59 protein-coding genes, 1 tRNA gene and 1 other RNA gene (1 of these 61 running past the window's edge) are annotated in these 57671 nt (G+C 42.1%); 50 read left to right on the top strand and 11 right to left on the bottom strand.

Annotated features, from left to right (window positions below; translation table 11 throughout):
- Positions 1–423: the 3' end of an MFS transporter gene (locus tag RL70_RS06315; protein WP_052245813.1), read on the top strand. Its footprint begins 849 nt before the window's first position; only the last 423 of its 1272 coding nucleotides appear in the window; the start codon falls outside the window, past its left edge; the stop codon is at positions 421–423.
- 365 nt (positions 424–788) lie between these two features.
- Here the strand turns inward: RL70_RS06315 and RL70_RS17825 are convergent, their stop codons facing one another.
- Both RL70_RS17825 and RL70_RS06310 read right to left on the bottom strand, forming a co-directional pair.
- The gene (locus RL70_RS17825; protein ID WP_156137929.1) at positions 789–935 is read right to left on the bottom strand and encodes a hypothetical protein; all 147 of its coding nucleotides are present in this window, start codon (positions 933–935) and stop codon (positions 789–791) included.
- A 54-nt stretch (positions 936–989) separates the two neighbouring features.
- Entirely contained in the window at positions 990–1193 is a 204-nt protein-coding gene (locus tag RL70_RS06310; protein WP_039042592.1) for a DUF5342 family protein, read from the bottom strand.
- A 71-nt stretch (positions 1194–1264) separates the two neighbouring features.
- Here RL70_RS06310 and RL70_RS06305 point away from each other — a divergent pair, with 71 nt between their 5' ends.
- Positions 1265–1657, top strand: a complete 393-nt coding sequence (locus tag RL70_RS06305; protein WP_039042578.1) for a ferritin-like domain-containing protein — start codon at positions 1265–1267, stop codon at positions 1655–1657.
- Between the two features lie 294 nt (positions 1658–1951).
- On the opposite strand, the gene RL70_RS06300 is transcribed toward RL70_RS06305, so the two are convergent.
- Positions 1952–2740: an ABC transporter substrate-binding protein gene (locus RL70_RS06300; protein WP_039042577.1), complete on the bottom strand. Its 789-nt coding sequence runs from the start codon at positions 2738–2740 to the stop codon at positions 1952–1954.
- A 131-nt stretch (positions 2741–2871) separates the two neighbouring features.
- On the opposite strand from RL70_RS06300, the gene RL70_RS06295 reads away from it, so the two are divergent.
- The 5 genes from RL70_RS06295 to RL70_RS06275 all read left to right on the top strand — a co-directional run bounded on the left by RL70_RS06295 (position 2872) and on the right by RL70_RS06275 (position 7853).
- A complete protein-coding gene (locus tag RL70_RS06295) occupies positions 2872–4053 on the top strand; it encodes a DUF445 domain-containing protein (RefSeq protein ID WP_052245812.1) in 1182 nt (393 codons plus the stop codon).
- Between the two features lie 12 nt (positions 4054–4065).
- Positions 4066–4416 (top strand): YlbF family regulator, encoded by a 351-nt coding sequence (locus RL70_RS06290; protein WP_039042576.1) that lies wholly within the window; start codon positions 4066–4068, stop codon positions 4414–4416.
- Positions 4417–4521: 105 nt separating this feature from the next.
- Positions 4522–6027: a coproporphyrinogen III oxidase gene (locus tag RL70_RS06285; RefSeq protein WP_039042575.1), complete on the top strand. Its 1506-nt coding sequence runs from the start codon at positions 4522–4524 to the stop codon at positions 6025–6027.
- A gap of 86 nt (positions 6028–6113) precedes the next feature.
- The gene (locus RL70_RS06280; protein ID WP_039042574.1) at positions 6114–6896 is read left to right on the top strand and encodes an enoyl-CoA hydratase; all 783 of its coding nucleotides are present in this window, start codon (positions 6114–6116) and stop codon (positions 6894–6896) included.
- Between the two features lie 138 nt (positions 6897–7034).
- Positions 7035–7853 carry an STAS domain-containing protein gene (locus RL70_RS06275; protein ID WP_039042573.1) on the top strand — a complete coding sequence of 273 codons (819 nt, stop codon included), beginning with the start codon at positions 7035–7037 and terminating at the stop codon, positions 7851–7853.
- A gap of 15 nt (positions 7854–7868) precedes the next feature.
- On the opposite strand, the gene mgsA is transcribed toward RL70_RS06275, so the two are convergent.
- Together mgsA and RL70_RS06265 are read right to left on the bottom strand one after the other, a co-directional pair.
- On the bottom strand, positions 7869–8303 hold the full coding sequence (gene mgsA / locus RL70_RS06270; protein WP_039042572.1) for a methylglyoxal synthase: 435 nt from the start codon (positions 8301–8303) through the stop codon (positions 7869–7871).
- A gap of 56 nt (positions 8304–8359) precedes the next feature.
- Positions 8360–8545, bottom strand: a complete 186-nt coding sequence (locus tag RL70_RS06265) for a YhzD family protein (protein WP_039042590.1) — start codon at positions 8543–8545, stop codon at positions 8360–8362.
- 310 nt (positions 8546–8855) lie between these two features.
- On the opposite strand from RL70_RS06265, the gene RL70_RS06260 reads away from it, so the two are divergent.
- From RL70_RS06260 to RL70_RS06225, 8 genes are all read left to right on the top strand, one after another.
- Positions 8856–9062: a helix-turn-helix transcriptional regulator gene (locus RL70_RS06260; protein WP_039042571.1), complete on the top strand. Its 207-nt coding sequence runs from the start codon at positions 8856–8858 to the stop codon at positions 9060–9062.
- Between the two features lie 15 nt (positions 9063–9077).
- Positions 9078–9377 carry a hypothetical protein gene (locus tag RL70_RS06255; protein ID WP_039042570.1) on the top strand — a complete coding sequence of 100 codons (300 nt, stop codon included), beginning with the start codon at positions 9078–9080 and terminating at the stop codon, positions 9375–9377.
- A gap of 98 nt (positions 9378–9475) precedes the next feature.
- Positions 9476–10375: an ABC transporter ATP-binding protein gene (locus RL70_RS06250; protein ID WP_039042569.1), complete on the top strand. Its 900-nt coding sequence runs from the start codon at positions 9476–9478 to the stop codon at positions 10373–10375.
- Positions 10368–11624: an ABC transporter permease gene (locus tag RL70_RS06245; RefSeq protein ID WP_039042568.1), complete on the top strand. Its 1257-nt coding sequence runs from the start codon at positions 10368–10370 to the stop codon at positions 11622–11624. The genes RL70_RS06250 and RL70_RS06245 overlap by 8 nt, the downstream gene beginning before the upstream one ends.
- Before the next feature lie 159 nt (positions 11625–11783).
- Positions 11784–12989, top strand: a complete 1206-nt coding sequence (locus RL70_RS06240) for a DNA repair exonuclease (protein ID WP_039042567.1) — start codon at positions 11784–11786, stop codon at positions 12987–12989.
- 18 nt (positions 12990–13007) lie between these two features.
- Entirely contained in the window at positions 13008–15908 is a 2901-nt protein-coding gene (locus RL70_RS06235) for an AAA family ATPase (RefSeq protein WP_039042566.1), read from the top strand.
- Positions 15905–16843, top strand: a complete 939-nt coding sequence (gene yhaM / locus RL70_RS06230; protein WP_039042565.1) for a 3'-5' exoribonuclease YhaM — start codon at positions 15905–15907, stop codon at positions 16841–16843. The genes RL70_RS06235 and yhaM overlap by 4 nt, the downstream gene beginning before the upstream one ends.
- Positions 16844–17027: 184 nt before the next feature.
- Positions 17028–17225, top strand: a complete 198-nt coding sequence (locus tag RL70_RS06225; protein WP_197054087.1) for a hypothetical protein — start codon at positions 17028–17030, stop codon at positions 17223–17225.
- A 460-nt stretch (positions 17226–17685) separates the two neighbouring features.
- Here the strand turns inward: RL70_RS06225 and RL70_RS06220 are convergent, their stop codons facing one another.
- Complete coding sequence (locus tag RL70_RS06220; RefSeq protein WP_039042563.1) at positions 17686–18615, bottom strand: peptidylprolyl isomerase; 930 nt, start codon at positions 18613–18615, stop codon at positions 17686–17688.
- Between the two features lie 144 nt (positions 18616–18759).
- On the opposite strand from RL70_RS06220, the gene RL70_RS17485 reads away from it, so the two are divergent.
- A complete protein-coding gene (locus RL70_RS17485; protein WP_082003340.1) occupies positions 18760–18861 on the top strand; it encodes a YjcZ family sporulation protein in 102 nt (33 codons plus the stop codon).
- A 47-nt stretch (positions 18862–18908) separates the two neighbouring features.
- Here the strand turns inward: RL70_RS17485 and RL70_RS06215 are convergent, their stop codons facing one another.
- The 4 genes from RL70_RS06215 to RL70_RS06200 all read right to left on the bottom strand — a co-directional run bounded on the left by RL70_RS06215 (position 18909) and on the right by RL70_RS06200 (position 20762).
- Complete coding sequence (locus RL70_RS06215) at positions 18909–19094, bottom strand: hypothetical protein (RefSeq protein WP_025783103.1); 186 nt, start codon at positions 19092–19094, stop codon at positions 18909–18911.
- A 59-nt stretch (positions 19095–19153) separates the two neighbouring features.
- A complete protein-coding gene (locus RL70_RS06210) occupies positions 19154–19741 on the bottom strand; it encodes an HTH-type transcriptional regulator Hpr (protein WP_039042562.1) in 588 nt (195 codons plus the stop codon).
- Between the two features lie 155 nt (positions 19742–19896).
- Positions 19897–20253, bottom strand: a complete 357-nt coding sequence (locus RL70_RS06205) for a YtxH domain-containing protein (protein ID WP_039042561.1) — start codon at positions 20251–20253, stop codon at positions 19897–19899.
- Positions 20254–20330: 77 nt separating this feature from the next.
- Positions 20331–20762 (bottom strand): HIT family protein, encoded by a 432-nt coding sequence (locus RL70_RS06200; RefSeq protein WP_039042560.1) that lies wholly within the window; start codon positions 20760–20762, stop codon positions 20331–20333.
- Positions 20763–20881: 119 nt separating this feature from the next.
- On the opposite strand from RL70_RS06200, the gene RL70_RS06195 reads away from it, so the two are divergent.
- From RL70_RS06195 to RL70_RS06110, 18 genes are all read left to right on the top strand, one after another.
- A complete protein-coding gene (locus RL70_RS06195; protein WP_039042559.1) occupies positions 20882–21631 on the top strand; it encodes an ABC transporter ATP-binding protein in 750 nt (249 codons plus the stop codon).
- Positions 21615–22823: an ABC transporter permease gene (locus RL70_RS06190; RefSeq protein WP_039042558.1), complete on the top strand. Its 1209-nt coding sequence runs from the start codon at positions 21615–21617 to the stop codon at positions 22821–22823. Before RL70_RS06195 ends, RL70_RS06190 begins: the two co-directional genes overlap by 17 nt.
- 135 nt (positions 22824–22958) lie before the next feature.
- Positions 22959–23135, top strand: coding sequence for an IDEAL domain-containing protein (locus RL70_RS06185; protein ID WP_369795203.1), 177 nt, complete (start codon positions 22959–22961; stop codon positions 23133–23135).
- Between the two features lie 128 nt (positions 23136–23263).
- Positions 23264–25243, top strand: a complete 1980-nt coding sequence (gene uvrB / locus RL70_RS06180) for an excinuclease ABC subunit UvrB (RefSeq protein ID WP_369795204.1) — start codon at positions 23264–23266, stop codon at positions 25241–25243.
- A 6-nt stretch (positions 25244–25249) separates the two neighbouring features.
- On the top strand, positions 25250–28123 hold the full coding sequence (gene uvrA / locus RL70_RS06175) for an excinuclease ABC subunit UvrA (RefSeq protein ID WP_039042556.1): 2874 nt from the start codon (positions 25250–25252) through the stop codon (positions 28121–28123).
- 72 nt (positions 28124–28195) lie between these two features.
- Positions 28196–29404, top strand: coding sequence for a DUF4097 family beta strand repeat-containing protein (locus RL70_RS06170; protein WP_039042555.1), 1209 nt, complete (start codon positions 28196–28198; stop codon positions 29402–29404).
- A 166-nt stretch (positions 29405–29570) separates the two neighbouring features.
- Positions 29571–30524: an HPr(Ser) kinase/phosphatase gene (hprK, locus tag RL70_RS06165; RefSeq protein WP_039042554.1), complete on the top strand. Its 954-nt coding sequence runs from the start codon at positions 29571–29573 to the stop codon at positions 30522–30524.
- Positions 30525–31331, top strand: coding sequence for a prolipoprotein diacylglyceryl transferase (gene lgt, locus RL70_RS06160; protein WP_039042553.1), 807 nt, complete (start codon positions 30525–30527; stop codon positions 31329–31331).
- 7 nt (positions 31332–31338) lie between these two features.
- Entirely contained in the window at positions 31339–32286 is a 948-nt protein-coding gene (locus RL70_RS06155; protein WP_039042589.1) for a nucleoside recognition domain-containing protein, read from the top strand.
- Positions 32279–32932, top strand: a complete 654-nt coding sequence (gene ppaX / locus RL70_RS06150; RefSeq protein ID WP_039042552.1) for a pyrophosphatase PpaX — start codon at positions 32279–32281, stop codon at positions 32930–32932. The genes RL70_RS06155 and ppaX overlap by 8 nt, the downstream gene beginning before the upstream one ends.
- Positions 32929–33453 carry a DapH/DapD/GlmU-related protein gene (locus tag RL70_RS06145; protein ID WP_039042551.1) on the top strand — a complete coding sequence of 175 codons (525 nt, stop codon included), beginning with the start codon at positions 32929–32931 and terminating at the stop codon, positions 33451–33453. Before ppaX ends, RL70_RS06145 begins: the two co-directional genes overlap by 4 nt.
- 91 nt (positions 33454–33544) lie before the next feature.
- Positions 33545–35071: a lipopolysaccharide assembly protein LapB gene (locus tag RL70_RS06140; protein WP_039042550.1), complete on the top strand. Its 1527-nt coding sequence runs from the start codon at positions 33545–33547 to the stop codon at positions 35069–35071.
- 103 nt (positions 35072–35174) lie between these two features.
- The gene (gene trxB / locus RL70_RS06135; RefSeq protein WP_039042549.1) at positions 35175–36125 is read left to right on the top strand and encodes a thioredoxin-disulfide reductase; all 951 of its coding nucleotides are present in this window, start codon (positions 35175–35177) and stop codon (positions 36123–36125) included.
- Between the two features lie 211 nt (positions 36126–36336).
- A complete protein-coding gene (locus tag RL70_RS06130; RefSeq protein WP_039042548.1) occupies positions 36337–36807 on the top strand; it encodes an NUDIX domain-containing protein in 471 nt (156 codons plus the stop codon).
- A 4-nt stretch (positions 36808–36811) separates the two neighbouring features.
- Positions 36812–37699 (top strand): RNase adapter RapZ, encoded by an 888-nt coding sequence (gene rapZ / locus RL70_RS06125; RefSeq protein WP_039042547.1) that lies wholly within the window; start codon positions 36812–36814, stop codon positions 37697–37699.
- A gap of 4 nt (positions 37700–37703) precedes the next feature.
- Complete coding sequence (gene yvcK, locus RL70_RS06120) at positions 37704–38687, top strand: gluconeogenesis factor YvcK family protein (RefSeq protein WP_039042546.1); 984 nt, start codon at positions 37704–37706, stop codon at positions 38685–38687.
- A 25-nt stretch (positions 38688–38712) separates the two neighbouring features.
- Positions 38713–39654 (top strand): DNA-binding protein WhiA, encoded by a 942-nt coding sequence (gene whiA / locus RL70_RS06115; protein WP_039042545.1) that lies wholly within the window; start codon positions 38713–38715, stop codon positions 39652–39654.
- Between the two features lie 20 nt (positions 39655–39674).
- Positions 39675–39932, top strand: coding sequence for an HPr family phosphocarrier protein (locus RL70_RS06110; RefSeq protein ID WP_039042544.1), 258 nt, complete (start codon positions 39675–39677; stop codon positions 39930–39932).
- Between the two features lie 48 nt (positions 39933–39980).
- Here RL70_RS06110 and clpP read toward each other — a convergent pair whose 3' ends face one another.
- Positions 39981–40586: an ATP-dependent Clp endopeptidase proteolytic subunit ClpP gene (clpP, locus tag RL70_RS06105; RefSeq protein ID WP_025783081.1), complete on the bottom strand. Its 606-nt coding sequence runs from the start codon at positions 40584–40586 to the stop codon at positions 39981–39983.
- A gap of 184 nt (positions 40587–40770) precedes the next feature.
- On the opposite strand from clpP, the gene RL70_RS06100 reads away from it, so the two are divergent.
- The 16 genes from RL70_RS06100 to RL70_RS06025 all read left to right on the top strand — a co-directional run bounded on the left by RL70_RS06100 (position 40771) and on the right by RL70_RS06025 (position 57326).
- Positions 40771–40842 (top strand) — tRNA-Arg (locus RL70_RS06100).
- Positions 40843–41029: 187 nt separating this feature from the next.
- On the top strand, positions 41030–41605 hold the full coding sequence (locus RL70_RS06095) for a LemA family protein (RefSeq protein ID WP_039042543.1): 576 nt from the start codon (positions 41030–41032) through the stop codon (positions 41603–41605).
- Positions 41605–42408, top strand: coding sequence for a YgcG family protein (locus tag RL70_RS06090; protein WP_039042542.1), 804 nt, complete (start codon positions 41605–41607; stop codon positions 42406–42408). Before RL70_RS06095 ends, RL70_RS06090 begins: the two co-directional genes overlap by 1 nt.
- 80 nt (positions 42409–42488) lie before the next feature.
- A complete protein-coding gene (locus tag RL70_RS06085; protein WP_039042541.1) occupies positions 42489–42728 on the top strand; it encodes a glutaredoxin family protein in 240 nt (79 codons plus the stop codon).
- A gap of 169 nt (positions 42729–42897) precedes the next feature.
- Positions 42898–43890, top strand: coding sequence for a sugar-binding transcriptional regulator (locus RL70_RS06080; protein ID WP_197054086.1), 993 nt, complete (start codon positions 42898–42900; stop codon positions 43888–43890).
- Positions 43891–43975: 85 nt separating this feature from the next.
- The gene (gene gap, locus RL70_RS06075) at positions 43976–44983 is read left to right on the top strand and encodes a type I glyceraldehyde-3-phosphate dehydrogenase (RefSeq protein ID WP_025783052.1); all 1008 of its coding nucleotides are present in this window, start codon (positions 43976–43978) and stop codon (positions 44981–44983) included.
- A 148-nt stretch (positions 44984–45131) separates the two neighbouring features.
- Positions 45132–46319 (top strand): phosphoglycerate kinase, encoded by a 1188-nt coding sequence (pgk, locus tag RL70_RS06070; protein ID WP_039042540.1) that lies wholly within the window; start codon positions 45132–45134, stop codon positions 46317–46319.
- 14 nt (positions 46320–46333) lie between these two features.
- Positions 46334–47095, top strand: a complete 762-nt coding sequence (gene tpiA, locus RL70_RS06065; protein ID WP_039042539.1) for a triose-phosphate isomerase — start codon at positions 46334–46336, stop codon at positions 47093–47095.
- Positions 47088–48608, top strand: a complete 1521-nt coding sequence (gpmI, locus tag RL70_RS06060) for a 2,3-bisphosphoglycerate-independent phosphoglycerate mutase (RefSeq protein ID WP_039042538.1) — start codon at positions 47088–47090, stop codon at positions 48606–48608. Before tpiA ends, gpmI begins: the two co-directional genes overlap by 8 nt.
- A gap of 18 nt (positions 48609–48626) precedes the next feature.
- Entirely contained in the window at positions 48627–49925 is a 1299-nt protein-coding gene (gene eno / locus RL70_RS06055) for a phosphopyruvate hydratase (RefSeq protein WP_025783048.1), read from the top strand.
- Positions 49926–50026: 101 nt separating this feature from the next.
- Entirely contained in the window at positions 50027–50254 is a 228-nt protein-coding gene (secG, locus tag RL70_RS06050; protein WP_025783047.1) for a preprotein translocase subunit SecG, read from the top strand.
- Between the two features lie 84 nt (positions 50255–50338).
- Positions 50339–51085 carry a carboxylesterase gene (locus RL70_RS06045; RefSeq protein WP_039042537.1) on the top strand — a complete coding sequence of 249 codons (747 nt, stop codon included), beginning with the start codon at positions 50339–50341 and terminating at the stop codon, positions 51083–51085.
- 46 nt (positions 51086–51131) lie between these two features.
- Complete coding sequence (gene rnr, locus RL70_RS06040) at positions 51132–53492, top strand: ribonuclease R (RefSeq protein ID WP_039042536.1); 2361 nt, start codon at positions 51132–51134, stop codon at positions 53490–53492.
- 47 nt (positions 53493–53539) lie between these two features.
- Entirely contained in the window at positions 53540–54007 is a 468-nt protein-coding gene (gene smpB, locus RL70_RS06035; RefSeq protein WP_039042535.1) for an SsrA-binding protein SmpB, read from the top strand.
- A gap of 109 nt (positions 54008–54116) precedes the next feature.
- Positions 54117–54475: a transfer-messenger RNA gene (ssrA, locus tag RL70_RS17480) on the top strand.
- A gap of 1312 nt (positions 54476–55787) precedes the next feature.
- Positions 55788–57326, top strand: a complete 1539-nt coding sequence (locus RL70_RS06025) for a hypothetical protein (RefSeq protein WP_039042533.1) — start codon at positions 55788–55790, stop codon at positions 57324–57326.
- Positions 57327–57671: the final 345 nt, after the last annotated feature.

Genomic DNA, 57671 nt, shown 5'->3' with positions numbered 1-57671 from the left:
ACTGCAGTGGCGGTGCTTATTGGTCCCATACTTGTAAAAAAAGTTGGTAAAGTGAAGGCACTTATTCTATTTCAGTTGCTTTCAATCCCATTCTTACTACTCACAGGATTTACAAATTCACTAATGTTAGCGTCTCTCGGGTTTTTACTCCGCCAAGCGCTTATGAATGCAGGGAATCCGATACAAAGTGCTGTTGCGATGGAACTCGTTTCAGATAAGTATAGGGGACTCGCGAACTCGATGAACCAAACCGTATTCCAATTAGGTTGGGCGTCGATGGCCCCAATTGCAACTGGCCTCGTCGTAGCACGTGGTTTTTATTGGGGCTATGCAATCGCATTTAGTATCACAGCAGCGCTCTATGTAATTTCTTCGATTTATTACTATGTAGTGATTGGCAAACAAAAATTATCTGAAGACTAATTGAGGGGCACATTGTTCAGTATTCGTTAGCTAAAAGATTAACCGTTGCTTGTAGTGGAAGGCTCGACTCCTGCGGGAATAGCATGAGCCTTGAGACCCCGCAGGAAGCAAAGCGAACGAGGAGGCTCAAGCCATGCCCGCCGGAAAGCGAGTCCTGGAACGAAAAGAAATGGTTGAATGGAGTTCCTATGTTAATTCTTCTACATTAATATTATAAAAACTCTTGATTCAATGTAAGAAAGCGTCCGCCTGAAACGAAAATCAACTCCGTTATATGGCTGATTTAAAGAGAAAAAGGCTAGTCCAAGAGGAAAATAACCCCTTTTAGACTAGCCCTTTACTTTTTGTCATTATTGATCCGACAGCTACATCCGCTTAGGCTGCGTTTCTTTCCAAGCGTTTTGTTCATCGGTCATACGATCTTTGTCTTCAAAAACATTTTCTGTTTTTTGATTTTCAACATACAATTGTTGTTTTTCTTTTGCCAATTGTTCAGGAGTCTTTTCTTCCATGCACATTCCCTCCAAAATTAATTAATACAGATAGTCTGTGCATAAACGAGCTCCTTATTCATACACGTGAAAGGTCATGAGCTCGTGTACCATTTTTTTTACGGATTCTTCATCATTAGGTGTGGATTTTGTCCACTTAATGGTTCCATCAGGCATATAATCTCCTGTAAATCGCTCAGAACCTTGCTGGAATGAAAACGTCCAACCGGGCAGTTGTCCACCTTCAAACATGGGCTGTACTCGAAAATGCTGTAACATATCATTTACCCCTTTCATGATTCAATTCACCTCTGCATATAGTTAAAGTAAACTATTTAGGAGGGCGAGACGTGTTTGTCTCAAAACTAAAGCAAGCCATTCATGATGAATACAAAGCCTACTTTTTTTACAAGTCTCTGCATGACCAGTTAAAAGAACCGATGTGGAAAGATTTTGTCCGCCATGCATATGAAGACGAGAAAAGTCATTACGAAATGTTTCAACAGCTCCATTATATGCTGACTGGATCGTTTGTGCCTAATCCGAAACGTCCTGTTCCTTGCTATGATGCCAAACAATGTGTGCAGAAAGCGCTTGTCGATGAATTGGAGGACATTGAAACGTATAAGGAAATGTTGTTGACCATTCCGATTGAAGAGGCATATAATCCTCTGTTCATTGCACTTCATGATGAAATGGAGCATGCAATCCGAATGTCCACTATTTACAATGCACTGCCTTGAACTGACAAAAACCACCCTTCGTAAAAATGCGGAAGGTGGTTTTTGTATGTATATGATGCTAAATGAATTCCTGAGGCCAATCAGAAATGCAAAGTTTGAGAGACAGCGCACTGTCAAAATGTCATTCGACAGAGTATCGATGGAAAGAGAAGGTTCATTACTAAAAGCCCTGTCGGAATTTCAGATTCCATGATAAAAGTTATGTCGATAGGACAACTATAGCACTAAAAATGATATGTGTAAATATGTTGCCTTGTAGTAATTAATGGGAAAATTATAATTGTTTTTTGACCTTCAAAGAGTGGCTTTACTAAGCCATTCTTTGAAGTAAGACGTGGCTTCCAGCATTCTAGGACCGTACCAAAACATCTCCCCGTCTATAGGTAATATCGTAGCATTTGGAAGCATTTCTTGAAATTCAGGAACATGTTTTTCTTTAAAAGGATATGGTTCTGAAGCTAAAAGTACCAAGTCTGGATTGGCGGACTGAAAATCATGAGTCGTAAGTTCTGGATATCTTCCAGGTAATACACGGATTGGATTGGAAAAACCGAGTGTTTCAAGTAGTGAGTCGATATAGGTTGTACGTCCAGCTGCCATATAAGGTTTTTTCCAAATGACATACATGGCATTTCCTGAGGTTAGCCCTTGAAGAGAATGGAATCCGGCTTGAATTTTAGATATCAAGCTTCGAGCTTCATTGCGCCGATCGGTTACATCTCCAATGTCTTCAATCATCGAATATGCCTCTTGCACGCATTGTACTTCCGCTACGTAAACTGGGAGGTGTTGTTCAAGCGCTTCTACAATTTCTTTCGTATTTTCTTCCTTCTCTGCGATGATCAGGTCCGGCTTCAATTGTAAAATGGCATCTAATTTTATATCTTTCGTACCAGCAACGGCTTTTACATCCAATACTGCTGGAGAGGGATGAATGCAAAAGCGGGTTCTTCCCACAATTTCCTCTTGCAAATCTAATGCAAATAAGGTGTCTGTAATGCCAGGACAAAGGGAAATAATTCGTTTCGGTGGATAGGTGTAAGTTACGGATCTTCCGAGTGCGTCTTGTACAGTTCGTTCCATAAAATCATCCTTTCTATCTGAGGAGCACATCTATACTGTTCATCATACTGGATTTTCACATCAAATTCAGCCGATTGTTATACAGGACAGACAGCCTAATTAGTTGGTTAACCATGGTGTTCTGTTATAAGATGAAAGAAATCGAACAGGAAAAGGTGAAGCGATTGGAATTTTTATGGATTCTTTTGTTCATGGCACTCATCGGAGCAGTAATCGGGGGCTTCACGAACCACCTGGCTATCAAGATGTTATTTCGACCTCACGAGGCAAAATATATCGGCAGTTGGCGGGTTCCATTTACCCCGGGACTTATCCCGAAACGACGTGATGAACTTGCTGTACAACTAGGGCGAACCGTAACAAATTATTTACTGACACCGGATACATTTCGAAAGCGCCTATTGACACCTGACATGGCAGCCAAAGCAGAACAATTCGTTCAAAGTCGATTGGAGAAGGAAGTATTCCACTCCGAGCGAACGATTGCAGAGTGGTTTGAGCTCGCAGGGGTTTCCGATCTGGATCTAGTTCTGGAGCAAAAAACTGCTGTGCTTATTGACGCTCGATTTGATAGAGCAAAACATGCAATTTTATCGGGAACTGTAGAAGAAAAGGTTCCAGAGAAATGGTTGCTGGAAGCGGAAACTCATATTCCAACAGTGACTTCTTATGTTTTGAATCGAGCGGATCAATTCGTGGATTCTTATGAAGGGAAAGTGATGTTTCAACGATTGATCACAGATTTCCTAGGGTCAAAAGGGACACTTGGCGGAATGGTCAATATGTTTTTCGGAGACTCGAACTCGCTAGTTGAAAAGGTACAACGGGAAGCGAAGAAATTCATCGCCGCACCTGGGACCACACAACTTATTGAAACGATGCTTACGAAAGAATGGAACAAATTGAAGCAGAGACCTATGGAAGAACTAGTAGGTGGTTTTGACTGGGATGGCCTTGGTGTCACGTTGCGTAACTATTTGCTTAAGGAATTGGATGTTTCTAATCGACTCGCTCAGCCGATTCACTATTACTGGTCTTCTGGTGCTGCGTGGACTGCAACAAACTTAACACCTAAAGTCATCGAGTTTGCATTCACACAAGCAGAGATCCAATTGGAACAGTCCCTGAAAAGATTAAAGCTAGACCAAATTGTGAAAGAACAAGTAGACACATTCCCAGTTTCAGTACTTGAAGATCTTGTTTTGGGGATTTCAAAACGAGAGTTTAAAATGATAACCGTCCTTGGCGCTCTATTAGGTGGTATGATTGGAATTGTGCAAGGACTCATTGTATACTTTACAAATCTTACTTAGGGGGAATTTTACATGGCAGTCAATATTTATGATGACATTAATAAGTTGGAAGAATCACTACGTACGACAGATGAATTTTTAGCGGTTAAAGAGGCGATCGAAAACGTCAAAGCGGACCCCGAAGCACTTGAAATGTTCCGCAATTTCCGTGAAATCCAAGTTACGTTGCAGCAAAAGCAAATGGCGGGTGAAGAAATTCAGCCGGACGAATTAGAGCATGCTCAAAAAACAGCTCAACTTTCACAACAAAATCCGAAAATCATGGCAATGCTAGAAGCGGAAATGAAGCTAAGCGGAGTCATCGAAGAAATTAACCGGATTCTCATGAAACCTGTTCAAGAAATTTACGAGACAATGAATTGACACCAAAACCAGCCCAATGAGGCTGGTTTTTTCTTTTCGTGGTTTGCTATACTGAGTATCACAGACAATCGGATCATTTTGATCCATGAGAAAGTTGGGCTAGCTATGAAAACTATCGCACTTCACGGCGATTTTAAAGAAGATTGGGTACGGATGTTCATCCATCTCTCCAATCTGTTTTTTGAGGAAACAAAAATTGCTAAGAAAGAAGAAACCGGAGAGCTCGATTTGCGCTTCGAAGAGCGTCAGGAAGGAGACCTCCTGATAGTTACAGCGGAGCTTACGGTTCAAGAAAAAACCTACCATGCGGAGTTCAAAGAGAATGCTGAAGGCGGCAATGAAAAAGATCAGAACCGCCAATGGAAGCGGCTCTATTCGCATGTATTATTGGAAGTTCTGGAATCCTTTACGGGCATGAACCAAGAGTGGGGCATATTGACGGGGATTCGTCCGACGAAACTTTACCATAAGTATCGCCAGGAAGGTCATAACGCGCACGACGTAAAGAAACTGTTGATGGATAAACACCGTGTGTCCGAACGAAAAGTGAACTTGCTTGAGACAATCACCGACATTCAATTGAAAGCTGTACCGGACCTTTACAAAGTTCAAGAAGAAGTGAGTATCTACATCGGTATCCCGTTTTGTCCGACAAAGTGTGCGTATTGTACGTTTCCTGCGTACGCGATCCATCGTAAAAGCGGCCGTGTAGAGACGTTTTTAGATGGCTTACACGAAGAAATTCGGCAACTCGGAGAATGGCTTACTGAACGGAATGTCAAAGTGACAACGATCTATTTCGGCGGCGGTACGCCAACATCCATTGAAGCAGAAGAAATGGACGCGCTGTATCAAGTCATGATTGAGTCTTTCCCGTTCATGAAAGAAGTACGGGAAGTGACGGTAGAAGCAGGGCGACCGGATACGATTACTCCCGCTAAAATTGATGTGCTCAAAAAGTTTGGTATCGACCGGATTAGTGTGAATCCACAATCGTATACAGACGAAACGCTGAAGGCAATCGGTCGTCATCATACAGTTCAAGAAACAATCGACAAATTTAAGCTGTCCCGTTCCATGGGCATGAATAACATTAATATGGATTTAATCATCGGACTGCCAAACGAAGGTATTGAAGAGTTCAGTCATTCGCTGCAAGAAACGGAAAAACTTCAGCCAGAGTCGTTGACGATTCACACACTTTCTTTTAAACGCGCTTCCGAAATGACACGGAATAAGAAGAAATACGAAGTGGCTGATCGCCCGACTGCTGAGCAAATGATGAAGCTTGGCGAACAGTGGACCGAAGCAAATGGATATGTCCCGTATTATTTATATCGCCAGAAAAACATTCTTGGGAATCTGGAGAACGTAGGGTATTCAAAGCCGGGTGAAGAGAGCATTTATAATATTATGATCATGGAAGAAGTGCAGTCCATTATCGGTATTGGTTGCGGCGCCTCTAGTAAGTTCCGTGACCCGAAGACTGGCCGGATTACACAATTCCATAATCCAAAAGATCCAGCCGCTTATATCTTATCGTACCAAGAATCCATTGAAAGAAAGTTAGAGTTGCTGGATGAGATCTTTCCACAACCTGTTTCAAAATAAAGGAGTTTTCACCTTTACCCCGAATTAGATTAATGAATGGCTATTCAGTTTAGCTGACAGTAAAATTAATTGGGAAAAGGGGAGTTATCATGTATCAAACAATAGAACTTACAAAAGAAGATCGGATTGCGACGCTTACACTAAATCGACCGAATTCGATGAATGCGATGGACGATGTGATGATGAAGGAATTAGCAGATGCTTTTGAAGAGCTTAAGTCTGATCATACAATACAGGTGTTACTCATCAAAGGAGCAGGTCGAACGTTTTCAGCGGGTGGAGATATTAAAAAAATGATCGACCCTGAGTCACCAATGGATATGGGAGATGTCATGCAACACATTACACGCCTAGCAAAGACACTCTACTTGCTGCCACAAATCACGATCGCTGTCATTCATGGTTCCGCTGCTGGACTTGGTTTCAGTCTAGCACTTGGATGCGATATCCTAGTTGCTGAGGAAAACAGTAAACTGGCTATGAACTTTATCGGCATCGGGCTCGTGCCAGATGGCGGTGGGCATTTCTTCTTGAAAGAACGTATTGGTACCACGAATGCGAAGAAAATGATTTGGGGTGGAGAAGTCATCGATGGGAAGACAGCAAAAGCAGCAGGTCTTGTCGATGAACTCGTTCCAAATGGACAAGCAGAAGTAGCCGCAAGTCAACTTGCCAATGGATTGCTCAGGTCACCGATATCTGCAATGATTGCTTCTAAAAGAATTTTGCATGAAAGTAAGCGAACAGAGCTTGAGCAAGTGCTTCAGTTGGAAAGCGAATCTCAAGTGGCGATGCGAAACACGGCAGATCATTTAGAGGGCATTCGTGCATTTGTGGAAAAACGACAACCTGTTTTCTCAGGGAACTAATCAAACAAAACCGGCATCTCATTTAGCTGACTGTCGGTTTTACTTTTGACTTAAAATTTAGAAAAAGGTTTGGGGACGTAGAAAAAGGGAACTATTAAAATGTTTGTTTGAATTCAAGTCAATGAAGGAGGCAGCAGCATGTCAAGTGACAATGTTAATCCGAAAGTTAAACAGTTTATGGATGAAAATAAAAATAAATTCGAACAAGAGCTCTTAATACAGGCAGTCACCGTCAATGATAGAATCGAAGAAATTCTTCGAATCGGTAATATTAACTTGATCGAGAATGCTCATAAACTTGTTGCCTTTGTAATTGAAGCAAAAAAAGATGAGTTGGAGTCTTTTGCTAAAGAGGAAGGAATTGCATGGGCGAAGCATTCACTAACACTCGCGTTCAAACTGGAATGGGTATCCGCAATCCGACGTACATTATGGAAGTTTACACAAGAGTACATACAAGTGAATATGAAAGAGTTTAAATTGAATGATTTCTTTGTTCTTGAAAAGAAAGTCAATTCCCGATTGGATCACTTTTTAAATGCATTTTTTATAAGCTATTCTTCATACAAAGATCAGGAAATCAAAGCCCAAAAGAATTTGGTGGAAAACTTGTCGGTTCCGATTATCCCCATCACACCGACAACTAGTATTCTGCCGTTGATTGGAATGCTAGATTATTACAGGACGACTGTAATTCAAGAAAAAGTGTTGAACGAGATTGGTCGTCTTCACATTCAAACGCTCATCCTCGATTTATCAGGAATTTCAGAAATGGAACACGAAGTCATTGATAATTTGAGTAAAGTCATTGAAAGTACGAAGCTGATGGGCTGCCAAACTGTCATCACGGGGCTTCGTCCGGAGGTTGTTCGCAAAATGGCAACGCTTGGTATTCGTTTTGAGGGGGAAACAAAGACCCTTGGTACGCTTCAACGTGCTTTACAGTCCTATTTATAAATTGAAAAAAGACGCTTATCCGCGGTCAAAGCGGGCAAGCGTCTTTTGTTTGTATTTATTTACAGTATCCCGCCATTGAAAATAGCCTTTTTCAATGGAGCGAATGAGCAGTTCAGCCGTCGCAATGTTTGTTGCAAGTGGAATGCCATATACATCGCAAAGACGTAACAACGCACTGACATCTGGTTCATGAGGTTGTGCTGTCAATGGATCCCGGAAAAATAGGATGAGATCCAATTCTCCAGTAGCAATCATCGCACCAATTTGCTGATCTCCGCCAAGTGGCCCAGAATTCATACGATTCACTTGTAGTTTAGTCTCTTCCATAATTCTTTTCCCAGTAGTTCCTGTAGCGTAAAGCGTATAATTTTCAAATATCGATTCATAGGCAATCGTGAAGTTTACCATTTCGTCTTTTTTTTCATCGTGGGCAATTAAAGCAATCTTCATGGTATGCGCCTCCTAACTGATTGTTTACAGAATAGCACACTGTATCGGAAAACGCTTTAAACATGAAACAACAATAATTTACCTGCAGGTGAAGCGAGGCGATGGGTCTGATTGAGCAGGTTTTGCTCTTCCAGCAACGTTTGTCCTTTCACTTTCGCTGCCTCGTCTGTATCAGCAGTAAATGTCTCATCCGCAATCATTTTTCCATCCTTTTCATACGCCGTCAATTTATACGTCCTCACAATCATCCACTCCAATCCGTTTCCTCTAGTATACACGTTTCCTACCATAAATGAATAGTGATTCATTACCAAAGGAATTCTTAATTCAACTAATATAGAATATTATGCATACAAAACTGGTGGTTTAATACAGTACCTATTTAGAAGTGATTACTTCAAATAGGCACTGTTTTTTATTACCACACAAATGGAATGTAAATGTTGCTTGACATTGTAAGGTTTGTAAAGTACGCTTTACGTAAAGGTACCTTTACTACTGAATGAGATCCCTTGTTATTATTTATAGATGGGAAGGGAGGGGACCCGTTGAGTGAAAAACTTGATAAGAGAGATCCGAATGGAAATGGGTCTTACGCAAGATGAACTTTCTGAAAGTTTGGAAGTATCTCGTCAGACGATTATCTCTCTGGAAAAAGGTAGGTACAATCCTTCGCTTATCCTAGCGTTTAAAATTTCCAAGTTGTTCAATCGCCCAATTGAAATGATATTTGATCCGGATGAAACGGAAGAAAAGTAGAAAAGGAGAATTTGAATGGATTGGATGTCAACCGCTTCTGGTTTCATTGTAGGTTTCGGAGTTGTTTCAATCATTGCTTTGATATTTTGGCGAAGAGGCAAGAAAAATCGATTATTCGATGAACGATATGAAAAAGTAGATGTCAAAGCAAGAACGGTTTCATGGATTACTTTCGTTGGACTGTCTTATCTCCTCGCTATAGCAGTTTTAATAATAGAGGGATGGACGCTCGCATCTATGTTATTAGCAAGTTTGTATGGTGTTGGATTATTTACGTATTTTGTAGCTGTACTTATCTATAACAGAAAACTATAAGATAAGTATTGAAATAGTTAAAGAGATTGCGAAATATTGAAACGGATTGAGTTGTAAATCGTAATCTTTAGTATAGAGAAATAAGGGGGAGTACAACCATGTCATTACAAATTGAACACGTGACAAAACGATTCGGTGACTTCACAGCTGTGAATGACCTTTCGTTAACAGTTGGAGAAGGAGCGATGTATGGTTTCTTGGGGGCGAACGGTGCGGGCAAAACGACGACATTTCGAATGATTCTAGGACTTCTGACACCAAACGAAGGACGTATTACTTGGAATGGGAAACCGATTTCTTATGCGACGAGCCCTCATATCGGCTATCTACCTGAGGAGCGCGGACTGTATCCGAAAATGAAAGTCGAAGAACAGCTGCTCTTTTTAGCGGAGCTGCGAGGTATGAAACGGTCCGATGCGAAACGGGAAATTGGCGGGTGGCTTGATCGTTTTGAAGTTCCGCAGTATTTGAACAAAAAAGTGGAGGAACTGTCAAAAGGGAATCAGCAGAAAATCCAAGTGATTGCAGCTCTTTTACATAAGCCGAAACTAATTATTTTGGATGAACCCTTCTCAGGGCTAGACCCAGTAAACGTGGAGATGTTGAAAAAAGCGATTCTTGATATTCGAAATAGCGGAGCGACGATTGTTTTTTCCAGTCACCGCATGGATCATGTGGAAGAATTATGTGAGCAATTCAGCATTATTGATCAGGGCAAGCAAATTGTCAGTGGGACATTGAAAGAAGTGAAACGCTCATTTGGAAAACAAAATGTACGCATCCGTTCAGATTATAAACTGGATGCACTTGCTGGACTTCCAGGCGTGAATTCTGTAAAACCAACGGTCGAAGGTGCAGTTTATCAGGTAGATTCTGACGAAACAGCAGAACTACTTCTGACGGAAGCGTTAAAAGCTGGACCTGTCCGACAATTTGAAATCGAAGAACCGACACTTCAAGATATCTTCATTGCAAAGGTGGGGAAGGAACATGCGTGAATTCTGGATTATATTCAAACAAGCATTTATGACGAAAGCAAAGACGAAGTCATTCGTCATTACGACAGTACTAGTGGTAGCGGGTATCTTTTTACTGTCAAACTTACCAAGAATTCTCGATTCGATTGATGGGATTGGTGGTGACGAGCCCACAACACTTAAAGTAATCGACGCGAGTGGGCAACTTGATGACCCACTCGCAGCAGTCCTTCAAGCGAATGAGTCTGACATTACGGTGGAGTCGACAGAAGAAAGTGAGAAGGATTTGGAGAAACAAGTCCGTTCTGAAGATATTGATTCGTTTCTGACGCTATCCTTGGATGAAACCAACACAATCCAGGCAAAGTATACGACTCTCAGTAGCATTGAAACTAGTTTGCCGGAAACGTTGCGCAATGCGCTGCAAACTGTTCAGGCGGGGGTCAAAGCTGATGAGCTATCCTTGTCGAGTGAACAAGTCGATTCTCTTTTTACACAAGTAAACTTTGAAAAGAATAATATTTCTGCTTCAGCAAAATCTGAGGATGAGTTGAATCAGGCACGTATATTAGTGTATGTCCTCATGTTTGTAATCTATTTTGCTGTCATCCTGTACTCAGGAATGATTGCAACGGAAGTCGCAACAGAAAAATCCTCCCGAGTGATGGAAATTCTGATCTCTAGTGTATCGCCGGTAAAGCATATGTTTGCTAAAGTACTCGGAATCGGAACACTTGGTATTGTCCAGATTGTGCTTTACGGAATTGCAGGATTCATCGCCTTTAAAACTTCTCCTTCAGAAGCGACTGAGGGGATCGGCAGTTTCTTCAACTTTACAGACATTAATCCGATGACACTTGTCTATGCAGTTGTGTTCTTCTTACTCGGGTACTTCTTATACGCGACGCTAGCAGCTCTTTTAGGCTCTCTCGTAAGCCGTACAGAAGACGTCCAGCAGATGATTATGCCGATGACGCTCATGATTGTTGCAGCATTCATATTGGCAGCATCAGGGTTAGGGAATCCTGAACTCGTGTACTTGAAGTACGCATCTTTCTTCCCGTTCTTCACACCACTGGTAATGTTTTTACGGGTAGGCATGTTGGATTTACCAATGTGGGAACCACTTCTTGCGATTGCAATTATGCTTGTGACCATCTTTGTACTAGGATGGTTTGGAGCGCGTGTTTATCGTGGCGGTGTCCTCATGTATGGTCCATCCCGATCATTGAAGGATATTAAGAAAGCGATTCAGTTAGGAAAAGAATAAGACTAGTTGAATCATCGAGTGTTCAAGCAGAGGAAAGCACGAATCCTCTGCTTTTTTGTGGAGTTTTTACAAGTGGAAATCTCTTGATTGCTGTCGCGTAACTACTTGGAATATGGTAAAATTAGAACAAATATTCGTTTTAGGAGGTGTCCACTATCAATGATTAGATTCCTACATACTGCGGACTTGCACTTAGACAGTCCATTTAAAGGAATAACGGACATGCCGATATCACGATTGACTGAACTTCGTGAAAGCACATTTGCAGCCTATGAAAAAATGATCCAGTATGCGGAGCAGTCCACACCGGATTTTGTTCTCATTGTAGGTGATATCTATGATGGAGAAGATCGTAGTTTGCGAGCACAAATGAGATTTGTCAAAGGACTTGAGCGTTTGCAACAAGCTAGTATTCCGGTGTTCATTTCCTATGGGAACCATGATCATCTCGGAGGTAAGTGGACACGATTCCAATTACCGGCTAACGTAACTGTATTTGGTCCGGAAGTGGAAACCTCAGAACTTGTTGTTCGAGGGCAGCGTATTCGGATCCATGGGTTCAGCTATAAGGAGCGTCACATTAAAGAAGCGATGATTGGACACTACCCGAAAGCGAATCGTGAACTAGGAACGATTGACATTGGCATGCTTCATGGCAGTATCGCAGGGGAAGAAACGCACGCCGTCTATGCCCCATTTACAAAAGAAGCGTTGATAGAAAAGGGCTATCAGTATTGGGCGCTTGGACATATTCATAAACGTCAACTTTTACATAATGAGCCCCCAATCGTCTATCCGGGGAACTTGCAAGGTCGTCATCGCAACGAACAGGGAGTGAAAGGCTTTTACGAAGTGGAACTTGAGGAGAATGTTGCCTCACTAAGCTTCGTTCCGACATCAGTCCTTGTATTTGATGAGATTAAGATGGATTGCACGGAAATGGGGCTTGCCAATGAGTGGCTGACTGCATGTCAGAATGCTGCGATTGAAGTCGTTGAGCGGAATGGCGCGAGTATTCTTAGTATCCGAAACGTTAACATTGGTGCAGAGGCAACTCAACTGTTCAGCGGTTCATCAGACGAAGAATGGCTAGAAGTTCTTCGTGATTCAGCGGATCGCAGTGCTTGGTTCTCTGAGCTATTATTTGAGTCGAACCAAAAGAGTGCGCTCTTGCCGGATTCTCCACTCGTTCGATCCGTGAAAGAGCAGATGGACAATTGGGATGAAGAAGATTGGAAAACGGTATTGCAGGATGTTTATCAGCATGCACGCTCGGGACCTTATTTGTCTTCATTAACCTCCGAAATGAAAGAAGAATTGAGCAGAGAAGCAGGAAAACTCATTTCAAATGAGCTCTCGACATGAAAATAGAGGTGACGCGATATGAAGATTGAGAGGATAACAATCTATGGATTTGGCCGTCACAGCAATGTGACGATTGAGCTAGGGGATGGAGTCACTGTCTTTTACGGAGAGAATGAAGCCGGAAAAACGACGATTCATCAATTCATTTTACAAGTGTTATTTGGATTTCCACCAAAAAATAACGCGCTGTTGCGTTATGAACCGAAGACCGGATCGCGCTACGGTGGGAAAATTGTCCTCAGAGATAAAAAGTATGGTGTGGTTGAAGTAGAGCGAATTCGAGGGAAATCAGCTGGAGATGTAACTATACGTTACGAAAATGGAACGACTGGTGGGCAAGCAGAACTCAATGATCTCTTGCGTCAGTATGATCGAACAGCCTTTGAGTCGGTCTTTTCGTTTTCACTGTTTCAGCTACAAGGTTTGGAGTATATGGATTCGGATGAGCTAAGCCGCACGTTACTATCATCAGGTACAACAGGGATCGATTCGTTGCTTCAATTAGAAAAACGGCTCGAGAAAGAAAAATCGGAGCTGTTTAAAAAATCGGGCAAAAACCCTCAAATGAATGTACTGTTAAAAGAACTCCGAGATCTAGAAGAGACACTGAAAACACAAAGAGCGAAAGTGGATGAATACGAACCCGCCGTGATTCGACTGGAAGAAGTAGAGAGGCAACTAATCCTGGAACGGAGTAAGATGCAGAACTGTCAAGCAGAGTCGAAAAAGCTTGAGAGCTCTCTCTTACGAATCCCAATCATTGCAAACAGAAAACGGTTGCTTACTGAAATTCAAGAACTCGGTCAGAATGAGTTCCCTCCGAACGGCATACGTGATCAAGAAATGTTGGAAAGTAAAAAACATGAAGCAGAAGCGGTTCACGCCAGGGCTTCATTTCAATTACAGAATGTGAAGGACCAGCTCGAAAAAGAGGGTCAAAAAGATCGAGAAGTGGCAGTAGAAGCATTACTTGCAAAAGAATCTGATTGGCAAGTACTTCAACAGGAACTTGTAAGTGCTAAGTCAGATATTGTCCGGTTAACATCGGAGCGACAGCGGCTACTTGGTCTTCTCGGTGCATCTGAGTCCTCTGCAGTTGAGGGGCTAGTGCAACTAGATACTTCGTTCACTCAGGAGCAACGCTTTCAGGAAGTGGCAGAACGCTTAAAGCAAACAGAACGTGCAGTTCAATCCACTCAGTTGGAGTTGCAACGTACCGAAGAGTTGCAGGGGAGAACTGTTCAGCAACTTGAGAGGCTGAATGCTGATGCTCCAAATTCTGATGAACGAGCGCAAGCAGCAAAGTGGCCGTCTGTACGTGCGCGTCTTTCTGAAGCGAAAGCGTATGTGTCCTTTGCAAGAAAAGAACAGCAGACATCTTCTAAAACAATCATATGGATCTTGCTTGCTGCGGCGATTGTGGTGGCGGGATACGGGGTATTGCAGCAACAGTGGATAATCGCTGTATTAGGCATAATTATTGCTGCAGTAAGTGGTTATGGACTGATGCAAAAGCAGCAAGCCCCTTCGCAATCAGATGAACGCATGAAAGAAATGAGTGCACTTGTAAAAGCTTATGAAGGAAAAGAAGAGGCATTTGAAGAACTATGCAAGAGGACGGATGATTTTATCCGAAAAGCGGAGCAGTTGAAAATGACAGCTGATGGTTATGCGATGGACATAGATTCCCTTAGAAGCGATTTAGCTAGCCGGACTCAAGAAGAAACGAACGTCCGCAGACAGCTTACAGAACAACTTATCGAATGTGGTTTGCCTGCTTCAACGGGAATTGAAGTGATTCCGGAGTTGTTCCGATTGGTACGTCAGTTGCAAGAAACAGAACGATTCTTAGTGGAGAGATTGAACGAACGGCAAGAAACCTATAAGAAGATCGAGGAATATCTTGAGTTTGCACGCACAGTGCTTGAGCGTGAAGTTCCAGAAGCAGACCTGTATACTTTAATCAGGCAAGAGGCACGAAAACTGCGTGATGCCTCGCTCACAGCCGAAACTTATGAACGGCAAGTTAAGGAACTATCAAGAACGATGGAAGAGAAAAAACTTGAATTGCAGGCGTATCGAGAACAAGAACACCAATTATTCGAGATGGCAGGCGTTCCTGACAAACAATCATTCTACGGTGCATATGATCGTTGGCAACATATCCAAACGTTACAACTGAGTTTAGACGGATTGAATGATCAGTTAAAGACGCTTCATCATGCAGAGGAATTTGGCGATGATGAAGGATGGATCCAGCAACAACTTGCCTTAACTGAAGAACAATTGGTAGCCGCAGAGCAAGTAATTTCGGAGTTGACAGATGAACGTGCTGCTTTGCTGCATAAAACGGAAGTGTTACTTTCTGATGATGCCCATCTGCATACACAACAGCTTTATGAAAACAAAAAAGCGGAGTTCAATTCCCTGGCGTTATCCTGGTCGAGTCGTCAAGTAGCGGCTGAAGCGATTCGTCAAACGATGGGAGATTTGAAAGAGAAAAAGTTACCCGCTGTACTAACACGAGCAAATATGATGTATCATCAGCTAACAGCTGGACAATATGCTCAACTGGAGATTAATCCAGACGGACAATTTCAAGCAATGCGCAAAGATGGTCAATCGTTTGCGATTGCGGAATTGAGCCAAGCGACGAAAGAACAAGCGTATTTAGCGCTTCGGCTATCGCTTGCGAGTGAGTTAGCGGATCAGGCTCCGTTTCCAATTATAATGGATGATCCCTTTGTCCATTTCGATGCAAAACGGCTATCCCACATGACTCAACTCATATCGGAATTGTCATCAGATCATCAATTTATCGTATTTACTTGCCATGAGACGCTAGCTCCTCATTGGCCAGAAGCTAAAATTATCAATGTTTCCGAAATTGGAAACTCACCCGAAGGAGTTGCATTATGAAAAAGTTATTAGATCATAAAGTAGGAGAACCGGTAGACTTATTTTTGTTCGTCAAACAATCCACAAAAGGTGTCACTCAACAAGGAAGTCCATTCATGTCACTAGTGTTACAAGACAAAAGTGGCGACTTGGAAGCAAAGCTTTGGGATACGGGAGAAGAGCAAGAGCGTTTGTACCCTGCAGCTGCTATTGTACGCGTAGGCGGGGAAGTTCACGAGTATCGTGGGAAAAACCAGCTACGCATTAAGAGCATTCGTCCTGCAAAAGCAGATGAAGGGATTACAATGTCCGATCTCGTTCCTTCTGCTGAAAAAAGTAAAGAGGAATTGATGGATGAGTTAATGCAATTCTTCTTTGAGATGAAGAACCCACAGATTCAAAGAATTACTCGTCATTTGATCAAAAAGCATCAGGAAGCGTTCATGATGTATCCAGCGGCAACTCGGAATCACCATGATTACGTATCGGGATTGCTCGATCATGTGGTTTCCATGTTGAAGCTAGCTAAAGCGGTAGCGGATCTGTATCCAACCTTGAACAAGGACTTATTGTACTCGGGTGTGATTTTGCATGATATCGGGAAAGTCATCGAATTATCCGGACCAGTTGCAGCTCACTACACAGTAGAAGGAAATTTACTCGGACATATTAGCATTATGGTGACGGAAATTTCTAAAGCTGCAGATGAGTTGGACGTATCCGGAGAAGAAGTAATGCTTCTTCAGCACATGGTCCTCTCCCATCACGGAAAAGAAGAGTGGGGTAGCCCGAAACGTCCAATGTTACCTGAAGCAGAAATGCTACACTACATCGATAATATCGATGCTAAAATGAACATGCTAAACCGAGCGATGAGTAAAACTGAGCCTGGAGAATTCTCGGAACGCATTTTCCCATTAGAGAATCGCTCATTCTATAAGCCAACATTTGAATGAAAATGGTGAAAAGGAGCTTCCGCGGAAGCTCCTTTTTTTTTGGGTGATTGGAGAGTGCTCATGGGAGAGTGCTCATAAACCTTTGAACGAGCGGGTTCTTGCGAAAAACGATCGGGTAGCCCTGAGGAACGAGCGGGTACTGGCGAGAAACGGTCGGGTTGCCGCGGAGAACGGGCGGGTTAAGATGGAAATCCTAACTCCTCCACTCTCAATCCCTAAATGCGTAGCGAAGCGAAGCACACCAATTAGGTTTGGTTTTGAATTAGGTAAAAGATGGATTGGTCGCGAGCTTGGATACGAATTGGAGAGTGGGCTTGCCGCGGGAACGGGAGAGTTCTGGCGAGAAACGATTGGGTTGCACCGGGGAACGGGCGGGTACTGACGAGAAACGGTCGGGTTGCCGCGGAGAACGGGCGGGTATTGGCGAGAAACGGTCGGGTTGCACCGGGGAACGAGCGGGTACTGGCGAGAAACGGTCGGGTTGCAACGGAGAACGAGCGGGTACTGACGAGAAACGAGCGGGTTGAGATGGAAATCCTAACTCCCCCAATCTCAATCCCTAAATGCGTAGCGAAGCGAAGCACACCAATTAGGTTTGGTTTTGAATGAGGGGAAAGATGGATTGGTCACGAGCTTGGATACGAATTGGAGCGGGGGCTTGCCGCGGGAACGGGAGAGTTCTGGCGTGAAACGAGGGGAAGTGCTCATAAATCTCTGAAAGTGATCATATGCCACAAAAACTTATCATAAATCTCCACACCCTCATACCCACAACAACTTTCCAACAAAAAAAGCCACATGCCCCGTCAGAACGTCTGACAGGCCATGTAGCTTATTCAAAATTACTTCTCTTCGCCTTCAGTGTCAGCCGGTGCATCTGCGCCGTCTTCTTTAGCTTCAGGCTTGCTTTGGTTAAACATGTCCAATGCAGATTTCAAATCTTTGTCTGCTACTTTCACGTCTGCATCTTTAATAAGCTTCGCAACTTTGTCGACAATTTTGCTTGTATCCGCTTTGGCAAGCTTCAACTCTTGTTTTGCTTTTTCTTTGTCTGCTTTAGAAGGCTCTTTGTCGTCTGCTTTACGCGTGTCTTCTAATTTGATGATGTGGAATCCGAACTCAGATTGAACAGGTTCGCTGATTGTTCCTTTTTCCATTGCTACAGCAGCATCCCAGAATTCTGGAACCATTTTACCTTCACCAAACCATCCAAGTTCGCCGCCAGACTTGTCAGCGCCTTCTTCAGTTGAGTATTCTTTAGCAAGTTTCGCGAAATCTTCGCCTGCATCTGCTTTCTTCTTCACTTCTTTAGCCTTCTCTTCGTCTGCAACCAAGATGTGGCTAGCTTTTATTTCTGTATTCTTTTGTTCTAGATATTTGTTAAGTTCATCATCGCTTACCTTAATACCATCTGTAAGCGCGGCTTCTTGCAATTTGTTGAGCTTAAGTGCTTTTTTGAAACCGTCCGCTGTTTGACCTTGTTGTGCGAGGTATTGATCGAAGTTGTCGCCAAGCTGTTCTTTGACATCATCGTATTCTGCCTGCACATCTTTGTCAGATACATCATATTTTGAATCGAGGACCTTTTCAATAACCATCATTTGCAGTGCTTGTTCACCAACGGAATCTTTCATCTCTTGGTAAAATTCACTCTTTGTTATATCTCCATCTTTGGATGTAACGATTGCTTCATCATCAGAAGCATTCCCTGAACAAGCCGAGAGTGCAAGAACAGATGCTGCCAACGTGAACGATAGTACTGTTTTTTTCATAGTTTAGATACTCCTCTGTAAATGTAATTAACAATTGTCACTATAACATACAAACGAATCGAGTACAAAAAGGTTCCCACTATAATCGCCCAACTATTGAAAAGGGGTTCGCATAAGATACAAAAGAAGAGAGGGGGTGCTTCGATGAGTGGATATGCTGGAGGTACTGGAGCAGGATCTGGTTTCGCATTGTTGGTTGTCCTGTTCATTCTATTGATCATTGTAGGCGCGGCTTACCTGTACTAAAACATGAAAAAAGTCCATCCCGTTTTACGGGGTGGACTTTTCGCTATTTAGACCTTCAAAAAGACTTCAACGTAAAGTGATAACATTAAGATAGTAATCAGTACATTTACAGTTGCATATATTTTATTTTGCTTTTCTTCAGGAATTTCTCGTGATTCGCAGAGCGCGAACGTCATTTTGTTGATTTGGAACAAGTAGAATAGTGAAAAGAGAACAGTTATTATTAAAATCACGTGCATACCCCCTTTGGACATCTCTTCCCATCATAGCAGACTGAGCAGAGATTTGGGAATTATTTATCCTCACCAGATACGAGTTTCAATTCACTAGGTGTCGCTGTGAGATGCCCATTTTCTTCTTCAAAAGTTTGGCCGAGGCTTTCAAATCCCTTTTCGAAAATTTCCATGAAATCTTCACCATACACATTGCGAATGACGGACATGACTTCCAAAAACTCAGGGAACTTTCCGTAAAGATTTTTAATGGGAAGGGACCCATCTAAAATTGAATGATCAGAGACAAAGTAATTTTCGGTCATCTTCTTGATTAAATCTTCGCCATGATCTGTGACGAGAACATATGTATTCCGGCGATCGTCTTCTTTTTTGAAAAACTTTAAGTACCCACGTTGTTCTAATTTCTTGGAAAAGTTGAATGCGGTAGATACATGCATGACTCCGAATTTTGCGATATCTGAGATCGTAGCACCTTGTAGATGATATGCAATCCAAAGTATGTGATGTTCGTTAATATTCAAGTCATAAGGTTTTATCCATTGTTGCCAGTCTTTTTCTACAGCTTTCCACAACGCTTTGGACATCTGCGCAAGACGTTGAGTGTAAATCATTGCTTCCTTAAAGGAATACTCTTGTTCGGACATGCAAGCACCTACTTTCTTTTTTCTATAGATGCTTTCATTATAGCAGGAAAGCAACAAATAAAAAAGTTAGAATTGAAAAAATAATTGAAATCGTTTCAAATACTAAAAGAAAAATAAAAAAACATCCCCAAAATGAGGATGCTCTTGTCGTCTTATCAATTATTTTGTTGTGCAGCAACAGAACGTTCAAGTTCTTCAATGGCAGATTGGATTTCTAGAATCTCGCTTTCTAACCGGTTCCGCGATCCTTCATCCGCAGTGCGCCAACCGCCTACAGAATCTTTGACCCCTTCAATCGCAGGTTGGACATTCTCGTTTGCAAAATCAGAAACGGATTCTTTCAACTCATTGACTCTACCTTTCACGTCTTTTAGCTTTGACTTTATATCGGCAGATGCAGTTGCGACGGAAGTTCTCATTTCGCTTCCAGACTGCGGAGTTGAGTAAAGAACTGTAATGGCAGCAGCAACTGACCCGACAGCCAGTCCTGCAAAAAATGTAGATGTTTTCATTTATAGCTCACTCCTTCCTAGTTGGTTCATTTCCTTGTCGTGAATAGTTGAAACATGATTGGATTTTAAATGATACGTTACACGTTTGTTTGGAGAATCTTTTTAATGTCTCCCGCAAGTTCTTGAATCCGTTCGCTTGGGAACTCTTCTGTTTTTGGATTCCATGTAGGACGATACCCATCCGTTTCGTCGTATCTTGGGACGAAATGCAGATGGAAGTGGAAAACGGCTTGGCCGGCTGCTGCGCCATTATTTTGGACGAGGTTCATACCCGCAGGTTCAAACGTATCCTTAATGGCGTTTGCAATTTTAGGAGCAACTGCAAACAGATGAGAAGCCTCATCAGAAGTCAGGTCATACACATTTTCCCTATGTGTTTTAGGGATGAGGAGGACATGCCCTTTTGTAACTGGCATAATGTCCATGAAAGCAATTACGTGTTCATCTTCATACAAAACTTCTCCAGGGAGTTCCCCGGCTACGATTTTACAGAAAATACAAGAGGACATTTGTACACTTCCTTTCATGAATGTCATTAGTGTAGCATATTTTCAGATAATCAGCATGAGCTGGACAAGGCATTGTTGTTTCAAATTTGGTAAACTATAAGAAGAATGGAGGATGACGCATGGCAATACTTGATTTGAAAGACGTAACAGGCGGTTATTCAAGAAAACCTGTTCTACATGAAGTATCATTTAACATTCAAAAAGGTGAATTAGTCGGGCTGATTGGACTAAATGGTGCCGGGAAAAGTACAACCATCAAACATATTATCGGGTTGATGAATCCTCAAGGGGGATCCATTGAAATTAACGGTGTCGCGTTTGACGAGGATGCTGAATTGTATCGAAAGTCATTCAGTTACATTCCTGAAACGCCAATATTGTATGAAGAACTGACACTACGTGAGCATCTAGAACTTACCGCTATGGCGTACGGACTCCCGCAAGACATATTTGAAGCAAGATCAGCGGCGTTACTGAAAGAGTTCAGAATGGAAAAACGATTAAAATGGTATCCCTCTCATTTTTCTAAAGGGATGCGGCAAAAGGTTATGATCATGTGTGCATTTCTTGCAGAACCTGCACTCTATATTATTGACGAACCCTTTGTCGGACTAGATCCATTAGGCATTCGCTCATTGCTTGCTCAACTTACACAGAGAACGGAAAATGGCGCATCGGTTTTGATGTCGACACACGTATTGTCGACTGCTGAAAAACATTGCGATCGAATCATCCTCTTGCACGAAGGCAGCGTGCGGGCACACGGAACGATGGACGATTTACGAAAAGCATTCGGACGTCCGGATGCATCACTGGATGACTTATACATTGCGATGACAGAGGAAGCTGATTATGAACAGCTTACGTGAAGTGTGGGGGAACCGTTTCGGTAAATATTTGATGGAGTTGCAGCGCTACTTGCAATATGTATTCACGGGACATTTGGCAATCGTGTTGCTGTTTTCGATAGGAGCAGCAGGCTATTCCTATAGTGAATGGTTAAAAGATGTACCCCCTGACTTACCTGCGGCTCGGCTCATCGCCCTGTTGCTAGCTGCTTCAACGTTCATAGCGACACCAGTGACACTTCTGAAACCAGCAGATGCTGTCTATTTACTGCCACTTGAAAAAGAATTACCAACGTATACAAGCCGAGCGTTAAGTTGGACGTTCTTTTCAAAATTACCTTTACCAATCATTGTTTTCATCGTAGCACTACCAATGCTAAGTGCTTATGAAATAGGGAGTAAACCGATATTCGGCTTATTACTTCTACTGATCATTGCTGTTTTGTGGGCAAGTGTGCGAACCGAGTTTCTTTATCGGAAAGCTAACGAAGGACAGGGAGTGTGGCGGGACCGATTCATCCGTTTCGTACTGAACGCACTATTGTTTTATGCAGTACTCTCTGATCAGTGGATTATCCTGATTGTTATTACAATTGCCTATTTGCTATACGCTACTTTGTGGATGAAAAAAGCGAACGTACAACCATTTCCCTATGATCACTTCATCGAACTCGAGCAAAATCGGATGATGAGTTTTTATCGATTTGCCAACTACTTTACTGAAGTCCCTCATTTAAAGGGGTCGATAAGTAAGCGGTCATGGCTCGGTCTATTCATGCCTGATGCAAATGTTGAACATACAGATGCACAAAGCTTTTTGCTACGTCGGACGTTTATCCGGACGGACGAATCGTTTTGGCTTTGGTTGCGGCTAACGGTGCTATCGATTTTAGGAGTGCTGTTCATCCCATTCCCAATCGTGGCATTCATTTTCATTGGGGCACTAGCCTTCGCCTCAGCGATTCAGACGTTGCAAACACTTCGTGGTGGTGATGAATTCCGGATGGATTTGTTATTCCCGAATACAGAAGAGACACGACCAAAAGAAATTTTCCGTTTGACGGAGCGTGTCCAATGGTTGCAAGCAGGGCTAATAGTAATTGCAGGCTTACTCATGCATGGTCTGTCAATAACACCTTTTGTCATGGGTGCAATTGTACTGATTATTTCTGAAGCGACGATTCGATTATCAAATAACAAAGATGAAGAGTAGGAATATTCGAAAAAGTACTTGCAAAACGGAGGAAGAATTCGTTACAATAATTAAAAGGGTTCCGAGGTGAGAAAGATGGAGAATAATTATTCATATGCTGAGTTCCTAAAGGCTGTGGGAAAGAATAGTTCCTCAATGCAAGCGGAAAAAATGCTGAATGACATCTACATCGATTTGTTTCTTAATCATATCCACCGTGAACAAACTCGAACACGTTTGCTGGAAGAGATTGATGCGGCCCTGGATCGTAATGATAAACCGACTTTTATGCAACTGACTGATTCGTTACGTAAATTAGACGAAAAAGATTGATTTAAAACTGTGCGCAATCGCGTACAGTTTTTTTATGAGAAAAAACGTACGTTCGCTTTTTGCTTTGGTATGAAGAGGGAATGTGATAAAATAGACAATAGAGGAATACTAGGGAGTGACGTTCAGTGATAGATACATTTGGCTTACAAGCACCATATACACCTCAAGGAGATCAGCCGGCTGCCATCAAGGAGTTGGTTGCTGGTATTGAGAAAGGTGAAAAGCACCAAACATTACTAGGGGCAACAGGTACAGGTAAGACATTTACCGTTTCAAACGTTGTAACCGAGGTAAATAAACCGACTTTGGTCATTGCTCATAACAAAACGCTTGCGGGTCAACTCTATAGTGAATTCAAAGAGTTCTTCCCTAATAACGCAGTTGAATACTTTGTAAGTTTTTATGACTACTATCAGCCGGAAGCTTATGTCCCTCAAACAGATACGTACATTGAAAAAGACTCCAGTATAAACGATGAAATAGATAAGTTACGTCACTCAGCGACGGCATCACTCTTTGAACGAAGAGACGTCCTAATTGTTGCTTCCGTATCATGTATTTACGGTCTAGGTTCACCTGAAGAATATGGTGCCCATATGATTTCACTACGCCCAGGTCTGGAAATTGATAGGAATCAGTTATTACGTAAATTCGTGGATAACTTGTATGAGCGCAATGATGTGAGTTTTACACGCGGAACGTTTCGTGTACGAGGGGATGTCGTGGAAATCTTCCCTGCATCTCAAGACGAACGATGTATCCGTATTGAATTTTTCGGAGATGAAATTGAGCGATTACGTGAAGTGGATGCACTAACAGGTGAAGTGCTAGGTGAACGCGAACACGTAGCGATTTTCCCGAATTCCCACTTCGTAACTGGTGAAGCGAAAATGGTGAAAGCGATTGAACGAATAGAAATAGAATTGGAAGAACAGCTGAAAATACTTCGAGAAAATGACAAACTGCTTGAAGCACAGAGACTTGAACAACGCACACGGTACGACCTGGAAATGATGCGAGAAATGGGCTTCTGTTCAGGAATCGAAAACTATTCCCGTCATCTATCCCTTCGCGACGCGGGAGAGACACCTTATACGTTGATCGACTATTTCCCTGATGATTTCCTCATTGTGGCGGATGAGAGCCACGTGACGCTTCCACAAATCCGAGGTATGTACAACGGGGACCAAGCGAGGAAGAAGGTTTTAGTTGAGCACGGATTCCGACTTCCTTCCGCATTGGACAACCGCCCACTTATGTTTGAGGAATTTGAAAAACATGTCAATCAGGCAATTTATGTCTCGGCAACACCGGGACCTTATGAAATCGAACATACGCCAAAAATGGTTGAACAGATTATTCGTCCTACTGGTTTGCTCGACCCCATTATTGAGATACGTCCAATTGAAGGGCAAATTGACGATTTATTGGATGAAATCAATGAACGGGCAAAACGAAACGAACGTGTGCTTGTTACGACGCTCACGAAAAAAATGTCTGAAGACTTGACGGATTACTTGAAAGAAGCTGGCGTGAAAGTGAACTACCTTCACTCTGAAATCAAAACCTTAGAGCGGATAGAAATCATTCGTGAGCTAAGACTTGGTGTATATGATGTCTTAGTAGGCATTAACTTATTGAGAGAAGGACTGGATATTCCAGAGGTGTCACTCGTGACAATATTGGATGCAGATAAAGAAGGGTTCCTACGTTCAGAACGCGCGCTCATTCAAACAATTGGACGTGCTGCACGGAACTCTGAAGGACGAGTTATCATGTACGCCGACCGGTATACGGATTCCATGAACAAAGCAATCGAAGAAACACAGCGACGCAGAGAGATACAGATGGCTTATAACGAAGAGCACAATATTACGCCGACAACGATTCAAAAGGGAATTCGCGATGTCATCCGAGCGACACAAGCTTCTGAAGAATCCATCTCCTTTGTGGATAAAGTAACAGAAGGTAAGAAGTTGACGAAAGAAGAGAAAACAACATTACTTGCTTCACTGGAAAAAGAAATGAAAGAATCAGCGAAAGCACTAGACTTTGAACGTGCTGCTGAACTCCGGGATACAATATTGGAATTGAAAGCGGAAAGGTGAGAAGGCATGAAAAATACTGAAATCTATATACAAGGTGCCCGAGCGCACAACTTGAAAAACATAAACGTGACGATCCCGAGAGATCAGTTAGTCGTCATGACAGGTCTCTCCGGATCAGGGAAATCATCTCTCGCTTTTGATACGATTTATGCAGAAGGTCAACGCAGATATGTTGAGTCTCTCTCTTCTTATGCTCGGCAATTTCTTGGGCAGATGGACAAACCTGACGTAGATCTAATAGAAGGTCTATCACCGGCCATTTCGATAGACCAAAAAACGACGAGTAGAAATCCACGTTCTACAGTTGGTACCGTTACAGAAGTATACGACTATTTAAGATTGCTTTACGCGCGTGTTGGAAAGCCGATTTGTCCGAATCATGGGATTGAAATCACCTCGCAAACAGTTGAGCAAATGACAGACCGTGTACTTGAGTTGGATGAACGGACACGTATTCAAATATTAGCACCCATAATTTCAGGTCGAAAAGGAACCCATGTTAAGTTACTGGAAGACTTGAAAAAACAAGGGTATGTCCGTGTTCGAATTGATGGTGAAACATTCGATCTAGATGACAATATCGAACTCAACAAAAACAAAAAACATAACATAGAAGTCGTTGTCGACCGAGTCGTTATCAAAGAAGGCATTGCAGGTCGACTCAGTGACTCACTTGAAGCGGCTCTTCGCCTTTCAGAAGGAACTGCACTTGTCGATGTAATAGATGGGGAAGAACTATTATTTAGTGAACACCATGCCTGTCCAATTTGTGGGTTCTCAATAGGGGAACTTGAACCGAGAATGTTTTCGTTCAACAGCCCATTTGGTGCATGTCCGGATTGCGATGGACTCGGTATGAAATTAGAAGTAGATCCGGATCTAGTTATCCCTGATTCTTCACTATCCTTAAAAGGGGATGCGATAGTTCCTTGGATACCGACGAGTTCACAATACTATCCAGAACTGCTGAAGACAGTTGCGCAGCATTACGGAATTTCTATGGACTGTCCTGTGAGTGAATTGGCTCCAGACGATTTGGATAAAATTCTTTACGGTTCGAAAGAAGAAAAAATACGATTTAAATATACGAACGAGTTTGGTCAGACCCGTGATAATGCAATTTACTTTGAAGGTGTATTATCTAATATAGAGCGCCGTTTCAGAGAGACTTCTTCCGACTATGTTCGTGAACAGATGGAGAAGTATATGGCGCAACGTCCATGTCCAACTTGCAAGGGCTACCGATTGAAACAAGAATCGCTCGCTGTAAAAGTCGCTAACATCCACGTTGGTCAAGTGACAGAGAAATCGATTGTCGAAGCTCAGGCGTTTTTCGATAACCTTCAGCTTTCAGAAAAGGATACAAAAATTGCTGAGCTGATCCTTCGGGAGATTAACGAGCGACTCGGTTTTCTTGTAAATGTAGGTCTCGATTATTTGACGCTATCTCGCGCAGCGGGAACTCTTTCAGGTGGAGAAGCGCAAAGAATCCGGCTTGCGACTCAAATTGGCTCCCGTCTAACGGGCGTTCTGTATATCTTGGATGAGCCTTCTATTGGACTTCATCAAAGAGACAATGACCGGCTAATCAGTACGTTGAAGAGTATGAGGGATATTGGGAACACACTCATTGTCGTGGAGCATGATGAGGACACGATGATGGAAGCTGATTACTTAATCGATATCGGCCCAGGAGCGGGTGTAGCGGGAGGAGAAATCGTTTCTGCTGGAACACCACAAGAAGTGATGGCAGATCCAAACTCGTTGACTGGACAGTATTTGAGTGGGAAGCGGTATATTCCTTTGCCGACGGAACGACGGAAATCAGACGGTCGGAAAGTGATAATAAAAGGCGCTTCTGAAAACAATCTTAAAAAAGTGAATGTCGATTTCCCGCTTGGCCAGTTCATTGCAGTGACAGGTGTTTCCGGATCAGGAAAGAGTACACTTATCAACAATGTACTTTATAAAATATTGGCACAAAAGTTGAATCGTTCAAAACAACGTCCAGGTGCGTATAAAAGCGTTGATGGATTGGAAGAATTAGAAAAGGTTATTGAAATCGACCAATCTCCAATTGGACGAACACCTCGTTCGAACCCTGCTACTTATACGGGTGTATTCGACGATGTAAGAGACGTTTTCTCCATGACCAACGAAGCGAAAGTACGTGGTTACAAAAAAGGAAGATTCAGTTTCAATGTAAAGGGCGGACGATGTGAAGCGTGCCGTGGAGATGGGATTCTTAAAATCGAGATGCATTTTCTGCCGGATGTCTACGTACCTTGTGATGTGTGTCATGGGAAACGATATAACCGTGAAACGCTTGAAGTGACGTATAAAGGGAAAAACATTGCTGATGTACTAGAAATGACAGCAGAAACTGCAACTGAGTTCTTTGAAAACATCCCTAAAATTCAACGGAAACTCCAAACAATAGTTGACGTCGGCCTAGGGTATGTTCAATTAGGGCAGCCTGCGACAACGCTTTCTGGCGGTGAAGCACAACGTGTAAAACTTGCTTCGGAACTTCACAAACGGTCTAACGGGAAGTCTTTCTACATTTTGGATGAACCGACTACGGGACTTCACGTACATGATATCGCGAAACTCCTAAAAGTTTTGGAGCGACTTGTTGACTCCGGAAATACAGTGTTAGTTATAGAACACAATCTAGATGTCATTAAAACCGTTGATCATATTATTGACCTTGGACCAGAAGGTGGCGACAAAGGCGGACAAATCATCGCTACTGGTACACCTGAACAAGTTGCTGAAAATAAACAATCTTATACAGGAATGTACTTGAAACCTATCTTGAATCGGGATCGCGGTCGTATGACTGCAAGACTTGAACAGGCTGAAAATCCAGTGACATGAAACTTTTTGGGTTACGAACCGTATAGATAAGCAAATCATATGCACCATCATTCCACATAGGAGGCGAAAGAAATGCAAAACGAAAGAAAACGCATTTTAACTATGCTTGAAAATGGAACGATTTCAACGGACGAGGCTTTGACTCTATTAGAGGCGTTATCTCAAAGTGAACCTGCAAAGAAGTCTGCTGATTTTTCTATTGATATTGAACCAGCTAAAACACAAGATCATGGACAGAAAAAAACAGAAGAAGACTCTTTTGCTGAGTCAGGAAAAGAAGAGCAATCCAAAGGAAAAGCTAAATCTGGTTGGTCAGGCACTTCTGCCGAGGAATTCATGGAAGACGTTCGTAAGGATTTAACGAATGTCGGTGACCAGTTTATGCAATTCATGCAAAGTGCAGTTCAAAAAGTGAAGCAGTTCGATATGGATAATCCGTTTGGCGCTTCAACGACGTTTGAACACAAAATGCAAAAAGAAGTAAAAGAGTTGGAAGAACTCATCGTGGATATCGATAACGGTAAACTATCGATTGTCCCGGGTGAAGGAGAAGAAATTTCAGCAGTCTTTTCAGTGAAGACCTTCACGTCAAGTTCTGAAGAAGAAGCAAAGAAGGAGTTTTTGGAAAAACTTATTTTTGTAACTGATGATCAGTCACTTAGAATTTCAAGTAATTCCAAAACGGTACAAGTGAATACAGTGCTCACCGTTCCTAAAAAAACGTATCGTAAGATTTCAGTACGATTGTTGAATGGCGGATTCGATTTCCGTAATTTGGAGGCTGATGTCCTTCGTGTAAAGACAGCTAACGGAAAAGTTAATCTAAGCTACGTTAAAGCGGGAGAAGTGGACATCGAAACCCTTAATGGAGAAATCCGTTTGCTAAGCATTGAAAGTCATAAACTGGAGACACAGACATTGAACGGACTCATCTACATTGATGGGAAAGTGAAAGACACGCAAGCTCGTACACTCAACGGATCTATCTCAGTGACAACTTCCCATGAATGTCCTGAAAAAATAGATGTGAAAAGCGTTGGGGGAAATATAGAGTTGTATGTACCTAGCTCGCTATCGTTAGTAGGTAGCATTACATCAACCATCGGTAGCCTGAACCTGAAACTGCCGGATGTTGAGAATACGTCCAATCAGGATCAGCTTTTACATCGTTCCATGAACTTTAAGAAGGATGAACAGGATTCTCCTTCTACACTTCATTTGTTTGCTGAATCTAAAACAGGTTCAGTCATGGTTTGTTATTCTCCTGATAAGAACGAATAATGAATAGAGTCAGCCTTCTCTCTTACTAATCGAGGGAAGGCTTTTTAATTCATGGTTAAAAATTTTAAGACAAGCGAAGTCATCGATGCAAAAAACCGTTCAAAATCCATTGTACAATGGTAGAATGATGCATAGATGACAATTGAAGATGGAGGTGGCCGATCAGATGGGTGGAGTCACGGTAAAAGATATTAAGGAACGGTTTGACTTGGAATTGCTTGCTGGAGCTAGTGGAATCGACAGAACGATTGAGTTAAGTGACATATCCCGTCCAGGGCTTGAGATGGCAGGCTATTTTGATTTCTATACACGCACACGCATCCAACTGTTAGGGAAGACGGAGATTTCGTTTTTTGAATTGCTACCTGAAGCTCTTCGCGTTGAACGGATGAATTTGTTATGCACACCGGACACACCTGCATTCGTTTTGGCACATGGTGTTACATTACCAGCGGAGCTTGAAATCGCTGCAGAAAGAATGGGGATATCTGTTCTTGGTGCCGATATACCAACTACCAGACTTTCGGGCATGTTGACAAATTTCATTGCGGGTCGCCTGGCACCGATGAAAACACTTCATGGTGTTTTAGTGGATGTCTATGGGATTGGTGTGTTAATCACTGGAAAGAGTGGTGTTGGGAAAAGTGAGACAGCTCTCGAACTTGTTAAACGCGGACATCGACTCATTGCAGATGATTCGGTTGAAATCCGTGAAGTGGCAAAAAATATTTTAATCGGAAGTCCTCCACCTTTGCTCCAACATATGTTGGAGATCCGAGGCGTGGGTATCATTGATATTATGACCTTATTTGGCGCGAGTTCGGTAAAAGATGATAAGCGGATTGTTCTCATCATCGACTTGGAACTATGGGATCCTGAGAAAATGTATGATCGTCTAGGTGTCGATGAAGACAAATTTAAGATCATGGATTCAGAAGTGACGAAGTTAGTTGTGCCGGTTCGTCCGGGTAGGAATCTATCGGTTATTATCGAAGTGGCTGCTATGGATTATCGACTCAAATCGTTAGGTATTAATGCAGCTGAAGAATTTACAAACAAGCTGGATGCAGTGATTAGTCAAAAGGCGACTGCAGCAGAAGAAAAGGGGATTCACCGGTAAATGAATACATTATTAGCGATCGATCCAGTTGCGTTTTCGTTCGGTACTTTTGAAGTCCGTTGGTATGGAATCTTAATTGCAACGGGAATCATTTTAGCGTTTTTACTAGTTCAAAGAGAAATGGTAAAACAAAAGATGCATCCAGACTTCTTGACGGATATGCTCATTTGGGCAGTTCCAATCTCCATTATTTCTGCACGAATTTACTATGTCATCTTTTCTTGGGAATTCTATAAAGATCATCCTGGAGATATTATTAAAATCTGGGAAGGCGGCATCGCCATACACGGTGCCCTAATAGGAGCGATTATTACAGCGGCTATCTTCACTAGAAAACGTGGTGTTTCTTTCTGGAAAGTAGCTGATATTACAGCACCTGGTCTACTCATCGGACAAATTATCGGGCGTTGGGGCAATTTCATGAACCAAGAAGCGCATGGCGGTCCAGTGTCTCAGTCTTTCCTTGAAAATAACATCATTCCTGATTGGATCATGAATCAGATGACGATTGAGGGTGTTACCTATCATCCTACGTTTTTGTATGAATCCGTGTGGAATCTCGTGGGTCTTGCGATCATCCTATTGTTGCGAAGAGTCAACTTGAAACGTGGAGAAATCTTCTTCTTCTATATCATTTGGTATTCAGTTGGACGTTTCTTCATCGAAGGAATGAGAACGGATAGCTTGTATGGAGGAGATCTCCGTGCAGCACAAGTCGTATCTATTTTGGGAGTGGTCATTGCACTGGGGCTACTCATCTACCGCAGGTTCATTATGAAAACGGATGTGAGGTATAATGACAAATAATGATAATATGGCGACGCTCAAGAATGGGTTAGGAGCGGGATTAAAAACAACTTGGTCACTGGGGAAAATTATTTTCCCCATCACGATTCTTGTAGTAATTTTACAACATACTCCTATATTACCTTGGATAGTTAAGCTGATTTCTCCATTCATGAATCTTTTTGGATTGAGTGGAGAAGCGGCAATCCCGCTAGTCCTCGGAAATGCATTGAACTTGTACGCCGGAATCGCTGGAATCTTATCGCTCGACTTGACGGTGAAAGAAGTGTTTATCATTGCGATGATGCTTAGTTTTTCACACAACCTGTTCATCGAAACTGGGGTTGCGTTGAAAGTGGGCGTCAAACTATGGATTGTGTTGGTAGTGCGTTTCGGTTTGGCAGCGTTATCCGGGATTGTCATTAACCTCGTTTGGCAAGGCGGTGGAGAAATCGCGAAATATGGGATTGCTCCTGAAACGGCTATAGTTCCTGACGGCTGGTTTGATATTTTCTTATTGGGGCTGCAAAAAGCATCTTTTGGAGTCTTGCAACTCGCACTCATTGTTATCCCGTTGATGCTCGTTGTCCAATTCTTGAAAGACCGAAATTACTTAGAGAAGTTCTCCTCTAAATTTTCACCAGTTACTAAACTTATTGGTGTACAGCCGAACGCTTCGTTAACGTTAGTGGCGGGACTTGTCATAGGTTTAGCATATGGTGCAGGTGTAATGATCCAGGCGGTTCAAGAAGACGGTGTTAGTAACAGGGATGCAACACTATCGTTCATATTCCTTGTCGCATGTCACGCAGTCGTCGAAGATACGTTATTATTCATCCCATTAGGTATCGCGGTCTGGCCACTGCTCCTGATCCGCGTTATAACCGCATTCGTTCTGACGATTGCAGTCGCGTTTTTCTGGAGACAAAAGCTGAACGAGAAACTGGAAAAGGAGGCTACTGTTTTCAATGGATAAGCCAATTACAACGATACTGTTCGATTTGGACGGTACTTTACTTGATACGAACGAACTAATCATGCAATCATTTGAACAATTACTCGGCAAACATTACCCGGGAAAATATACACGAATAGATATTTTGCCTTTTTTAGGACCTACTTTAGCAGAGACATTTAATGGGATGGACCCTTCCAAGACAGAAGGGATGATTCAGGAATATCGTGAATGGAACCTTGCGAACCATGACCGATTGGTGGATGAGTTTGATGGAGTTACGGAAGTATTGACCCAATTAGCTAACAGTGGCATCCGAATGGCGATTGTGTCGACGAAAAGAAATGACATGGTTCATAAAGGGTTAGATTTAATTGGCATCACACACTTATTTGAAACTATAGTTGGATTAGACGACGTACAACGTCCCAAACCAGATCCTGAACCACTTTTACTTGCGATGGACCGGTTGAATGCTTCAAAAGAAGAAGTCCTAATGGTTGGCGATAACTTCCACGACATTGAAGGTGGGAAAAATGCTGGGGTTCGTACAGCTGCTGTTGCTTGGTCTGCAAAAGGTTCTGAATTTCTTTCGACTTTTAACCCAGACTATATGTTGACCCACATTTCAGATTTATACGAACTTGTAGGTGTGAAGGGCAAATGAGAAAGACGGAGCGTTTTCGTGTAAAGGGTGAAGGAAACTCACTTTGGAACTTGTACAAATCGGTTTCAATTTTTAAAGTCATGAAAAACTTTGTTGTCATACAAATTGCTCGCTATACACCGTCATTCAAAGTGAAGAACTGGTTATATAGAACATTCTTGCGGATGGAGGTCGGACAGCGTACCGCATTTGCTCTTATGGTCTTTCCTGATGTAATGTTTCCCGAACGCATTCAGGTAGGGAGAAATTCCGTTATAGGGTTCAACTCCACTATCCTGGCTCACGAATACCTAATAGATGAGTATCGGATTGGGAACGTGGTCATTGGTGACGAAGTCATGATCGGTGCAAACTCCACAATATTACCAGGCGTTACTATCGGTGATGGAGCTGTAGTTTCTGCAGCTTCGTTGGTGAATAGAGATATCCCGGCGGGTGCATTTGCAGGAGGGAACCCTGTTCGAATTATTTACACAGCTGATCAGGTTGCAGAACGGAACGAAAACAAACTTAAGGTTTAAGATTGTACAAAAGAGTTATGGTATACTGTAGTCATATTGCAAGAAGGAGCGTTTCCCTCGTTCCTTCTTGTTTTTTATCGGAGGAATCTGTTTGGATAAAAACGAGCACAACAAAAACAATAATATTATTTCATTCGTCCCAGACGGCGATTTTTACTATGAACGGGCCCTTGCGGAAATCCAGAAAGAACAATTTCCGGAAGCTTTGAAATATTTGAAACGAGCGGTGGAACTGAATCCTGATGATCATCAAATTGTCATGCAATATGGAATTATGGTGATGGAAGAAGGACGTTTTGAAGAAGCGCTGGATTTACTAATTCAAGCGTACGAATTGGAACCGACAGATGGCGATGTGATTTTCTATCTTGCAGAAATTCATGCACATCTGGGTCTATTACGTGAAGCGAAAATGTTTGCAGAAAAATATATGAACGTGGCACCGGAAGGGGAACTTTCAGAAGAAGCAAAAGAGATTATCGAGTTTGCTGAGCAAGAAGCTGCATTTTTATCGGACGAAGAACCGGGTGACGAAGAAGTTCACTTGTTACAAGAAAAGGCGAGACGATTAATGGAAACGGGAGAGTTTGACAAAGCGGTCTCAGTCTTAGAAGACATCGTTGTGGATTATCCTGAATCCTGGTCTTCTTTTAATAACTTGGCACTTGCTTATTTTTATAGAGGTGAAACGTCGGATGCCCGTGAATTGTTGTACGACGTGTTGCGAAAAGACCAAGGCAATGTCCATGCATTATGCAATCTTGCTGTTTTCTATTACTACGAAGGGGATCAGGAGAAATTACTGCCCCTCACTGAATTGCTAGTGAAAATACGTCCATATCAGTTTGAAAATCGCTACAAATTGGGAGCTACTTTTGCTCTGATTGGTAATCATAAGGAAGCGTACTACTGGTTGCGTAGCATTCAGAAAAAAGGATTTGAAGGAGATGCAGGATTCTTCTTTTGGCTAGCACATGCTGCATTCTTTTCAGGTCATCGTCAACAGGCTGAAACTGCATTTAGCCGATTGATTGAAATTGACCCTTCAAAGGCTGGACTGGAACCATGGGTTGATGCGAATGCGGACAAGCAGATTGACACGTCGATCTATACGCAGGACAAGCAATTTTTACTCGACAAAATTGGCAATGAGTATGTCAGCGAAAGAATGTTCGGATTTTTCCTGTTAGGAAAGTCCATTCATAAACAAGAAATTATAGCACACCCTGCTTATATAGATGTTGAAAAGTTGGAGGATCTTGAGAAGCTAGTACTCGCTTCAAGTTTGGATTATCATCTTGTAGAAAAGTCTATCGCAGATCAGGCATTCAATCGCGCCATGCAAGCAAGCGAACTGTTATATGCCAAGCACAATCCGCTTGATGAAGAAGGAACGCACTTATTTCAAATGTGGTTTTCTTTGTTTGAAATCGGAATTACGAAACAGTACACATTCAAAAATCCAAAAGCGATAGCTGCAGCTGCAGACTATATGTTCCATTCTTCTCGAAGCAAAGGGGTCACGAAAACAAAACTTGCTGAATTATATAAAATAAGCACACCTACACTTACTAAATACGTGAGTGAGTTGTTCGAGCTCCTTCCAAACTTCTCGTGATAACCTTTTGCCATGAAAAACGTATAGCAGGCAGAAAAGTTGATGGTAAGTCAGAAACCTTATACGATTTGAACAGAAGTAGTTAATTAGAGGAGGAACTAGAATGTCAGCTGAAACAATCTATGACGTGATTATCATTGGAGCAGGACCTGCTGGTATGACGGCAGCAGTATATACGGCACGCGCTAATATGTCGACTCTTATGTTGGAACGTGGAGTACCAGGCGGCCAAATGGCAAGCACGGAAGAAATTGAAAACTATCCAGGATTTGAGTCCATTCTTGGGCCTGAGCTTTCAACTAAAATGTTCGATCATGCTAAACGCTTTGGTGCAGAATATGCGTATGGTGATGTCAAAGAAATTATTGATGGAAAAGAATATAAAACAATTGTTGCTGGTGGAAAAGAGTATAAAGCTCGATCCATCATTATTACGACAGGCGCAGAATACCGTAAAATGGGTATCCCTGGCGAAACAGAGTTAACAGGTCGCGGAGTGAGCTACTGTGCAGTTTGTGATGGTGCTTTCTTTAAAAACAAAGAAATCATCGTTATTGGTGGCGGAGATTCTGCGGTTGAAGAGGGGACTTACCTTACTCGTTTCGCAAGTAAAGTAACTATTATTCACCGACGCGACGAGTTGCGTGCTCAGAAAATTCTTCAGGAACGAGCATTTGCAAATGATAAGATCGACTTCATCTGGAATTCAACCGTTAAAGAAGTGCACGGTAAAGATGGAAAAATCGATTCGGTCACATTAGTGTCAACAGAAGATGGTACTGAACAAGAGTTTGCAGCCCAAGGTATGTTTATCTACATTGGTCTAGATCCAATCACTGCACCATTCAAGAATCTCGGTATTTTAGATGCGAATGGATATATTAAAACAAACGAAGTGATGGAAACGGAAATTCCGGGAATCTTTGCAGCAGGGGATGTGCGTGAAAAACTATTGCGCCAAGTCGTCACAGCTACAGGGGACGGAAGTGTCGCTGCACAATCTTGTCAAAAGTATGTGGAAGAATTGACAGAATCCCTTGAAACTCAAGTGTAAGTAAATAATCTTTCCTTAACGCAACTTTAACATTTTTGTAACGCTACTGAAATAGTTATCGGTTATACTAAGAGTGTTGATTGACCCCCTATTTTTAAATAAACTTTTAAGCTGTCGGAGTGTACTATGCCGGCAGCTTCTTTTTGTGTCGTTTTTCGTTGAAATCGATTATACTTAGTACTATGTGTATAAAAAGAAGTGAGGAACGCATATGCAAAGAATTGTAAACCTACTCGTCGTGAAAGACGGAAAAACCTTATTGTTAAAAAAGCCGCGTAGAGGCTGGTATGTAGCTCCTGGTGGAAAGATGGATGCTGGCGAGTCCATTATGGAAACTGCCGTACGTGAATTTACAGAAGAGACCGGGGCAAAACCTGTCGATCCTCATCTTAAAGGTGTGTTCACTATGGTCATACGTAAAGGTGAGGAAGTAGTGGATGAATGGATGCTTTATACGTTTGTCGCGCATGATCTTACAGGCACTCCTCTCACACAGACGATTGAAGGAGAACTAGGATGGCAGCCGATAGAAGCCTTGAATACACTACCAATGGCAGAGGGAGATCGAACGAACTTGCTATTTGCGAGTTCAAGCCCTGGTATTCAATATGGGACATTCACGTATACAGAAGAATTTGAGCTTCTTGAAGAAAAAATTCAAAAGTCTATGGAAGGTGATTGAACCGATGGAGATTGAAGCACATTCTGAAGAACTCGAACTTGTCATTATTACAGGTATGTCGGGTGCGGGTAAGTCCGTAGCGATGCAAAGTTTTGAAGACATGGGCTACTATTGCATCGATAATTTACCACCGGAACTACTTGTGACATTCCTCGACCTGATGTTGAAATCGGCGGACAAAAAATCGAGAATCGCTGCGGTAATCGATACTCGAGGTGGTGGATTATTCGATGCTCTGCTTGATGCGATTGATAACTTGACTCGAATGGAAAATGTTACGACGCGAATTCTATTTCTTGAAGCGGATGACGAAACACTGGTTAGTCGATATAAAGAAACACGGCGATCACACCCGCTCGCAAACGGAAGACAGCCGTTAACAGGCATTCAAAAAGAACGAGGTCTCCTAAGTGATGTGAAGGGTCGTGCGCGTTCAATCTTTAACACATCTCGTATGAAACCGAAGCAACTTAGAGATAAAATCATTGCAGAATTCTCGGTGGGAGAAGGCGAAAATTTCACACTGAATTTTATATCATTCGGATTTAAACACGGAATGCCAATCGATGCAGATGTCGTATTTGACGTTCGATTTTTACCGAACCCTTATTACATTGAATCGATGCGCCCGCAGACGGGGCTCGACAAAGACGTGTATGAGTACGTTCTGAAATGGGAAGATACGCAAACATTGATCGCTAAGTTATCTGATCTATTTCAGTTTTTAATCCCTCAATATAAGAACGAGGGCAAATCACAAGTCGTCGTTGCATTCGGCTGTACAGGTGGGCAACATCGTTCTGTGACCCTAGCTGAATACTTTGGAAATCTGTTCAAAGATGACTATACAACATACGTAACACACCAGCATATCGAAAAAAGAAAGGGCTGACGCTATGACAACTTCCAATAGCCGCAAAAAAGTTGTGGTGTTTGGAGGCGGTACAGGTTTGTCGACATTACTTCGAGGGTTGAAGAAGTATCCAATCGATTTAACTGCGGTTGTTACAGTTGCTGATGATGGTGGAAGTTCAGGGAGGTTGTTGGATCAATATGATATCCCGCCTCCCGGAGATGTCAGAAAGGTGATGGCAGCGCTTTCAGATGTTGAACCTCTAATCGAGCAGCTTTTCCAGTACCGCTTTACAACTCAAGATGATCTTCACGGGCATTCCCTTGGGAATTTGATGCTTGCAGCTATGACAGATATTACAGGTGATTTTGCTAGCGCCGTAAAGAAAACAGGTCAGGTGCTCAATATTAAAGGAAAAGTGCTTCCGGCTGCCAATCAACGGATTAAGTTGCATGCAGAGCTGGATGACGGAACGATTGTTACTGGGGAGTCTAAAATTCCGATGTACGCACGTAAAATTCGTCAAGTGTACTTATCCCCTCAAGATGCCAAGCCGTTGCCAGAGACACTAGAAGCGATCCGTCAGGCGGATTTAATCATCATTGGACCGGGGAGTTTGTATACAAGTATTTTACCGTCTTTGCTTGTACAAGATATTCGCGATGCCGTCCTAAAAAGTGAAGCAAGTAAGGTGTATGTAGGAAACTTAACGACTCAAAAAGGTGAAACCTATCGATATACGGCTTCTGAACATGTCGCTGCGCTATATGACCATGTCGGAAAACCGTTTTTAGATGCAGTACTGCTGAATAAGACTGACATTATGCCGCTTTTAACAGAAGCAGGTCAGACCGTCACATCTTGGCCAGTAGAAAGGGATCTTGAAGAATTACAAAAGCTAGTTCCGGAAATTTGGCAAGAAGACATAGCACTCGCAGAAAATGATCGAGTGTTGCACGATGCAGAAAAAGTAGCAGAATGGTTCGTAAATTACATATCAGACGAATCTAAAACCAAACAGACGTGATCGTCACCGAGAAAGGGGAGAGTTCATGTCTTTCGCATCAGAAACAAAAAAAGAATTGACGCAAATCGAATCAGACGATTGCTGCACAAAGGCAGAAGTGGCTGCATTCATCCGAATGAACGGCGTTCTCTCATTTTCCAATAAGGCTATTAGTTTAGATGTACAAACAGAAAATGCAGCGATTGCCAGAAGACTCTATTCAAACTTGAAAAAGCTATATAAATACAAGGTCGAATTACTTGTACGGCGCAAAATGCGTTTAAAGAAGAATAACGTTTACATTTGTAGAATCCGAGAGGGAGCACGTCAGTTACTCGATGATTTAGATATTTTGACAAATACATTCCAGTCCAACCAATCCATTTCAGCATCGATCATTCCGAATGATTGTTGTAAGCGAGCGTATTTACGTGGAGCATTTCTGGCAGGGGGATCTGTGAATAATCCAGAGACGTCTTCCTATCACCTGGAAGTCTTTTCGATGTATGCAGAACACTCGGATGCATTAGTGGATCTCATGAACGAATATCAGCTGAATGCAAAATCGATTGAACGGAAAAAAGGATTTGTTGCGTACTTGAAAGAGGCAGAAAAAATTGCGGATTTTTTAAGTATTATAGGTGCACATGTTGCACTCATGAGATTTGAGGATATCCGGATTGTCCGGGATATGCGCAATAGTGTCAATCGGTTAGTGAACTGTGAAACAGCGAATCTTAATAAGACAATTAGTGCGGCTCAACGCCAAGTTGAGAATATTAAACTGATCCAATCGACAATTGGTTTGGACCAATTGCCTGACAGGTTGCAAGAAATTGCTCACTTACGAGTAGAGTATCAGGATATCACGTTAAAAGAGTTAGGGGAGATGGTTTCAGGGGGCCCTGTAAGCAAATCGGGTGTCAATCACCGTCTACGTAAAATTGATGAGATTGCCGAAAAAGTTCGAGTCGGTGGAATTACTTAAAAAGAAAGGGGTCCAAAGAAATGATAGAGAAAACCGCTGAAGTGAAAATTAAGCCTGGCTTGCAAGCACGTCAGGCAGCTCTATTTGTGCAAGTAGCGAACCGATACACATCTGACTTGTATGTCAAACGGGATGAGCGTCAAGTGAATGCGAAGAGTATTATGGGAGTTATGAGTTTAGCGATTGCACAAGGAAGCACAGTTACATTGATTGCCGATGGGGCTGATGAAGAACAAGCGGCAGAGTCGCTAGCTACTTTTGTGCAAGGGGTAAACTAACTAAAAAAACGTCCCGCAATTTACGGGACGTCTTAGTAGGTCTTAAAGTTATTTTCCTTCAGATTCTCTCATATCGCTACGTGTAATGATGTGGTCGATTAAACCATATTCTTTTGCACGTTCTGCGGTCATGAAATTATCACGGTCTGTATCTTTCTCAATTACTTCAATTGGTTGACCTGTGCGCTCAGCAAGAATCTGGTTAAGTTTCTCACGGATGAAGAGGATGTGCTTGGCAGCGATTTCAATTTCAGTCGCTTGACCTTGAGCACCACCAAGTGGCTGGTGAATCATAACTTCAGCGTTAGGAAGCGCATAGCGTTTTCCTTTGGTACCAGCTGCAAGTAAGAACGAACCCATTGAAGCTGCCATACCGATACAAATTGTTTGGATGTTCGGCTTAATGTATTGCATCGTATCATAGATCGCCATACCTGCAGTGATACTGCCGCCTGGACTGTTAATGTAAATGGAGATATCTTTGTCTGGATCTTCTGATTCTAAGAATAGTAATTGAGCGACAATAGAGTTTGCTACGTTGTCGTCAATTGCACTTCCAAGCATGATAATACGGTCTTTTAGCAAGCGGGAGTAAATATCATACGCACGCTCTCCACGATTCGTTTGTTCGATAACTGTAGGAATTAAGTTCATTTCATTTCCTCCCTTTAATTGTTGAATATGTCGTATGTTAAAGCGGTCACCCGCTCAACCATGACTTTATCATACATAGTATGGTCAACTAAGGTCAAATATAACGCTTTATAATTATTTGTTGCTTTTAGGTGGGTCAGGAAGTATACTATAACTTGTCCGCTGCAAAGTCAGATGATGCTGAGCCCTCGTGGTGCAATGGATAGCACGCAAGCCTCCGAAGCTTGAAATGTGGGTTCGACTCCCGCCGAGGGCATATAGGTGCTTTATGATACTCCCCCGATTGTATGTAAATCATACGGTCGGTGGAGTTTTTTTGTTTTGAAAGAAACTTTTTCAACTGTAGAGCGTATAAAGGATAACGATTAAGTTTTGAGCTTCTCGGTTTCAGGGTAAACTTTTGGAAGTGTAGAAACGAAGATATTATTGAGGAGGCGGGGAATTTGAAGAAGTTATTGTTACCATTAGGAATTATCGTCGCGATTATTGTGATTGGTGTTGCGATTTTCTCTGGGAGCTACAATAAATTTGTGACAGCCGAAGAAAACGTAGACCAAGCGTATTCCCAAATTGAAACGCAACTGCAACGAAGAGTGGATCTCATTCCAAACTTAGTGAACACTGTAAAAGGATTTGCTAAACAAGAGAAAGAAGTAATTGGTCAAGTAACCGAGGCGCGTTCGAAACTAGCCGGCGCAAACGGACCTGAAGAACAAGCTGCAGCGGACTCAGAGCTTTCAGGCGCACTTAGTCGATTGTTAGTAGTGGTTGAGAATTATCCAGAATTGAAAAGTAATGAAAACTACAGACAGCTTATGGATGAATTAGCTGGAACTGAAAACAGACTTGCTGTAGCACGGAAAGATTACAATGGCGAGGTCGCTTCGTATAACAAACAAGTGAAGCGTTTCCCGGGCAAACTCATTGCGTCTGTTTTCGGATTTGACGAAAAGGAATATTTCAAAGCGGAAGCTGGTGCAGAAAAAGCACCTGAAGTCGACTTTGGGGCTGATGAGTAATGAAAAAGTTAGCTGTCCGAGCATTTGCCCTGCTTGGCATGCTTCTAGTTTTGTTGACAATTGTTCAACCGGCAGTCCACGCAAAAGTGGATGTAGTGCAAGATGAGTCGGGGATTTTGTCCGAGAGTCAAATACAAGAACTAAGGGATTATGGAACGCGATTACACAGTGCTACAGGTGCTGAATTTGCAGTGCTAATTGTTCCTGACACGAATGGAGTACCCATCGAAGAGTTTTCATTAAACAAATTACGTGAATTTAAGCTTGGCAATGAAAAAGAAAATAATGGTGCACTACTTGTTATGACAACTAATCCTGATGAAGATGGCAAACGTCATATTCGTTTAGAAGTTGGTTATGGATTGGAAGGGGCACTTCCTGATGGGAAAGTGGGGAGAATTATCGACGAGGTTGCCATGCCCTACTTGAAAAGTGAACAGCCAGACTTAGCAATAATGGAAGCATACAAAGCTTTCTATAACGAAATCGCAAAGGAATATGGGCTGGAAGGATCTGAATTACCAGTCGCAACGTATGATGGTAACAACGGTGATGAAGGTGGGTTCCCAATCGTCCCAATCATCGTCATCGGTTTTATCCTCATCCAGATTTTCTTTAACTCTGGCAGAGGTGGCGGTTCCGGTGGTTCTGGAGGATCCGGTGGTAGACGTCGCGGTGGCGGCATGATTTTCTTCCCGGGATCGTTTGGAGGCGGAGGCGGCTCTGGTGGTTCTGGTGGTGGATTCGGAGGCTTTGGCGGCGGTGGTTCCGGAGGTGGCGGAGGCGCTGGCCGAAGTTGGTAAGCCAAAAACGATCTATACAACACTTAGTGTTGCGTAGATCGTTTTTTCCTTTTACACTGAGGTTATATGGAGGGATTCTCATGCATGTACTATTTTATACCAAACCGGGCTGTCCTTTGTGTGACGAAGCTGAACAGATGATGGAACTCATCCAGGAAGACTATCCATTAACGTGGACAGCTGTAAATATTGAAGACGATGACGCGAAGCACGAACAATACGTGTTCATGATTCCTGTTGTCGAAAAAGACAATGAGGTTCTTTGTTCAGGTGTGATTAGTTATGTCGAACTTGCATTACTTTTTGAAACCGGAGTTTAAATTTGAAATTATCGGGAATAGTATGTATAGTTGCATTATAAGTTAATATATTTTTTTGACTAAAGTGGGACGTATTTTAACCTACATGGTCAATTGTTGTCCTACAATGGAGGGAGGAGTCTTTCTGAAATCGGCTATTGTGGAAGCGCAGGAAAAGTTGGTACCCGAAATGATGGCAACCCTGCAACAACGTTATCTTGTGCTAAAACTTATCAAAACATCCGGGCCAATTGGAAGACGACCTCTTGCTGACACTGCAGGTTTGTCTGAACGTGAAACACGCTCGGTCGTGGAAGCCCTTCGAGATCAGCAACTTATACGAGTTGCAAAAGAGGGAGCGACCATCACTGCTGACGGAGAAAATGTGTTGCAGCATCTTGGACCGTTAGTTGAGTTGCAATATGGCAAGAATGTACTTGCAAAGCGTATTAAAAGTTATTTTTCCATTCAAGATGTACACATTGTAAAAGGGGACAGTTCTGAACCAGGTGGCTCCAACGAATTACTTGGAACTGAAGCTGCATCTGTTTTTGCAAGTCGCATTGGAAATGGACGTATCGTGGCCGTGACTGGTGGAAGTACAATGGCAGCTATTCCGAAACACTTGAGTTGTTACCCAGGTGCAGAAGATACAGTATTCATTCCCGCTAGAGGTGGGGTTGGAGATAATATAGGACAGCAAGCGAACGTGATTGCTGCTACATTCGCACATACGTGTAATGCTTCTTATAAGTCATTATATTATCCTGAATCTCTTAGTGAGGAAGCACATGCCATATTCCTAAGAGAACCGACCGCTCAGAAAATGCTTGAGCTATATGAAACAGCGGATTGCTTACTACATGGTATTGGCGATGCGAAAAAAATGGCGGCCATGCGTGATTCCAATGAAGAAGAACAACAGTTACTCGATTCCAGAAGTGCAAAAGGTGAAGCTTTCGGGTATTACTTTAATGGTGCCGGTGAAATAGTTCATCACCTTCGAACGGTTGGAATTCAAACCGATCATCTAAAACGCATTCCATTGGTATTAGCAGTGGCGGGTGGTTCAGCAAAAGCAGAAGCGATTCTTTCGTATTTGCGAGGAGCTACAAAGCAAACTGTTCTTATTACGGATGAAGGCGCTGCAAGGGAAATCGTGAATTTGCTAGCGAACGACTAACACAACATGTTTACAATCGGTCTGCTTTGGAAAATACCCAAAGTATGCCATCTATATATAACAACAAAACTTGGAGGGATTTTACATGACTGTAAAAATGGCGATTAATGGATTTGGACGTATTGGACGTATTGTAATGAGAGACACACTAGAGCACGAGGAACTTGAAGTTGTAGCAGTAAACGACTTAACGGATGCGCCGATGCTTGCTCACTTGTTGAAGTATGATTCAGTTCACGGAATCCTAGATGCAGATATCACTTCCGATGAAAACCATATTATTGTGAACGGTAAAAAAATTCGTGTCTATGCTGAAAAAGATCCAGCTAACCTTCCATGGAAAGACCTTGGAGTCGATATTGTTGTTGAAAGTACAGGAGTATTCCGCGACGCTAAAGGCTTACAGAAACACATCGACGCTGGAGCGAAGAAAGTCATCTTGTCAGCTCCTGCTAAAGGTGATGTGAAAACACTTGTTATGGGTGTGAACGAGCAAGAATATGATGCAGCAACAGATCACTACGTATCCAATGCATCATGTACTACAAACTGTTTAGCACCAGTCGTTAAAGTGTTGAACGAAAAGTTCGGCGTTGAGCGTGGCATGATGACAACAATTCACTCATACACAAACGATCAGCGAATTCTTGACCTTCCACACGAAGACTACCGTCGTGCGCGTGCTGCGGCAGAGTCTATGATCCCAACAACTACAGGTGCAGCGTCTGCTGTAACAAAAGTAATTCCTGAATTGAAAGGGAAATTGGATGGTATGGCTGTACGTGTTCCAACACCAAACGTTTCACTCGTTGACTTCGTTGCAGAGTTAAAAAAAGACGTTACTGTTGAAGACGTAAACAGTGCATTAAAAGAAGCATCTGAAAACGAACTAAAAGGGTACCTATTCTACAGCGACCTTCCACTCGTTTCAAAAGACTATAATGGCAACCATGCTTCTTCTACAGTGGATGGTCTGTCAACTATGGTACTTGGAGACAACATGGTGAAAGTGATTAGCTGGTATGACAACGAACAAGGATATGCTGCACGTTGTATCGACCTTGCGTTGTTCATGAACGAAAAAGGACTATAAGCGACAACTGTAAACACATATCGGGCACATAAAATCTGGCTTATCAGATTGTGACCGATTATACTTAATAGATGGGCAGGAGGAACGGCATTGCCCGTTTCCTCCTTTTTTATTAAAAACTTTTGTTTGTGAAGGAGTGCTTGTTCGCATGAATGCCAAAATGACGATGAAAGACTTGGATCTAAAAGGGAAACGAGTTTTCTGCAGGGTGGATTTTAACGTACCTATGGAAGATGGGAAAGTTTCAGATGAAACTAGAATCCGTGCTGCCATCCCTACAATCGAGTACCTTTCTGAACAGGGTGCAAAAGTAATTCTTGCGAGTCACCTGGGTCGTCCGAAAGGTGAAGTGAAAGAAGATTCACGTTTAACGGAAGCGGGAAAGCGATTGGCTGAATTACTAGGCAAACCCGTTTTGAAATTGGACGAGTCCACAGGGCCTGCGGTTGAGAAACAAGTTTCCGAGTTGGCTGATGGAGAAATTCTTTTACTTGAAAATGTTCGATTCCATGCGGGTGAGGAAAAGAACGATCCTGAACTTGCTAAACAATTTGCTGCACTGGCAGATGTTTTCGTCAATGACGCATTTGGAGCAGCACACCGTGCACATGCAACAACTGCTGGAATCGCGGAGTATCTGCCAAGTGTACAAGGACTTCTACTTGAAAAAGAACTCGACGTACTTGGGAAAGCATTATCAGATCCGGAGCGTCCATTCACAGCGATTATTGGTGGCGCAAAAGTGAAAGACAAGATTGGTGTCATCGATCACTTGTTGGATAAAGTCGATAATCTACTTATCGGTGGAGGCCTCTCCTATACATTTTCGCGTGCTCAAGGGCACGAAATAGGTGACTCACTGGTAGAAGAAGACAAAATCGATCTTGCTAAATCATTCATTGAAAAAGCAAAAGAAAAAGGCGTTAACTTATACTTGCCAATTGATGTGAAGGTAGCCGATTCATTTTCTGAAACAGCAGAAACTAAAGCTGTGGAAATCACAGGCATTGAAAAAGGTTGGATGGGCCTTGATATCGGTCCGAAAACCGCAGAACTTTACGACAGCGTGATCCGGGATTCAAAACTTGTTATTTGGAATGGACCGATGGGTGTATTTGAAATGGCACCATTTGCTGAAGGTACAAAGCGAGTTGCTCAAGCAATGGCTGAAACCGATGCATTTTCAATTATCGGTGGTGGCGATTCTGCTGCTGCTGTTGAAAAGTTTGAAGTAGCTGAAAAAATGGACCATATCTCTACAGGTGGCGGTGCGTCATTGGAGTTCATGGAAGGTAAAGAATTGCCTGGCGTTGCTGCATTGAAAGATCGTTCATAAGGAGGAAACTACTCATGAGAAAACCGATTATCGCAGGAAACTGGAAGATGTACAAAACGATGGATGAAGCTGTAGCGTTTATAGATTCACTTGCTGGAAAGTTGAAGGAAAGTGACAAGGTGGAAACTGTGATTTGTTCACCCGCACTTTATCTAACAACACTTGTTGAAAAGACAAAAGACTTACCGGTTCGTATTGGAGCACAAACGATGCATGAAGAGGGTGAAGGGGCATTCACGGGCGAAATCAGTCCTACGATGCTTTCAAGTGTAGGTGTTGAATTTGTCATCCTTGGACACTCTGAGCGTAGACAATACTATAACGAAACAGATGAATCTGTTAACCGAAAAGTAAAATCGGCTTTTGAACACAAGCTTACACCGATTGTATGTGTAGGTGAGTCACTGGAACAGCGTGAAGACAACGCGACATCAGCGATTGTTTCAGAACAAGTGAAGAAAGCGTTTGCGGGCGTTAGCGAGACAGATGCGGTTTCAGCAATCGTTGCCTATGAGCCGATTTGGGCGATTGGTACTGGACGTACAGCAACTGCAGAAGATGCGAATGAAGTGTGTGCACAAATTCGTACAGTTCTTTCAGAGCTATATTCTGAAACAGTGGCACAGGCGATCCGTATTCAATACGGCGGTAGTGTAAAACCTGGAAACATTGAAGAACTCTTATCGATGAGTGATATCGATGGAGCATTAGTCGGTGGAGCTAGTCTCGATCCGGAATCGTTCACCGCACTCGCGGAGGCTGGAGCAAATGCCTAAAGGTCCTGTTGGCCTTATCATTATGGACGGTTTTGGACTGCGCTCAGAAACTTCCGGAAATGCTGTTGCGCATGCGAAGAAACCAAACTATGAGCGATTATGGAACGCATATCCCCATTCCACGTTAACAGCGTGTGGGGAAGCGGTCGGGTTGCCTGAAGGTCAAATGGGAAACTCAGAAGTCGGTCACTTGAACATTGGAGCTGGACGGATTGTCTACCAGAGTCTTACTCGGGTCAATAAATCGATTCGTGAAAACGATTTTTTCCAAAACGAAGTGTTACTTGCGGCTGTACAGCACGCAAAAGCGAATAACGGTGCACTGCATTTGATGGGATTACTATCAGATGGCGGTGTCCACAGTCATTATGAGCATTTGTTTGCATTGCTTCGCCTTGCTGAAATGAATGGCGTTCGTGAAGTATACGTTCATGCGTTTTTAGACGGAAGAGATGTTGGACCTAAAACGGCATTAACGTATATCAAACAAACTGAAGAAGTCATGAAATCGGTCGGAGTGGGACAACTAGCGTCAATTTCTGGCCGCTATTATGCTATGGATCGTGACAGACGCTGGGAACGTATCAAGTTGGCGTATGATGTCATGGCGAATGGTGAAGGACCTGTTTACGCATCAGCTGAAGAAGGTGTCCAAGCTTCTTACGATGCAGGTGTGACAGACGAATTCGTTGTGCCATTTATTGTTCAACCAGAAGGACAGGCTCCAATTCAGATTTCTGAGGGAGACTCTGCTGTATTTTTCAATTTCCGACCTGACCGCGCGATTCAGTTATCCCGTGTGTTCACTCAAAATGGATTTGAAGGATTTGCAGCGAAGAAATATACAGATTTAAAATTTGTTACATTTACGGATTACAGTGCTGAAGTTGCTTCCCAAGTTGTATTTGCCAGACAAGATTTAAAAAATACAATTGGTGAAGTCCTTTCACAAAACAATATTCGTCAGCTTCGTATTGCAGAAACTGAAAAGTATCCGCATGTAACGTTCTTCATGAGTGGTGGACGAGAGGAAGAATTCGAAGGCGAGAAGAGAATTCTAATCCCTTCACCTAAAGTTGCCACTTACGATTTGAAACCTGAAATGAGTGCGTACGAAGTAACAGATGCGCTCATCAAAGAAATACAAGAGGACCAAATCGATGCGTTCATCCTCAATCTTGCGAACCCTGACATGGTCGGTCATAGTGGAATGCTCGAACCGACAGTGAAAGCGGTTGAGACAACGGATGAATGTGTTGGACGTATCCTAGATGTGTTACTTGCTAAAGGTGGCACAGCGATTATTACAGCAGACCACGGAAATGCAGACGAAGTAATGACAATTGAAGGTGCACCAATGACTGCGCATACGACTAATCCAGTACCAGTAATTGTGACGAAAGATGGCGTTACTCTAAGAGAAGGCGGTATTCTCGCTGATCTTGCGCCAACCATGTTAAAATTACTAGGTATCAAACAGCCAGTAGAGATGACAGGAACGCCATTATTTTAACTAAAGGGAGAGATTTGCATGCCAATCATTACACTTGTTCAAGCTAGAGAAGTACTCGACTCACGAGGGAACCCAACTGTTGAAGTCGAAGTGTTTACAGAAAGTGGAGCATTTGGACGAGCAATTGTACCATCTGGTGCATCAACAGGTGAATATGAGGCTGTTGAACTTCGCGATGGCGACAAAGATCGTTACCTTGGAAAAGGCGTGCTAAAAGCTGTTGATCACGTCAACGAAATCATTGCAGATGCGTTGGAAGAAAACTATTCAGTTCTCGACCAAGTCGTGATCGACAATGCTTTGATCGAACTGGACGGAACGGATAACAAAGGCAAACTTGGAGCAAACGCAATTCTTGGCGTATCTATGGCAGTAGCTCATGCGGCAGCTGACTATTTAGATATTCCGTTGTATCAATATCTTGGCGGCGTGAATGCGAAGCAACTTCCAGTTCCAATGATGAACATCGTCAATGGTGGAGAGCACGCAGATAACAACGTCGACATCCAAGAATTCATGATCATGCCTGTAGGCGCTGAATCATTCCGTCACGCACTTCGTATGGGAGCAGAAATCTTCCACGGTTTGAAAGCGGTTCTTCATGATAAAGGATTGAACACAGCGGTTGGTGACGAAGGCGGATTCGCACCGAACCTATCATCTAACGAAGAAGCGCTCTCTACGATTGTAGAAGCGATTGAAAAAGCAGGTTACAAAGCTGGCGAAGATATCATGCTCGCAATGGACGTGGCTGCTTCAGAAATCTTCAACAAAGAAGACGGCAAGTACCATCTATCAGGTGAAGGCATCGTGAAAACATCTGAAGAAATGGTTGACTGGTACGAAGAGTTAGTCAACAAGTATCCAATCATTTCAATTGAAGATGGTTTGGACGAAAACGACTGGGCAGGTCACAAGCTCTTAACAGACCGCCTTGGCAAGCGCGTACAACTTGTAGGAGACGATCTCTTCGTAACGAATACAGAAAAATTGTCACGCGGTATTCAAGAAGGCGTTGGCAACTCAATCCTTATTAAAGTGAACCAGATCGGAACACTTACAGAGACATTCGATGCGATTGAAATGGCGAAACGTGCGGGCTATACAGCAGTTATCTCTCACCGTTCAGGTGAAACAGAAGATACAACAATCGCTGACCTTGCAGTCGCAACAAATGCAGGGCAGATTAAGACCGGTGCTCCTTCGCGTACAGATCGCGTTGCGAAGTATAACCAATTGCTACGTATCGATGACCAACTCGATGAAACAGCACAGTACCTTGGCAAACAAACATTTTACAACTTGAAGCAACAATAAGTTGCGGTTAGAGACAACTGCTTGAAACAGCGGTTGTCTCTATTGCTAGAGTTTGGTAAACTGGTAAGGTAGTTGAGTTCTGTTTCAGGAGGTGGAACATTATGCACGCGTTATTATTGACATTGCTCGTGATTGTCTCACTTTCACTAATTGTCGTTGTCTTGCTACAATCGGGGAAAAGTGCAGGCCTATCTGGAGCCATCTCCGGTGGTGCAGAACAGTTATTTGGTAAACAAAAGGCACGCGGTCTAGACTTAGTCTTGCAGCGCGTTACAATTGTACTATCCGTGCTGTTCTTCGTACTGGCGATTGCGATCGTGAAAATATAAAAAGAAGCAATTTTCGCCTGGCCATCTGTACGGCCAGGCTTTTTTATTCAAAAATGGTTTGGTAATGATTGGAGGTTAGGTCGCATGAAAGTTTCTCATGCAAAGCCTTTCTTTTTTGAACATGGAAAGCGAGCAGTGCTTTTACTGCATGGTTTTACAGGGACATCTGCAGACGTACGAATGATCGGACGTTTCTTAGAGAAAAAAGGATATACATCCCTTGCGCCGCATTATAAAGGACATGGTGGCCCCGCAGAAGACCTGATTCAAACGGGTCCTGACGACTGGTGGCCAGATGTCACTCAAGCTTATGACCAACTAAAAGATGCTGGTTATGACCAAATTGCTGTAGCTGGGTTATCATTAGGTGGCGTATTTTCGCTAAAATTAGGTGCCGAGCGTCCTGTGATGGGAATTGTTACGATGAATGCACCGATGTCGATGCGTTCGTTAGATCAAATGTATGAAGGGGTACTCCATTACGCCCGCGAATACAAAAAACTAGAAGGTAAAGACGAGGAAACAATCGATGTGGAAGTGGCGGCACTACGTGAAAAATCGATGCCTTCGCTAACCGACCTTCAGAAGCTGATCGAGAACGTGAGAGCTGAAGTGGATACGATCTATGCGCCGTTATTAGTTGTTCAATCCACTCATGATGAAGTAATCGAAACGAATTCAGGACAAATCATCTATGATAACGCAGAATCTACAGACAAAAAGATTTCACACTATGAGAAATCGAAGCATGTGATTACATTAGGAACTGAAAAAAATGAGTTACATGAAGAGATTTTTGAGTTTCTGGAGTCTCTTGATTGGGAAGAGTAATCCTATCGACTTCAGGTAATACTAACAATATAAGGAGGGATGAGAATTGGATAATTTTGAAAAAGAATTGCAACAAAAAATCCTTTCAACAATGAAAGACGATTCATACAAGCCGCTGACTGTGCAGGAAATCCAGGAGTTACTCGGAATGGAACAAGCCGCAGAATTTAAAGAACTTGTGAAAATGCTTGTCCATTTAGAACAAAAAGGACTCATCATTCGTTCCCGTACAAATCGTTATGGCACTCCAGAGCGTATGAATCTTGTACGTGGAAAGTTTATCGGACATGCGAAAGGTTTTGGATTTGTCACACCTGAAACGGAAGGCATGGATGATATTTTCATACCGCCGAACGAAGTAAATGGTGCGATGAATGGAGATATCGTGTTAGTACGCGTTTCCAGCAGCTCATTCGGAGATCGAAGAGAAGGCGCAATCAGTCGAATCGCTGAACGTAAAACAACAAAAGTTGTAGGAACGTATCAGGACAACAAAGGGTTCGGATTTGTCATTCCGGATGATAAAAAGCTCCCTATGGACTTATTCATTGCTAAAGGAAATAACCTAGGTGCTGTCGAAGGGCATAAAGTAGTTGCGGAAATCACTGAGTTTCCAAGTGACATGAAATCTGCGACTGGAATGGTTGTGCAGATTCTTGGACACAAAAATGATCCTGGTGTCGACATCCTTTCAATTATCCACAAACATGGAATAGAAATCGAGTTTCCTCCTGAAGTACTACAGCAAACGGATAAAATCCCTGCAGAAATCCAGGAAACAGATTTGTTCAAACGCAACGACCTGCGAGATGTACTGACGATTACGATTGATGGTGCAGATGCAAAGGATTTAGATGACGCGATTTCACTCGTGAAAAACGCAGATGGAACACATACGTTATCTGTCCACATTTCCGATGTAAGTCATTATGTCACGGAGAATTCTCCACTGGACGCTGAAGCCTATGATCGTGGAACGAGTGTCTACTTAACGGACCGCGTTATTCCGATGCTGCCACATAAGCTTTCGAACGGAATCTGTTCGTTGCACCCTGATGTAGATCGGTTAACACTCACATGTGAAATGACGATTGACGGAAGCGGGAAAGTGACACATCACGAAATTTATCCAAGTATCATCAATTCCGATTATCGGATGACGTATCAAGACGTCTACCAAATTGTAGACCAATTGGATGAAGAGCTACGCACGAAGTACTCGGAAATCGTTCCAATGTTGACGGATATGGCAGAGCTTGCAAAAATCCTTCGCCAAAAACGAGGAGATCGTGGTGCCATTGACTTCGATTTCAAAGAATCGAAAGTTTTGGTAGATGAAGAAGGCTGGCCAAAAGAAATTAAGATTATAGAACGTACTGTTGCAGAGCGCATGATTGAAGAATTTATGCTTGCTGCGAACGAAACGGTTGCAGAGCATTTCCATTGGCTACAAGTTCCGTTCATGTACCGAATTCACGAAGATCCGAAACCAGAGAAACTTCAACGTTTGTTCGAGTTCCTTACAAACTTCGGTATCGTTGTAAAAGGTGCTGGCAACAAAGTACATCCAAGAGCCTTACAAGAAATTACAGAGTCCATTTCAGGTCTACCTGAGGAAACTGTTATTTCAACGATGCTATTACGCTCGATGCAACAGGCGAAATATTATCAGGAAAGTCTCGGTCACTTTGGTTTATCTGCAGACTTCTATACACACTTCACTTCTCCAATCCGTCGTTACCCAGACTTGATCGTACATCGTCTCATTCGTACGTATCTGTTTGAAAAAGACGTTTCAGGGAAAACAGTTGCACATTGGGATGCGGAGTTACCGGAAATCGCTCAGCATACATCTGATATGGAACGCCGTGCGGTAGATGCAGAACGCGATACAGATGCATTGAAAAAAGCACAGTTCATGTTGGATAAAATTGGTGAAGAGTTTGAAGGTGTCATTTCTTCTGTAACGAATTTTGGTTTGTTCGTAGAGCTTGAGAATACAATTGAAGGACTCGTTCACGTCAGCTATATGACAGACGACTACTATCGTTTTGACGATCGTCAAATGATGATGATCGGGGAGCACACAGGTAAGCAATTCCGAATTGGGGATGAAGTCACAGTAAGAGTGACCGCTGTTAAGCCAGAAGAATCTTCGATTGACTTTGAAATTGCGGATATGAAGAAGACGTTCCATAGAACACGTAAGACAACACCGAAAGTGATCCATGCGAAGAGCAGGAATTCTGGCGATTCAAAGGACAAAGGTTCTAAGAAAAATGATTCCGGTAAACCGAATCATTCTGGAAAGCCAGCTGCCAAAAAATCTGGCGGAAGTGAAAAGAAACGGTTTTATGAAGGTGTTGCGAAGAAGAACAAAAAGCAAAAACCTAGAAAAAGAAAGTGAACCGGATTGCCAACTGGCCATTCGGTTTCACGGGAGGGTGAATGACGATGGCAAAAGGCAAAGGTAAAGTACTCGCAGTCAATAAGAAAGCCAATTACGACTTCGCAATTGAAGAAACAATTGAAGCAGGTATTGTACTGCAAGGTACGGAAATTAAGTCAATTCGTAATGGGAAGGTACAGTTGAGAGATGCATTCGTGCTCATTCGAAACAATGAAGCCTGGATCTCCAATATGCATATCAGCCCTTACGAACAAGGGAATCAGTTTAACCATGATCCTGTTCGCTCTCGTAAACTACTGATGCACAAGAAACAGATTAGTACGTTGATCGGGCAGACGAAGGAAAAAGGGACTGCAATTGTACCTTTGAAGATGTATATTAAAGATGGATTCGCAAAAGTGCTAGTAGGAGTCGGTAAAGGTAAGAAGTTGTACGACAAGCGGCATGATTTAAAAGAGAAAGAAGCAAAGCGTGAGATGCAACGGGCCTTCAAAGACAAACAGCAATATTGATATGTGGCGTTGGATGAGGTATACTAATCTTAGTAATACAGTTCCGATAGTCTTAGCATCAGTAGGAGGCTACTGATGACTCCAGACGTTTCCCGGACATCCCTTTAACGGGGACGTTACGGATTCGACAGGGGTGGTCTAAGCGTGAGCTGCGCGTCGGAGGCTCGTCTCCGTCAGAAACGGACCTTAATAATAACAGGCAAAACAAACAACAACCTAGCATTCGCAGCGTAAGCTGTTGAATCTGCCTTGCAATACCATCGCCCATGTGGCGTTGTAGGGCTAACCTAAAGTGGGATACGCTGGATGCTGCTTTTCGAGGCTCCCCAGAAGAGATTTCCGAAATAGCGCTCAGGACGCCCTGTCTTCCGGCATAATGTAGCGCGAACTCAAATAGGAAAACTACACGCGTAGACGTTTACGTATTAGAGCCTCTGGACGTGGGTTCGACTCCCACCGTCTCCATAGAAATACGGTAAAACACCATCCCTTGTGGATGGTGTTTTTTGTATTAGGCGGAATTTGTGACATGAGAGGGAGTTTGCCTGCAGGCAGTCAGGCGAACGCTCATAAAACAGGAAATATGATCATAAAACGGAAAAGGCGCTCACAAACCAAGGAGTCCGCTCATAAAATTTGAAATGTGATCATAACTCCATTACTTCCCGTAGTCAAACACCCCACTCAATTAAAAAAAAGACAAGCCATGGCCATTTTTTTTAAAAACTCTATTTAACTCCCAATAAATACAAGTGAATTCGTCCAATCGGATGTGTATTTGACAATTTTAGAATTTAATCGTTTGTATGATTTATAGTTAACTCACTTTTGAATAACTATTCTTCTTAAAATAGCCATGAAGTGCATTTAGATGGGAAGTAAGCGAATGTAAAAAGCCAAGATCTGGATTTGTGAAGAGCAAGATTTAAATCAGCCAATACAGAATGATGTCTATTTATAAAGTATTGTAGCTATTTAGAATTGGTGGTAGGATGTGGATATGGGAAGGTAGCATAATTATTATTATCAAAAGCACAATGATGCGTTTTTTATTTCAAGAAGGTTGGAATAACAGTGATGACAGCGAATTATAATTCAAACTTTAGAATTAGAACATGAAACTGAGACTTAGCAAACTAGTTATTAAAAATAGGAGCCTTAGATGAAATTGTTGCAGAGAGAACAATTAAAAAGGTAAAGCTTAACTCTCCAAGACTATTTAAAGCTAGGGGAGGGCTATTAGCAAACATCTCTTCTTATTTAATCGAAGTGGAAAACTGGTTAGAAGAAATTGAAGATAGTAGTACACCTACGAAAAGACGAAATAGGTTGTTAAAATTAAGAGATTCACTTGAAATAATAGAGAATCTATTTTATCCAACTGAAAAATATATCGCTTTCACGAAAGATTTTTTAACAAAAAATGAAGTCTATCAAAAAGCAAAAGGGTTAATTGAAACAGAGTTGTAATAATTGGGGTTAAATATCGAGATTATTGAACTAAATATTCGAGTAACCATGGATTGAACGTTCATGTTTTTTTAAACATTCTTGATTGTTTCATGCACAGGTACCTTTCACTAGAACTCTTAGAGTGCCAGTTAGAAAAAGACAGTATAGAGACAGAACTAGAGGAATCAAACTATGTTATTAACTAGCTTGGAGAAAAGGTTGTCTACTAATTACGTTGCGGAGGAGTGACTCTTCATTGTAGGTAGAGATGTTTAACTTAAGTTCGTGTGAAAACTGCAACAAAGCGTAGAAAATCAGGAGGTCCCAGATGGATGCACTTCAGAATGTTTTTAATAATAGGGAGATTGCATTATGTTGTTGGGTTATCATAGCCATTATAGTTGGTATCTTCACAAAAGCCGGAAGGGATTTTTTGAAGTCCGTCCTACCGATTGTCTTTAGTCGCCAATTTGTGTTTTTTTATATAGTATTTCTGAGCTTCTTTTCTCTAACTGTTCTATATCTGTATCATGCTAGTTTTTGGGATTTGTCGTTATTGAAAGATACCGTCTTTTGGGTAATATTTATACTTGTCCCGTTATTTGCAAAAGCAATTGAGAATGCAAAAGATGGTCGATTCTTTGCAAAACTGATTAAAGACAATCTAGCATTCATTGTGATCATCGAATTTATCCTAAATTTTTGGACGTTTAACTTAGCTGTTGAAATGTTGGTTATTCCAATAGCCATTCTTCTTGGTGGAGTTTATGCAGTTGCATCAAGAGAAGAAAAAACATTGATTGTAAAAAAAATCTTAGATGGATTATTTGTTGTCTTTGGGACTGTGGTAATAATATTTAGCTCGTACAATTTGATACAACGTCCAGGGGAGATTTTAAATATAAAAACTTTGAAAGAGTTTCTACTACCTATTTTATTGTTGTTTATGAATCTCCCTGTGGTATATGGATTGGCCCTATATAATACATACGAGCAAGTGTTTGTAAGAGTAAAAGGTGAACCTAAAGAACAACAAAAAATTAAACGACTACTCTTTCGATTCGCTGGATTTAATCTGACGAAAGTAACCTCGATAAAAAACAATTTGAAGCGTACTACAAATCTAAGCAGAACTGCCGAAGAATTAAAACAGCATTTGCGAGAATTTGAAAAATATTTGAATACCCGTATAGGAGATAATTATATGAAAAGACCACGGTTTTACATTTTATCTTGTATCCTGATGATTATTATCTGCCTTTCAGGTATTATTGCAAGTAATTCTACTGTGGGGTTGAAAGACTTAGTGACTTTCAACTTCGTATTAGATATTGAGAAAATGAAGCAATTAGTGACTTATGTATTATCAACCGGACTAGCTATCTCTATATGCTTTTTGATTTATTTCATTGGGTTCCGAAAAAAGAAATATGAAGAGATTTCTCAAATTAAAAAATTTGCATTACACGATTTGTTGTTATTTATTAAGTTTCAAAATAGGATGTTACCGGATTACCCATCAGTTGAGGATCCTCAAAAGTTATTCGCCCAATATATATCAATTGTATATGACATTAAAAGAGAGTGTGATAAAGCTATTATTACCTATGACAACCTATTGACCAATTGGGAAATTGAAACCATAAAACAATTACAGACATACACAGCTTTATTAATTTCAACAATTGGAATTGACGATATTGAAGGATATAATGCTGAAGAGTTTGCAACTTTTTATAACGATAAAAAAGCAACTGCTATCCAAAATGAAAAAATTAATATTTTCACTTCCGATATTGAAAGAGACATCAAGAAGTATTCAGAGCAGATCAAACTTTGCATGGAAATATTCAAAATCAGTAAATAATATTACAGTCTAAACACTCGGTGAAACATGTTATGAGATTAGGGGGGCATTAACTGATGGACCCAAATTTTTTAACTTTGCGATACGCTAAACCTTATCGAATAGTTTTATTATTTGTTTTGAATGCATTTACGTTCTGTAAAGCCTAATAAAAATGTATGGACCCCGCAACATAATTTTTATTGAAGCTAGTCAAACATTTTCAATAGAAGTTATAAACCCTTACATATATTGATATTTCGGCACTAATGCTAGTGGAGGGTTCGACTCCCAAGTCTCCATTTTTTGTCACAGCAACGTTTAAACGGTGTGCGGCATCAACATTAAACAAAAGAAAGTAGATCT

The sequence above is a fragment of the Sporosarcina sp. ZBG7A genome (genome assembly GCF_000813425.1).
GTDB lineage: Bacteria > Bacillota > Bacilli > Bacillales_A > Planococcaceae > Sporosarcina.
This window is presented reverse-complemented; position numbering and strand designations above follow the sequence as displayed.

Bases quoted from the DNA above. Each gene is read 5' to 3' on its own strand.
- RL70_RS17825 (WP_156137929.1), bottom strand. From the start codon at position 935: ATGGAAGAAAAGACTCCTGAACAATTGGCAAAAGAAAAACAACAATTG.
- RL70_RS06310 (WP_039042592.1), bottom strand. From the start codon at position 1,193: ATGTTACAGCATTTTCGAGTACAGCCCATGTTTGAAGGTGGACAACTG.
- RL70_RS06300 (WP_039042577.1), bottom strand. From the start codon at position 2,740: ATGGAACGAACTGTACAAGACGCACTCGGAAGATCCGTAACTTACACC.
- RL70_RS06295 (WP_052245812.1), top strand. From the start codon at position 2,872: ATGAAAGAAATCGAACAGGAAAAGGTGAAGCGATTGGAATTTTTATGG.
- RL70_RS06290 (WP_039042576.1), top strand. From the start codon at position 4,066: ATGGCAGTCAATATTTATGATGACATTAATAAGTTGGAAGAATCACTA.
- RL70_RS06285 (WP_039042575.1), top strand. From the start codon at position 4,522: ATGAAAACTATCGCACTTCACGGCGATTTTAAAGAAGATTGGGTACGG.
- RL70_RS06275 (WP_039042573.1), top strand. From the start codon at position 7,035: ATGTCAAGTGACAATGTTAATCCGAAAGTTAAACAGTTTATGGATGAA.
- mgsA (WP_039042572.1), bottom strand. From the start codon at position 8,303: ATGAAGATTGCTTTAATTGCCCACGATGAAAAAAAAGACGAAATGGTA.
- RL70_RS06255 (WP_039042570.1), top strand. From the start codon at position 9,078: ATGGATTGGATGTCAACCGCTTCTGGTTTCATTGTAGGTTTCGGAGTT.
- RL70_RS06250 (WP_039042569.1), top strand. From the start codon at position 9,476: ATGTCATTACAAATTGAACACGTGACAAAACGATTCGGTGACTTCACA.
- RL70_RS06245 (WP_039042568.1), top strand. From the start codon at position 10,368: ATGCGTGAATTCTGGATTATATTCAAACAAGCATTTATGACGAAAGCA.
- RL70_RS06240 (WP_039042567.1), top strand. From the start codon at position 11,784: ATGATTAGATTCCTACATACTGCGGACTTGCACTTAGACAGTCCATTT.
- RL70_RS06235 (WP_039042566.1), top strand. From the start codon at position 13,008: ATGAAGATTGAGAGGATAACAATCTATGGATTTGGCCGTCACAGCAAT.
- yhaM (WP_039042565.1), top strand. From the start codon at position 15,905: ATGAAAAAGTTATTAGATCATAAAGTAGGAGAACCGGTAGACTTATTT.
- RL70_RS06225 (WP_197054087.1), top strand. From the start codon at position 17,028: ATGGAAATCCTAACTCCTCCACTCTCAATCCCTAAATGCGTAGCGAAG.
- RL70_RS06220 (WP_039042563.1), bottom strand. From the start codon at position 18,615: ATGAAAAAAACAGTACTATCGTTCACGTTGGCAGCATCTGTTCTTGCA.
- RL70_RS17485 (WP_082003340.1), top strand. From the start codon at position 18,760: ATGAGTGGATATGCTGGAGGTACTGGAGCAGGATCTGGTTTCGCATTG.
- RL70_RS06210 (WP_039042562.1), bottom strand. From the start codon at position 19,741: ATGTCCGAACAAGAGTATTCCTTTAAGGAAGCAATGATTTACACTCAA.
- RL70_RS06205 (WP_039042561.1), bottom strand. From the start codon at position 20,253: ATGAAAACATCTACATTTTTTGCAGGACTGGCTGTCGGGTCAGTTGCT.
- RL70_RS06200 (WP_039042560.1), bottom strand. From the start codon at position 20,762: ATGTCCTCTTGTATTTTCTGTAAAATCGTAGCCGGGGAACTCCCTGGA.
- RL70_RS06195 (WP_039042559.1), top strand. From the start codon at position 20,882: ATGGCAATACTTGATTTGAAAGACGTAACAGGCGGTTATTCAAGAAAA.
- RL70_RS06190 (WP_039042558.1), top strand. From the start codon at position 21,615: ATGAACAGCTTACGTGAAGTGTGGGGGAACCGTTTCGGTAAATATTTG.
- RL70_RS06185 (WP_369795203.1), top strand. From the start codon at position 22,959: ATGCAAGCGGAAAAAATGCTGAATGACATCTACATCGATTTGTTTCTT.
- uvrA (WP_039042556.1), top strand. From the start codon at position 25,250: ATGAAAAATACTGAAATCTATATACAAGGTGCCCGAGCGCACAACTTG.
- RL70_RS06170 (WP_039042555.1), top strand. From the start codon at position 28,196: ATGCAAAACGAAAGAAAACGCATTTTAACTATGCTTGAAAATGGAACG.
- hprK (WP_039042554.1), top strand. From the start codon at position 29,571: ATGGGTGGAGTCACGGTAAAAGATATTAAGGAACGGTTTGACTTGGAA.
- lgt (WP_039042553.1), top strand. From the start codon at position 30,525: ATGAATACATTATTAGCGATCGATCCAGTTGCGTTTTCGTTCGGTACT.
- RL70_RS06155 (WP_039042589.1), top strand. From the start codon at position 31,339: ATGGCGACGCTCAAGAATGGGTTAGGAGCGGGATTAAAAACAACTTGG.
- ppaX (WP_039042552.1), top strand. From the start codon at position 32,279: ATGGATAAGCCAATTACAACGATACTGTTCGATTTGGACGGTACTTTA.
- RL70_RS06145 (WP_039042551.1), top strand. From the start codon at position 32,929: ATGAGAAAGACGGAGCGTTTTCGTGTAAAGGGTGAAGGAAACTCACTT.
- trxB (WP_039042549.1), top strand. From the start codon at position 35,175: ATGTCAGCTGAAACAATCTATGACGTGATTATCATTGGAGCAGGACCT.
- RL70_RS06130 (WP_039042548.1), top strand. From the start codon at position 36,337: ATGCAAAGAATTGTAAACCTACTCGTCGTGAAAGACGGAAAAACCTTA.
- rapZ (WP_039042547.1), top strand. From the start codon at position 36,812: ATGGAGATTGAAGCACATTCTGAAGAACTCGAACTTGTCATTATTACA.
- yvcK (WP_039042546.1), top strand. From the start codon at position 37,704: ATGACAACTTCCAATAGCCGCAAAAAAGTTGTGGTGTTTGGAGGCGGT.
- whiA (WP_039042545.1), top strand. From the start codon at position 38,713: ATGTCTTTCGCATCAGAAACAAAAAAAGAATTGACGCAAATCGAATCA.
- RL70_RS06110 (WP_039042544.1), top strand. From the start codon at position 39,675: ATGATAGAGAAAACCGCTGAAGTGAAAATTAAGCCTGGCTTGCAAGCA.
- clpP (WP_025783081.1), bottom strand. From the start codon at position 40,586: ATGAACTTAATTCCTACAGTTATCGAACAAACGAATCGTGGAGAGCGT.
- RL70_RS06090 (WP_039042542.1), top strand. From the start codon at position 41,605: ATGAAAAAGTTAGCTGTCCGAGCATTTGCCCTGCTTGGCATGCTTCTA.
- RL70_RS06085 (WP_039042541.1), top strand. From the start codon at position 42,489: ATGCATGTACTATTTTATACCAAACCGGGCTGTCCTTTGTGTGACGAA.
- RL70_RS06080 (WP_197054086.1), top strand. From the start codon at position 42,898: ATGATGGCAACCCTGCAACAACGTTATCTTGTGCTAAAACTTATCAAA.
- gap (WP_025783052.1), top strand. From the start codon at position 43,976: ATGACTGTAAAAATGGCGATTAATGGATTTGGACGTATTGGACGTATT.
- pgk (WP_039042540.1), top strand. From the start codon at position 45,132: ATGAATGCCAAAATGACGATGAAAGACTTGGATCTAAAAGGGAAACGA.
- tpiA (WP_039042539.1), top strand. From the start codon at position 46,334: ATGAGAAAACCGATTATCGCAGGAAACTGGAAGATGTACAAAACGATG.
- gpmI (WP_039042538.1), top strand. From the start codon at position 47,088: ATGCCTAAAGGTCCTGTTGGCCTTATCATTATGGACGGTTTTGGACTG.
- eno (WP_025783048.1), top strand. From the start codon at position 48,627: ATGCCAATCATTACACTTGTTCAAGCTAGAGAAGTACTCGACTCACGA.
- secG (WP_025783047.1), top strand. From the start codon at position 50,027: ATGCACGCGTTATTATTGACATTGCTCGTGATTGTCTCACTTTCACTA.
- RL70_RS06045 (WP_039042537.1), top strand. From the start codon at position 50,339: ATGAAAGTTTCTCATGCAAAGCCTTTCTTTTTTGAACATGGAAAGCGA.
- smpB (WP_039042535.1), top strand. From the start codon at position 53,540: ATGGCAAAAGGCAAAGGTAAAGTACTCGCAGTCAATAAGAAAGCCAAT.
- RL70_RS06025 (WP_039042533.1), top strand. From the start codon at position 55,788: ATGGATGCACTTCAGAATGTTTTTAATAATAGGGAGATTGCATTATGT.